The sequence below is a fragment of the Streptosporangium sp. NPDC050148 genome (genome assembly GCF_055586505.1).
The window spans coordinates 193,886-251,556 of the sequence record NZ_JBVJIA010000003.1 but is presented as its reverse complement, the minus strand read 5'-3'; the positions used below and the strand labels follow the sequence as shown (position 1 = coordinate 251,556).

Sequence of the window (57,671 nt, the reverse complement as noted above, 5' to 3'; positions counted from 1 at the left end):
GTACCGCCCTGCACCAGGAAGGCGTAGCGGTGCTCCAGCCCCGGCAGGCGGAGCATGGTGGCGTTGCTGCCCTCGAAGTAGGCGTAGTGCGCGCCCTTGCCGACCAGTTCGGCGTCGGAGTAGTCGAAGGCGCGGGCCAGGTCCGACAGGTAGTGCTCGCCGTAGAGGTTGTCGTCGTCCATCTTGGCGATCAGGTCGCCCTCGGCCGCGGCGATGCCCATGTTCAGGCAGGCGCCCAGCGACAGCGACCGGTCGGCGGGCAGCACCACCACGTCGGTGATCCCGGCCATCCGCGCCTTGTCGGCCACCACCACGGGATCGATGTCCAGGCCGTGCAGCACCATGACGAGCTGGACGGGCCGGTGGACCTGCCGGGCCACCGAGGAGATCGCGTGCTCGATCTGGGAGGCACGGTTGGTGGGCAGCACCACCGAGATCGACCGGGTCCGCTGCTGCACGGGCCTGCCCAGGATCGTCAGGATCTGGTCCACCCGGTGCGAGAACAGGTGCTTGTCGAAGACCTCGCGCATGGCCAGGTGCCCCTGGCGGGCCCGGAGCTCGGGGCTGTTGATCAGGTGCAGGACCTGGTTGTAGGACTCCAGCTCGTCACGGGCGATCGGGATCAGCGACCCGAACGTCTCCTCGATGGCGCGGGACCAGCCCGAGACGATCGACGTCGAGCAGGCCGACAGCTCGAAGATCCGGCGGGCGCACATGGTCGGCGAGTCGAGCACCGAGTTCACGTTCAGGAAGACCTTGTACATCTTGTACGCGGCCAGCATCCGGTCGTACGGGAGCTCGCCCACGATGTGCGGGACGTACTCCTTGGGCCAGGCGTACTTCTCGTCCACGGTCCCGTTGCGGGCGAAGATGTGCAGGCCGAGCTCGCGGATCGGGGCGAGCACGGTCTCCATCTGCTCGCGGCGCTCGGGGTGCTTGTCCCGGAAGTACATGCCCGCGAAGACCACGTCGTGCAGGCGCCCCCGCTTGTCCTGGATCGGGTTGTGCACCCGGGGCTGCGCGGCGAACTGCAGCACGTCCACCCGGTCGTGCCCCAGCACCTCGCGGTAGCGGGGGACCATGTCGCCGTCGCAGGTGAAGACGTGGTCGAACAGCTTGGCCGTGTCGATGAAGAAGTCGAAGTTCGGCGGGTCCTCCTTGTTCCAGAAGACCGTGGGGATCCCCTCGGCGCGGCACCAGTCGAGCAGGGCGCGCAGCTCCGCCTTGGGGGCGTTCGTCCCGGTCATCTGGTAGCGCCAGCGGCCCTGGTTGCCGTACCAGGCCGACTCCACGAACAGAAGCTCCGGGCGCCGCTCGGCGAAGATCTCCGGCCAGTCGCGGAGCCCGAACTCGATCTGGTCCCACTCGTAGCGGAACGCCATCCGGGAGAAGTCGTCCAGGATGACCGCGACCTTGAGATCAGGCCGGACGATCGGCCCGGCCGGCCACTTGACCTCCGGCACGTCCACCGACGGTCCCCGCTGATCGAGCTCCTCGATCACCTCGGTCACCGGACGGGGCGGCTTCGGCCCGCGCTGCGCCTGCATGGCCGAGCGCAGCCTGCCGGGCAGCGCGGTGACCCCCGACCCCTTGGCCGCGGTGAGCGCCTCGGCCACCCGGTAGGGGCGCTGCACCTTGGTCGACTCCAGCTTCCACTGGGCGTACTCGGCCTTGGCCTCGGCGATGGCCAGGCGCCGCTCCAGGTCCCGGACACGCTCCTCGAAGCGTTCGACGGTCTTGCGCTCCTCGGGCAGCCAGTTGATCGGCCCGAGACGCTGGAACTTCGGCTCTTCGGGGGTCTCTTCGCTCATGGGGGATCGCCTTTGTCCGGGGTCGTGCCAGGGTACGGCTTCGGCCGTACCCGAATAGACGCTTTAGAGGGATTTGGGCGATACGGATTGCCCGGCCGGTGAGAGGTTGCCGCCGCGCAGCCAGGTCTCGATCACCCGGGCGATCCGGGGACCGGCCTTGCCGTCCCAGAGCGGGGGCAGCTCGCCCGAGGGGGTCACGGCCCCGTCGGCCAGTGCCCGGTCGGCGGCGGCGGGCAGCTGTGCGGGGGTGACCAGCCGGTTGGTGCCGTGCGTGATGGTGATCGGCCGCTCGGTGTTGGGACGCACGGTCAGGCAGGGGACGCCCAGCATGGTCGTCTCCTCCTGCACGCCACCGGAGTCGGTGACGACCAGTGTCGCGCCCCGTACCAGCGACAGGAAGTCCACGTAGCCGAGCGGGTCGACGATGCGCAGGTTCTCGGAGTCCACCAGCCCGGCCTCGGCCAGACGGGTACGCCCGCGCGGGTGCAGCGGCACCACGAGAGGCAGGCGCGCGCTCACCTCCAGCACGGCGTCGACCAGCTCCTTGGCGGAGGCGGGGTCGTCGACGTTGCCGGGACGGTGCAGGGTGGCGACCCCGTACCGCTCGGGAAGGCCGAGCCGGGCGCGGACCGGCGCGGGGTCGAGGCGGTCCAGCGCGGAGAAGAGGCTGTCGATCATCGGGTTGCCGACGAGGTGCACCCTGGCGGGGTCGACGCCCTCGGCGGCCAGGTGGGAGAGCGCGTCCGGCGAGGTGGCGAAGAGGATGTCCGACAGGGCGTCGGTGACGATCCGGTTGACCTCCTCGGGCATCTCCCGGTCGAAGGAACGCAGCCCCGCCTCCACGTGCGCGGTCGGCACGTGCAGCTTGGCGCAGACGAGGATCGCGGCCAGCGTCGAGTTCACGTCGCCGTAGACGACGACCAGCGCCGGCCGCTGCTCGGTCATCACGTCCTCCAGCCCGACCAGCAGGGCCGCCGTCTGGCGGGCGTGCGAGCCGGAACCGACGGCCAGGTTGGCGATCGGCTCGGGGAGACCGAGGTCGGCGAAGAAGACGTCCGACATCAGCGCGTCGTAGTGCTGACCGGTGTGCACGATGCCCTGCCGCACGCCCGCCTCGGCGAGCGCGCGCACCACCGGTGCGGCCTTCACGAAGTTGGGGCGTGCGCCGAGCACGTGCAGGACGAGGGGATCGCCGGGGCCCTGAGCAGCACCCGGATGGGCAAAGTCCCTCATTGACCTCGCCTTTCATGCGGCAGTGGGGCAAACCTTGCCTATGGTACGGTCACCGCGTGGTATCCGATGCCAGCAGGCCAGACTCCCCCTCGGTTCCGGCGAACTCGGCCCCGGCGAAGCCACCGGGCCGGACGACGCCCTCGGCTCCGTCGAGCCCCTACCCGCCGGTGACGCCCCCGGCCACCGAGAGCGCGTCCCCGCTCACCGAGAGCGCGTCCCCAGCTACCGAGAGCGCGTCCCCGGTCGCCAAGACGACACCCCCGGCCACCGAGAGCACGTCCTCGGCCACCGAGCCGACACCTCCGGCCACCGAGACGACGCCCCCGGCTACCGAGATCACGTCGTCCTCCGTCGTCGAGGCCACGTCCCCGGCCGTCGAGCCGCCCACGGAGACCGAAGCGGACACCGCCACCCCGAACGCGGACGAACCGCAGGTCACGAAAACGGACCCGCCGCAGAACACGGACCCGCCCCAGACCGAGGACGAGGACGCGACCCCGCAGGACACCGACGACCACGCCCCCGGCACCCCCACCCCCTCCGAGACCCCCCTCGACGACGCCGACCCCGACAAGGTCACCGTCGAGCCGGTCTCACCGGTCGCGGACGCCTCCCAGGTGACCGGTGTCCCCTCGGTGTCGGCCAAGTCGTCCCGGGCCGGGCTGCGCGGCCTGCTCAGAGGATTCGTCCAGCACCCGGTGATCGTCTCCCGCGTCGTGGTGACGAAGGTCAAGTCCGACCCGGTACGGGTGGCGCAGGCCGCGGCCGAGACGCTGCCGCCGCGCGTCCGCCCGATCGTGGGCCGGTTCGCCTGGCCGGTCGCGCGCCGCGCCAAGGTCGTCGTCCGCAGGCTCGGCATGCGCATGGTGAAGGGCCCCTGGGCCGAGGCCAAGGAGCACTTCGACTCCGGCCGGATGACCGAGGCCGTCGCGGTGCTGCAGGCGCACACCCGGTACCCCTTCATCAAGCGCCGGGCCGCCTACTACGCGGGCGAGCTGGCCGCGATCCAGCCGAACCCGATCCCGCCCAAGGCCAAGGTGATCGTGGGCGAGCGGTTCCCCGGCCGGGTGCTGCACTGCGTGACCAACGCGCTGCCGTACACGCAGGCCGGGTACACCGTGCGCACGCACCGGATCGTCACCTCGCAGAAGGCCGCCGGCCTGGACCCGCACGTCGTGACGAGCTGGGGCTGGCCGATGATGCAGGGCCACGCCGACGCGACGCCGTACGAGGAGATCGACGGGATCCCCTACCACCGGCTGATCCCCAGCGGTGAGGTGCCCTTCGAGAGCCACGGGCGCATGATCCGGGGCGCCGGCGAGGTGACCGAGCTGGTGCGGACCCTGCGGCCGCAGGTGCTGCACGCCGCGACCGACCACCGCAACGGCTCGGTGGCGCTGGCGGTCCGCGAGCGGACCGGCACCCCGATGGTGTACGAGGTCCGGGGCTTCCTGGAGGAGACCTGGGCCTCCCGCGACCCCAAGCGGGTCGGCAGCCAGCGGCACCTGCTGCAGCGCGACCGCGAGGCGTTCATCATGCGCTCGGCCGACGCCGTCGTCACCCTGGCGGAGACGATGGCCACGGAGATCGCCGAACGCGGGGTACCCCGGGAGAAGATCTATCTCGCGCCGAACGCGGTGGACGACTCGCTGCTCGCCGCCGAGTACGACGGCGCGGCCTTCCGCTCCGCGTACGGTATCGAGCCCGGTGAGATCGTGATGGGCTCGGTCTCCAGCATCGTGGCCTACGAGGGCTTCGCCACCATGATCAGGGCCGCCGCGCTGCTGCGCGACGAGGGGGCGCCGGTCAAGGTGCTGCTCGTCGGGGACGGCGCCGAGCGCCCGGCCCTGCTGGAGCAGGTCGAGGAGCTCGGGCTGGGCGACATCGCGATCCTGCCCGGCCGCGTCGGCCCGGACGAGGCGCTGCAGGCGCAGGCCGCCATCGACATCTTCGTCTGCCCCCGCGAGGACCTGCGGGTGTGCCGGCTGGTCACGCCGCTGAAGCCGGTCGAGGCGATGGCCCTGGGCAAGCCGGTCGTGCTCAGCGACCTGCCCGCCCTGTCGGAACTGGTCGGCTCGGAGGGCGCCGGGATGCTGGTGCCCCCGGGGGACCCCGAGGCGCTGGCCAAGGCCATCGCCGGGCTCCGCGACGACCCGGCCCGCAGGGCCGAGATGGGCGAGGCCGGACGGGCCGAGGTGGCGGCCAAGCGTACGTGGAGCCGCATCGCGGCGACGTACCGTGACATCTACCAGTCGATAGCCGGTTGATGGTCTCGTGTTGGTAACGAGGATTCCGTCCGTTTGTGATGGGTTCAATCGCATTAGGCGTGGCTCGTTCGTACTTGAGATAGCCTTTGCGACCATGAAGTGTTGTTTCCGGCTTTCCAAGGTCATCCTGTGACTGCCTACGACCTGGCAGTCATCGGTCTGGGCTACGTCGGCATGCCCCTGGCCAAGGAGGCCACGGCGGCGGGTCTGCGGGTCGTCGGCCTGGACCTCGACCCGGACAAGGTCGAGGCCCTCAACGCCGGCAGGTCCTACATCGACGACCTGACCGACGCCGACCTGGAGCACATGCTGGCGGCGGGTTTCACCGCCACGCTGGACGAGACCGTGCTGTCCGACAGCGCGGCCGTCGTCATCTGCGTGCCGACCCCGCTGGACGAGGACCACCGCCCCGACCTGTCGTCGGTCGAGGGCGCCACCGGCACCGTCGCCCGCAACCTGAGCGCGGGCACGCTGGTGGTCCTGGAGTCCACGACCTGGCCCGGCACCACCGACGAGGTCGCCCGTCCCATCCTGGAGACCTCCGGTCTGACCGCGGGCACCGACTTCCACCTCGCCTTCTCGCCCGAGCGCATCGACCCGGGCAACCCCAAGTACGGCCTGCGCAACACCCCCAAGGTCGTCGGCGGCTACACCCCGGCCTGCAAGGACCGCGCGGTCGCGTTCTACGCGCGCTTCGTCGAGCAGGTCGTCCCGGTCAGCGGCACCCGCGAGGCCGAGATGGCCAAGCTGCTGGAGAACACCTACCGGCACGTCAACATCGCCCTGGTCAACGAGATGGCCATCTTCTGCGACGAGCTGGGCGTCGACCTGTGGGAGTCGATCGAGGCCGCGGCCACCAAGCCGTTCGGCTTCCAGAAGTTCCTGCCCGGACCCGGCGTCGGCGGGCACTGCATCCCGGTCGACCCGTCCTACCTGTCCTACACGGTGCGCAAGCTCGGCTACCCGTTCCGGTTCGTCGAGCTGGCCCAGGAGATCAACGAGCGGATGCCGTCGTACGTGGTGGCCCGCGTGCAGCGCCTGCTCAACCGGCACCGCAAGCCCGTCAACGGCTCCCGGGTGGCGCTGCTCGGCGTGACGTACAAGCCCGACATCGCCGACGAGCGCGAGACCCCGGCCCTGCCGGTCGCGCGGGCGCTGCTGGAGCTGGGCGCGGAACTGGTCTTCGTCGATCCGTACGTCAAGGAGTGGCGGGTCGACGACGTCCAGGTGACGCGTGAGGAAGACCTCGCCAGGGCGGTGGCCGAAGCCGACGTGACGCTGCTGCTCCAGCAGCACGCCGCCTTCGACCTGTCCGTCGTCGAGGACCAAGGCAAGCTCGTGCTCGACACCCGCGGCGTGCTCGCCGAGGGCGCACGCGTCGAGCGGCTCTAGCGACGGAGGGCTGCGCGCAGTGCACGTGCTCGTCATGACGGTGGTGCATCATCCCGAGGACGCCCGGATCCTGCACCGGCAGATCCGCGCGCTCGTGGACGCCGGTCATGAGGTCACGTACGCGGCCCCGTACACGGCGCGGGGGGTGATGGCCCGTTCCTGGGTGAACGGCGTCGACCTTCCGCGCGCCGCCGAGCGCAAGCGGCTGTCGGCCGTCCGCGCGGCGCGCAAGGTCTTCAAGAGGATGCGCGGACAGGTCGACCTCGTTGTGGTGCACGACCCGGAGCTGCTGCTCGCGGTGGTGGGCGTGCGCAAGCGGCCCCCGGTGGTCTGGGACGTGCACGAGGACACCCCGGCCACGCTCTCGCTGAAGCCCTGGCTGCCGGCGTTCCTGCGCCCGCCGGTGCGGTTTCTGGCCCGGCTCCTGGAGGGCACGGCCGAGCGGCACCTGCACCTGCTGCTGGCCGAGACCGCCTACGCCGGGCGGTTCCGCCAGGCGCACCTGGTGGTCCCCAACGAGACCTGGGTGCCCGACGAGGTGACCCCGCCCGGTGACGACCGCGTCGTCTACCTGGGGTGGCTGTCGGAGGCGCGCGGGGTGCGCGAGGCCATCGAGGTGGCCCGGCTGCTCCAGCCGTACCGGGTGGCGGTCGAGCTGATCGGTTACGCCGACCCGCAGTCGCGGCCGATGCTGAACGAGGCGGTGTCCGAGGGCGTGCTGGAGTGGCGCGACTTCATGCCGAACGACGAGGCGCTCAAGCGGCTCGACGGCGCGCTGGCCGGTCTGTCGCTGCTGCACGACGAGCCCAACTACCGGCACTCCATGCCCACGAAGATCATGGAGTACATGGCCCACGGCATCCCGGTGATCACCACGCCGTCTCCGCGCGCGGTGGAGCTGGTGGAGCGCTACGACAGCGGCATGGTCGTGCCCTGGCGCGACCCCAAGGCGGTGGCACAGGCCGTGCTCTCCCTGCGCGACGACGTCCGGGAGCGGCATGCGCGGGGCGCCCGTGGGTATGCGGCGGCCCGTGCGAACCACCACTGGCCCAACTCGGCCCGCCGTTTCGTCGCCCAGCTGGAGGCGTGGGCGGGCGTCAAGAGCTGACGCCCGGAACGCTCCTTATGTCTGCCTGATCACGAGAACGGTAGTGTCCTGAACGTGCGCTGGCTCATCGCTTTCCTGGGCGCGGCGATCCTCGTCGCGGTTGCGGCGTTCGTGATCGTCGTTCCCTCCGGGAACGACGTCCCGGACGGGCGGAGCACGTCGGCCGCGGCCTCCTCCCGGTCGGCGTCGGCGTCCGCGTCGGCCTCCGCGTCCGCCTCGGCACCGGTGCCCGACACGCCGGAGTTCACCGACCCGTGTGGAACGTTCGACACCGCCACCCGCGCGCCGTACGCGATCACCGGCTACTGGCTGATCCCCACCGCCGACCACTGCACCTGGCGGCGGCAGTTCCGGGCCATCCACGAGGTGGGCGGCGACACCGTCATCCGGATCGGCTGGGGACTGCAGGCCCGCCCGCTCGACGACGACGGCCGCGTGCTGGGCGGCGACGGCGAGATCGACCCGCGCTACGAGCCCTGCGAGGAGGACGGGGTGCCGTGCGCGCTGGCGGCGGAGAACGACCTCAAGGCCGCCAACCCCGGCAACAGGGTGAGCTGGACGTTCGTCTACCGGACCGACGAGGCGTTCGGCCCCGGCCTGTTCCGCTGCCCCGAGTTCGAGCGCAGGATCGTCACCAGGAAGACCGTCTTCTACCGGATCGTCGCCACCGACGACGGCACCGACGACGCGAGCTGCGCGAACATCAGGGCCAAGGGGCGCGGCTACCACGTGATCCTGATCGCCGGCGCGCACGAGGACAGCCTCACCGAGCTGCTCGACCTCGGCGACAGGTTCGGGGTGAAGGTCTTCCCGGCGCTGCCGCTGGCCCCCCGCGACCCGGCGCAGAAGACCCGGGCCGCCAAGCAGGGCACCGACACGCTCACCACCCTCACCCGGCGCATCATGCAGGACTACGGCTCCCGCTTCCAGGACCGCGCCTCGCTGGGCGGCTTCTACCAGCCGTTCGAGCTGCAGATGCGCGAGATGAAGTACGACGACGACGGCGAGGACGACCACCCCACGCTCAAGGTGTACGCCTCCCAGCACCGGATCGTCGAGCAGGAGATGCCCGGCAGGCCCGTCCTGGTCAGCCCCTACCTCGACGCGCGCAAGGAGCGGCCGTTCAGCGCCACCCCCAAGCAGGTCGCCCGCGGGTTCGAGGCCCTGGCCAGGACCGGCGTCGGGATCGTCGCCCCGCAGGACAGCCGGGGCACCGGGAAGGTCGGGCTGTTCTGGCCGGACGAGCGCGAGGAGAAGGTCGACGAGCGGCTGCGGCCGGTCGTCGGCGAGGAGACCAACGGCGACGCCTACCACGGCTCGACCCGCGACTACTACCGCGAGATGTACCTGGCCCGCAACAGGATGGTGGAGCAGGGCCACGACGTGCAGCTGTGGGCCAACGTCGAGTCGTTCGAGCCGTCCGGGGGCGCGGAGGAGCCGTGCGCCGCGGGCTCCGACCGGGGACGTACCGACAAGGAACGGCTGGACACGGCCGTGACCCAGGTCGGGCGCTACGTCTCCAAGGTCGTCTCCTACATGTGGAGCGACTTCTACACCTGCGGCTCGCCGTCCCTGGCCGAGGAGATCGCCCGCGACCACGACCGGCCCATCGCGGCCGACGCGGTACGCGTGCGGCGCGACATCCAGGACGGCGTGGAGATCCGCGGGTACGGCATCCCGATGGGCTGCACGGTCTCGATCACCTGGGAGGGGCTGGAGGAACCCCGCGTCGTGGACGTGGCCGGGGTCGACCTGAACGAGCCGCCGCCCGGCCTGCCGCTGGGGATGCGGACGGCGTGGATCCCGTTCGACTGGTCCCGGGTGCCGGAGGGCACCTGGATCCGGATCACGGTCACCGCACCGGACGGACGTGCCGCCACCGAACCGCTGCATGTCCGCGCGCAGGCATGACCGGGGTGTAACGTGCCTGCCATGGTTCCGCGCATTCCCGTCAGCGTGGACCTGGTCGTCCTCACGGTGCGCTGTCAGGTGCTGAGCGCACTCGTCTGGCGGCGCGACAATCCGCCGTACGAGGGACGCTGGGCCCTGTCAGGCGGCTTCATCCAGCTCGACGAGGACCTTCCCGCCGCCGCGGCCAGGGTCCTCGCCGAACGGGCGGGCCTGCCCGGCGCCCCGGTGCACCTGGAGCAGCTGCAGACCTACGGCTACCCCGACCGCGACCCGCGCCAGCGCGTGCTGAGCGTGGCCTACCTCGGCCTGGCCCCCGACCTGCCGGCCTCCACCGAGGCGCACATGAGCTGGCAGCCGGTCTCCGCGCTGCTGCGCGAGATGGCCTTCGACCACCGGCGGATCATGATCGACGGGATCGAGCGGGCCCGCGCGAAACTGGAGTACACCCCGCTGGGAGCGGCCTTCTGCCCGCCCGAGTTCACCGTCGCCGAGCTGCGCCGGGTCTACGAGATCGTCTGGGGCCGGGGCCTGGACCCGCGGAACTTCCACCGCAAGGTCACCAAGGCCGAGGGGTTCCTGGTGCCCACCGGCGCCGCCACCACCCGCGACGGCGGGCGCCCGGCCAAGCTCTACCGCCGCGGCCCCGCGGTGATGCTGCACCCGCCGATGCTGCGCTCCCTGCGGGAGTGAGCCCGTCAGAGGTCGTTCGTCACGCGCCGATCGGCCACAGGCCCGTCCACCGGAGACCGCCGATCAGAGGTCGTCGATCTCCGTCAGGTCGATGTCGACGTCGAACGGGACGCTGACCTTCAGCCGGTCGTGGTGGATGCCCATGAGCGCGTAGGTCCTGGTCGCCGGGTCCAGCTCGTAGACGTACACGGTCGGGCGGTCGTCGATCTCCTCGACCCGCCAGAAGTGGGTGATGCCCGCCTGGGCGTAGAGGACGGGCTTGCGCTCCCGGTCACGGATCTCCGACTCGTCGGAGACGACCTCGACGGCGAGGACGACGTCCTCCGGCCGGTACGTGGTCTGCTTCCGCCCTTTCACGGCCTCGGCGTGAACCACCACGATGTCCGGCTCGGGGCGCTGACGTTTTCCGAGCGTCACGGTCATCTCCCTGCGAACGCGCAGATCGGCCGGAACGGCGCGACGGAGCTCGCTCTCCAGGAGGAAGAGCACGGACATGTGGAAGTTGGTCTGGGGGCTCACGAAGACGAGAGTGCCATCGACGAGTTCCGTGTGCGGAGGGATCCCCCGAAGTCGGTCGAGGTCACCGGCCACGAAGCCCCTTTTGGGGGGGAACACCCAGGCGGGAAGCGGCTCACGCTCGGGCGAGCTCGCCTCGGGCGACTCCGCCCCGGCCTCCGGCGCCTCGGGCTCCGGCGTCCCGGCGCTCGGCCTCTCGGCCAGTGGTGCGATGCTCATGTCGTCCTCCCGGTCGGGCATGCCTCTCACCTCCAGTGTTACAGGATGATGCCCCATCCGCCCGCTGCTCCTAAAGTAAGGCCATGCCTCGTTTCCGTGCGATCCTGGACACGATGCCCGCCTACCGGGCGGGCAAGGCCGTGGTGTCAGCCGACGGCCGCTCCTACAAGCTCTCCTCCAACGAGTCCCCCTACGAGCCGCTGCCCTCGGTCGTCGAGGCGGTCGCCCGGGCCGCGACCACGATGCACCGCTACCCCGACCCGGCGGCGACGGCACTGACCGAGGCACTCGCCGAGCACCACGGGGTGCCGGCCGAGCACGTGGCGCTCGGCGCGGGCTCGGTGACGGTGGCCCAGCAGCTCTTCGAGACCGTGAGCGAGCCGGGCGCCGAGGTGATCTACGCGTGGCGCTCCTTCGAGGCGTACCCGCTGCTGGCCGACCTGGCCGGGACGACCTCGGTGCGGGTCCCGCTGCTGGGCGAGACGCACCACCTGGACGCGATGGCCGACGCGATCACCCCGAACACTCGGATGATCTTCGTGTGCAACCCGAACAACCCCACCGGCACGGTCGTCCAGGCGGCCGAGCTGGAGGCGTTCCTGGACCGGGTGCCCGAGAGCGTGCTCGTCGTGCTGGACGAGGCCTACCGCGAGTACGTCAGGGACCCCGGGGTCACCGACGGTCTCACCGTCTACCGCGAGCGGCCCAACGTGGCCGTGCTGCGCACCTTCTCCAAGGCGTACGGGCTGGCCGGGCTGCGGGTGGGGTACCTGATCGGCGGCGAGCCGGTGGCCGCCGCGGTCCGCAAGACGACCGTCCCGTTCGCTGTCAACCACCTGGCCCAGGCCGCCGCGATCGCCTCGCTGGCCGCCGAGGACGAGCTGCTGGAGCGGGTCGACGCCGTGGTCGCCGAGCGCGGCCGGGTCCGCGAGGCGCTGATCGAGCAGGGCTGGGAGGTGCCCGCGACCGAGGCCAACTTCGTCTGGCTCCGGCTGGGCGAGCGCACGCTCGACTTCGCCGAGGCGTGCGCCGGCGAGGGCGTCGCGGTACGGCCGTTCGCCGGGGAGGGCGCCCGCGTCTCCATCGGCGACCCCGAGGCCAACGACACCTTCCTGGCCGCCGCCGCGGCCTTCCGCAAGAACGCCTGACCTCGCCCGCACGGCCCGTGCCGCCCCGCGGGGGCCGTACGGGCCTTTACCTCACCTCTTCGGCCCGTACGGGCCCGCCGGTGGTCACACGATCGCGGGTGCCTGCCGCGGCGTGTCGGGCCGTTCGGGCGGCCCGGCCTTCGCGCGGCGTTCGGTGGAGACCACCAGGGCCACCCCGATGAGGATCACCACGCCGGCCGCGACCATCGAGCCGGTGACCGGCTCGCTCAGCACCAGGGCGCCCAGCAGGACCGCCACGACGGGGTTGACGTAGGCGTAGGTGGAGACCAGCGAGATGGGGGCGTTCCCCAGCAGCCACACGTACGCGGTGAAGCCGATCAGCGATCCGACCAGGATCAGGTAGATCAGCGCGATCCACGAGCGCGAGGAGACGGCGGCGAGGTCGAGGTGCTCTCCCACCACGGCCGAGCTCAGGGCGAGCCCGACGCTGCCCACGGCCATCTCGACGGTGCTCGCGGCGAAGGGGTCGTCGGGCATCGGGATGCGCGACGACAGGAACGAGCCCACCGACCACGACAGCGACGCCAGCAGGATGATCGCGATTCCGGCGCCGTCGGCCGCGTTGCCCCCGCCGTCCAGGGAGAGCGCCGCGACCCCGCCGAACCCGACGAGCACCCCGGCGAGCGTCAGGACCTGGGGCCGGTCCCGGGTCAGGATCCTGAAGACCACCAGCCAGAGCGGCACCGAGGCGACCAGCAGCGCCGCCAGCCCGCTGGAGATGTGCTGTTCGGCGACGGCGACCATGCCGTTCCCCCCGGTCAGCAGCAACACGCCGACCAGTGCCGCCCCGCCGGCCTGCCTCCAGGTCATCCGGAACGCCCCGCGCCCCTTCAGCAGGCGTACGACGACGCCGAGGACGAGCGCGGCCGTCATGAAACGACCGGCACCGCTGATCAGCGGCGGGATCGTCTCGATGGTGATCCTGATCGCCAGGTAGGTGGAACCCCACACCACGTACACGATCGCCAGCGCCCCCCAGATGAGGAGCCTCCTGCGGCTGTCAGCACTGTCATCGCCCATGACTCATGACAATAGCGGCTCGCCCCGTCGTTCCGCCCGCGGGTTCCGGTCCTCGAATCGGGCCGAGGGACCGCGCGAGGGTACGCCGGCGGGAGAGCGCGACCCGGGAGCTTCCACCGTGCCGGATACGGCGGAAGCCTCCCGGTCGCGAGAACCGGCCGTGCCGGGACTCAGCGGGTGCCGAGCTTCTCCACGATCAGCCGGTAGAGCTGCCGGGGGCGGCCCGGCTGCGGCGTGCGGTTCGGCGGGAGCGGCCACGCGAGTCCCTCGTCCACCAGCGTGCGCAGCAGCCGCCGTGCCGTCCGCGGGGTGACGCCCAGCATCTTGCCCGCGCCCTCCGCGTCCACCACCGTGTCCCCGCCCTCCAGCTTGGCCGCCAGGCGGGCCAGCACCTCCACGCCCTTGGGCTTCAGCGGCCCGGCGCCCTGAGGGGGCATCCTGGGCGCCGGGATCAGTGCCCTGCCCTCCCGGTCGACGGCGAAGCCCTGGGCCTGCTTGCCCGCCTGGGTGCGCGCCAGCGCGGCCCTGGCGTGGGACTCGGCGTCGTGGGTGGTGCGGCCCATGCCGACCCCCACCTCGACCGCCAGGCCGAGCTCGTCGCGCACCCGGGCGGCGAACGGCAGCACCCGGAACCCCTCGGTGGCCGCGGCCACCGAACCACGGGTCGCGGTGACCATGTAGCTGTGGTCGTCCACCGCGGTGACCGACGCGTTGATCCGGTTGGCCTCCTGCACCAGCAGCCGGTGCAGGGAGAGCCGGAGCTCGTCGCGCCAGTAGCGCGGCGCGGCCCGGCGGACCGGTTCGCGCAGCGTGGGGACCTCCACCAGGACCACGGTCAGCTGCGACTCCTCCAGCCGGTGGTGGGCGCCCAGCAGGGCCGCCGTGTGCAGCGCCGTGCGCACCGCGGCGGAGGTGGGGCGGATCCTGACCACGGGCACCCCTGCCGTCTGGAGGCGGTCGGCGACCGCGGGCAGGCAGGTGAGCGCCCCGCTCGTACTGCCCTGGCGGGCGAGGCGTTCGTGGAAGGCCGCGATCGTGCCGGTGGCGCCCGGCTCGTCGCGGCTCTGTACGTCCCCGGAGGGAAGGCTCAGATCGTTGTAGGCCTCCTCGACCTCTGCTCTGCTCAACACGTCGATGCTGACCCTGCGCGGGTCCATCCGCTCGTCCAGCGCGGCCCTCGCCAGCGCGGCGATCAGTGCCGCGCCGCCGAGCTGGACGTACGTCGCGGGCATCGTCAGCACTCCCGATCGCCGGGCCAGGTCGTAGGGGACCGGGCTGGCGAACAGACACGCGTCCACCCCGGCTCCCAGCCGGGTGACCTTGTCCGCGGCCTCCTGCTCGTCCCGGTATGCCGCCGCCACCAGGCGGCAGGGTAACGGGGCGGCCGCGTGCCCCATCAACATCACCCGTTCGACGAGGTCATGGGGGCCCACCACACCGATGGTGAGATCCGGTGTAAGGGCACCCGGGCGTGACACTCGTGGCGCTTCTTCGCCCCGCTCGACCAATGTTCGTCCCATCATGCCGTCCGTTTGTTTTCGGCTCTCTTTTGGAACGATCGCTCGCGAGGGCCGTAATGTCACGCCCGATTTGCGGCCAATTCCGGAAGCAACTTCCGGGTTAAAGCCATGACTGGCATCGTTTACACAGGTCAGAGCGGTTTTTGAGCGGCTCAAACCCGTTGATTACGATGCAGAAATCTCTTGCCGCACGTCGGCCCCCAGGGACTGCATACGCTCGGCCAGATAAGAGTGCCCGCGGTCGATGAGATATCCCGACTCGATGACGGTCTCCCCTTCGGCGGCGAGGCCGGCCAGCACGAGGGCGATTCCCGAGCGCAGATCGTGAGCGGTCACCTGTGTTCCGGTGAGCGCAGTGGCGCCGCGAACGACCGCACTGTTCTCTTTCACTTCAATATCGGCGCCCATCTTGTTCAGTTCTGAGGCCAGGGCGAAACGGCCGTCGAAGATGCGTTCGTGAATGTAGCTGGCACCGTCGGCGAGACACGCGACCGTCATGATCGGCGACTGCAGGTCGGTGGCGAACCCGGGGTAGGTGTCGGTGATGACGTTGATCGGCCGCAGCGGGCGGTCCCTGCGCACGTGCAGCACGGCGCCGTGCTCGGCGAACTCCACCCCCATCTGCTCCAGCTTGTAGCGGACCACGCCGAGGTGGTCCAGGTCGGCGCCGACCAGGTTGACCTCGCCACCGGTGATGGCGGCGGCCATCGCGAACACGCCCGCGTCCAGGCGGTCCGGCATCACGGTGTGCTCGACGGCCTGGAGCTCCTCGACGCCCTCGACGGTGATGAACCCGGTGCCGCCGCCGCTGATCCTCGCGCCCATCCGGGACAGCATGTCGATCACGTCGAGCACCTCGGGCTCCAGCGCCGCGTTCTCGATCACGGTGGTGCCGCGCCCCAGCGCAGCGGCCATGATCAGGTTCTCGGTGCCGGTGTGCGAGGGGGTGTCCAGGTACAGGGTGGCGCCGGTCAGGCCCGCCGACTTGACGTGGATGACCGAGTCGCCCTCGTCCACGATCGCGCCCAGGCGCTTGTAGCCCAGGTAGTGGAAGTCGAGGTTGCGGCTGCCCAGGTTGCAGCCGCCCACGCCCTCGATGATCGCCTCACCGAGGCGGTGCAGCAGGGCGGGCACGAACAGCACCGAGCCGCGGAAGCGGCGGGCGATCTCCGCGGGCAGCACCGGGCTGCTCAGCGTCGAGGCGTCGATCACCAGCGTGCGCTCCGCCTCGTGGAGCTCGACGGTGGCGCCGACGGTCTGGGCCAGCTCGACCGCGCGTCGCACGTCCTCGATGATGGGGACGTTGCGCAGGACCGTACGGCCCTTCGACGCCAGCAGCGCTGCGCCGATCATGGGAAGCACGGCGTTCTTGGCACCCTGGATGAAGGCGGTTCCACGAAGTGGGTTGCCACCGCGCACGCGGTAACGGACCATGCGTAATGCTCCTTGGGAGTGGTTATGGTGATTCGTGTGGCGCGGGGCGGCAGCCGAGGTTATCGGCCAACAGTAGCCGCTGGATGCCCCTTAACCGGCCACTTCGGTGGTGAACTACCCCTGGGACGGCCGATGAGTCCCCTGGCCTGCGCCGCGACGTGACCGGCGGCCCCCCGCAGGGCCTCTCGCACGGCCCTTCGCTGGGCCCGCCCGCGACCCGATCCGCCGTGCCCTCACGGCGCCCGGCCCGGGGAGGGCCCACGCTGCGCGCCGGTGCGCGCCGGTGCCCGTAGGCGCCCGCCGGTGTTCCCGGACCCCGTCGACACGGCGCCCGGCCCGGGGAGGGCCCACGCTGCGCGCCGGTGCCCGCCGGTGCCCGCCGGTGCGCGCCGGTGCCCGTAGGCGCCCGCCGGTGTTCCCGGACCCCGTCGACCCGTTCCCGGTCACCCGTTCCTCGTGCCGCCCGCGGTGGTGAGCGGGGAGGCGGCCGACAGCAGGTGGTCGGCCCGCTGGTCCACGAAGCGGGTGACCACCTGCTGCCCGTACCCGAAGGCCATCGCCCAGACCAGGATGGCGGGCTGCGAGCCGAGCCCCGCGAACCCCGGCACGAAGCCCGAGTTCAGGATCAGCAGCCCGAGCACGGCGGTGGCCACCCCGGCGGGGGCCTTGAGGAGGTTCTGCACCACGGCCAGCGAGTAGCGGGTGGACAGCTCCGAGCGGGTGGACAGCGACGCCGCGGTGGCCAGCGCCGCGCCCAGCATGCCGATCAGCGCGACCAGCGGGACGTCGCCGTGGCCGGGCTCCAGGCCACCGGTGGGGCAGATCTGGGCGGGCATCAGCCCCTGGGTGCGGATCATCGAGCGGTCACCGCACATCGGGATGACGTTCGGCCAGATCGCGCCGATGACCACCACGCCCAGCACGATCAGGGTCAGCATGACGACCCCGCCGAGGAGCAGGTTGCGGAAGCTGCGCACCCGCCCGGTCTCCATGGCCTGCGCGGTGTACGCGGCCCGCAGCACCGACTGCATCAGCGGCCGGTCGCCCTCGCCCAGGTCCCCTACGGCCAGCCTGGCCTGGAGGTGGACCAGCCGCGGGTCGTCACCGGGCAGGTAGGCCCGGCCGATCGCGGCCACCTCCGGTGCCCGCCCGCACAGCTCCGCCGTCGGCAGCACGCCGTACAGCATCACGGTCGCGCTGTTGACGTTGGACCAGGCGCCCTCGACGGCCTGGCCGGTCAGCCAGCGCCGGATCCCGTGCCTGCTGCGCGCGTAGGTCTCCGCGCGGGCCAGGTGCGTGCCGATGCCCTCGCCCACCGAGACCAGCTGGCCCGCCTCGTCGCGCATGGTCAGGGCACGCTCCGCCTCGGCCCTGATCTCCTCGCTCCTGGTGGCCACGTACACCCGCCAGGTGCCGGGCCAGCGCAGCACGCCGGTGTCGCCGATGCGCTCCGGGGGGATCGCGGGGTCGAGCGCCATCGTTCCTCCGGGGGGCTGGAGTGACGGGAACGGGCCGTTCGGACGCCGCGGGTCTTTCAGACGCCACGGGCCTTTCGGACACCGCCGGCTTTTCAGGGTCCGCGGGTCTTCAGATGCCACGGGCCTTTCGGGGGCCGCGGGCCTTCGAACGCCACGGGCCTTTCGGGGTCCGTGGGTCGTTCGGGCGCCGCGGACCTTTCACAGGCCGCCGGCCGCGATGTCGGTGCGGTGGTGCGAGCCGCGCATGCGGACGTGCCCCACGGCCTCGTAGGCCGCCGCCCGCGCCGCGGGCAGGTCGGGGCCGGTGCCGACCACGCTGAGCACCCGGCCGCCGGCGGAGACGAGCCGGTCGCCGTCGCGGGCGGTGCCCGAGTGCAGCACGTAGGCGTTCCCGGCGACCTCGGACAGCCCTTCGATCACGTCCCCGCGCACCGGCTCGCCGGGGTAGTTCTCCGCCGCGACCACCACGGTCACCGCGGCGCCGTCGTGCCAGGAGAGCGGGCCCGCCTCGGCGAGCGTCCCGTTCGCGCAGGCGAGCAGCAGGGAGGCCAGGGGCGTGCGGAGCCGGTCCAGGACGACCTGGGTCTCGGGGTCGCCGAACCGGGCGTTGAACTCGATCACCTTTGGCCCCTTGGACGTGAGGGCCAGCCCCACGTACAGCACGCCCGTGTACGGCGTTCCCCGCCTGGCCAGCTCGGCCATCGTCGGCAGGACGGTCTCGGCCATCACCTGGTCGGCGAGGCCGTCCGGCGCCCAGGACAGCGGGGTGTAGGCGCCCATGCCGCCGGTGTTGGGCCCCCGGTCGCCGTCGTAGGCGCGCTTGTGGTCCTGGGCCGGCTGCAGCGGCACGGCCGTGGAGCCGTCGCAGAGCGCGAACAGCGACACCTCGGGGCCGTCGAGGAACTCCTCGATGACGACCCGGCCGCAGGCGGCGGCGTGCCGCAGCGCCTCGTCGCGGTCGCCGGTGACCACCACTCCCTTGCCGGCCGCCAGGCCGTCGTCCTTGACCACGTACGGGGTGCCGAACTCGTCCAGCGCGGCGGCGGCCTCGTCGGGGGTGACGCAGGTGCGCGACCGGGCGGTGGGCACGCCCGCCGCGACCATGACCTCCTTGGCGAAGGCCTTGGAGCCCTCGACCCGCGCCGCCTCGCGCGAGGGCCCGAAGCAGGGGACGCCCGCCTGCCTGACGGCGTCGGCGACACCGGCGACCAGGGGGGCCTCGGGGCCGATCACGACCAGGTCCGCGCCGAGCTCCAGGGCGAGGCCGGTGACCGACGCCGGGTCGGCCGGGGCCACCGGGTGAAGGGTCGCGACCTGCGCGATCCCCGCGTTGCCCGGGGCACAGTGGACCTCGGTGACCTGGGGGTCGGCCGCCAGCGACCGGCACAGGGCATGCTCTCGCCCGCCGGATCCAATCACAAGAACGCGCACCCGCCAGAGCCTATCGTCCCGCAGGGCCCTCGCCCCGACCCTGTGCCCTCGCCCCAACCCTGTGCCCTCGTCCCGACCCTGTGCCCTCGTCCCGACCCTGTGCCCTCGCCCCAGCCCATGCCCTCGTCCCGGCCCGTGCCGGCCGTCGTGTGTCGTGATGTCGTGCGGGTCCTCTCCCCGCTCCGTGCCCGCCGTCGTTCGTCGCCGTACGGGGATCCCGGCCGTCGTACGGTCCGGTGACGGCCTCGTGCCCGCGGCGCATCCGTACGCGCGGCGAACGGCCGGAAAGGAGGGGTGAATTTTGGCAGGTTGTGCATGATCGACGCTTGAACCTGCGAGTAAGCTGAGAACAGCCCCCCGACCGTGTTAGGTTCCTAGGTGGCCTTGCGTGTCTTTTTACCGATTGGAGGTGGTTCGGGATGTCCTCTGGCGATCCCAGCAGTACGTGCACGCGCACGCCTGCTGTGCGCACTTCCGACCACCTCGTCTCGGTGCCCGACCGGCGCCGCGCGCCCGGCCGCCTCTGCAGGTGAGGCCGCGCGCGCGGAGTACCGCCGGGTCGGGCGGGAAAGGCTCGCCATGCGCTCCTCACTTCTTTTTCCCCGCATCAAGCACGTACGCACGATCCGTGCCCCGCACGCCCCCTCGGTCTCGCTCCGTGAGCGGATGACCGGCGTCTGCGTCCCGCCGAGCGACTCGCTCGTCGAGTACGCCGCCTACATCGGTGGCAAGAAGATCGACGCCATGGGCATCCCCGACGCCCTCGAACTCGTCCGCGCGCACAACGCCGCAGCCGAGAGCGGTTCGGCCAAGGGCAACGCGTTCGTCTGGGTCGGCCTGCACGAGCCCGACGCCCCCGAGGTCGAGTGGCTGGCGGAGGTCTTCGCCCTGCATCCGCTCGCCGTCGAGGACGCCGTCAAGGCTCACCAGCGGCCCAAGGTCGAACGCTACGGCGACTCGGTGTTCGTGGTGCTGAAGACCGTCGCCTATCTCGACCACGACGTGCTGACCGCCACCAGCGAGATCATCGGCACCGGCGAGATCATGGTCTTCGTCGGCTCCGACTTCGTGGTCACCGTGCGGCACGGCAGGCACTGCCCGCTGACCGAGGTCCGCGAGCGCCTGGAGGACAAGCCCAAGCTGCTCAACCGCGGTCCCACCGGCGTGCTGCACGCCATCGCCGACCACGTCGTCGACAGGTACCTCGCCGTGGCCGACCGGATGCAGACCGAGCTGGAGGACGTCGAGGCCATGGTCTTCGCCGACGTCAGCGCCCGCGACATCGGCCGGATCTACAACCTCAAGCGCGAGATGATCGAGATGAAGCGGTCGGTCATGCCGCTCCAGGCGCCGATGTCCACGCTGGCCCAGCGCAGGATGATCCCGTCGGAGATGCGCGAGTACTTCCGCGACGTCGTCGACCACCTGGCCCGCGCCTGCGAGCAGGTCGAGTCCTCCAACGAGCTGTGCAACTCCGTCCTGCAGGCCGCGCTCGCCCGCTCCAACGCGCTCGCCAACGAGGACATGCGGAAGATCTCCTCCTGGGTCGCCATCATGGCCGTCCCCACGATGATCGCCGGCATCTACGGCATGAACTTCGAGCACATGCCCGAGCTCGACTCCGTCCTCGGATACCCGCTGGTCATCGGTGTGATGATCATCGCCTGTGCGCTGCTGTACCGGGGGTTCCGCCGCAACGGCTGGATGTGACGGCCCGCGCGGGTCGTACGGACCGTGCGGCCGATGCGGCCCGGTGCATTCCGGGGGCGCGTCAGGCGCTCATCGAGCGCGCCGGGGTAACCGGCGCGGGGACGCGCATGCCCCGCTCGGACCACAGGCCGATCATCCGGTCGGGGTAGTCGGTCACGATCGCGGCCACCCCGAGGTCGAGCAGCTCCGCGGCCCGCGCGGGCTCGTTGACGGTCCACGCCGCCAGCGGCAGGTCGGCCTTCTCGGCCCGCCGGGCGAGCTCGGGGTCGACCAGCACGTGCTCGGGGGACAGGACGGTCCCCCCGGCCTCCGCGGCGGCGGCCGGGACGTCGTCGTCGAAGTCCTCCAGGCGCAGGCCGTCCAGCCAGGCGTGGTCCATGGTGGCGCGCTCGATCAGGGCGTAGCGCGGGGTCGCCGGGGCCAGCGAGCGGGCGATCCGCAGGATCCGCCAGTCGAAGCTGAGGATCGCCGCCCGGTCCAGCCTGCGGTGCCGGTCCAGCTCGGCGACCACCAGCTCGGTGAACTCGGCCGGGTCGGCGCTCAGGTGCGGCCGGGTCGGGTCCGACTTGAGCTCCACGTGCACCCGTACCCCGTCGGCGCCGTAGGCGTCCATCAGCGCCAGCACCGCGCCCAGGGTCGGCATCCGGGTGTTCGGCACCGGGACCTGGGTCGCGGCGAAACGGTCCTCGGGGGTGCGCGGCACCCGCACCCCGCACTCCAGCGTGCGCAGCTGCGCCAGGGTGAGCTCGCCGATCGGCCTGCCCACGTACGGGTACAGCGGGTCTCCGTGGACGGCGGGGCGGACGTCGGCGCTGGTCACCGGGGAGACGGTGAGGTCGTGCGTGAGCACCGGCCGCCGGTCCGCCGTCAGCGCGACGTCGAGCTCCAGTGCGTCGACACCCAGCTCCAGCGCGTGGGCGAAGCCGGGCAGCGTGTTCTCGGGGCGGAGCCCGCGGGCTCCTCGATGACCGTGGATCTCGGCATGCACACAGGGACCTTATCCACCTCGCGCGCCGATTCCCCGGTACGGCTCGCGCCCGGTCTCGTCCGGACGCGATCCGCAGGGGGGCGAAACTAGATCATCGGGTGGATCTGGAGCGTCTCGTCGCGGCCGGGGCCGACGCCGATGGCCGAGATGCGGGCACCGCTCATCTCCTCCAGCGCCCTGACGTACGCCCGCGCGTTGGCGGGCAGGTCGTCGAAGCTGCGGACGCCGGTGATGTCGTCCTTCCAGCCGGGGAACTCCTCGTACACCGGCTTGGCGTGGTGGAAGTCGGTCTGCGTCATCGGGATCTCCTCGTGACGCACGCCGTCGACCTCGTACGCGACGCAGACCGGGATCGTCTCCAGGCCGGACAGCACGTCCAGCTTGGTGAGGAAGTAGTCGGTGACGCCGTTGATCCGGGTGGCGTACCGGGCGATGACCGCGTCGAACCAGCCGCAGCGGCGGTTGCGCCCGGTGGTCACGCCGTACTCGCCGCCGGTGGTGCGCAGCCACTCGCCCATCTCGTCGTCGAGCTCGGTCGGGAACGGGCCCGACCCCACCCGGGTGGTGTACGCCTTCAGGATGCCGATCACGCGGGTCAGCCGGGTCGGCGGGATGCCCGACCCCGAGCAGGCGCCGCCGCTCGTCGGCGAGGAGGAGGTGACGAACGGGTAGGTGCCGTGGTCGATGTCGAGCAGGTTGCCCTGGCCGCCCTCCAGCAGCACGACCTTGCCCTCGTCCAGGGCCCTGTTGAGGACCAGCGAGGTGTCGGCGATGTGCGGGGTGAGCCGCTCGGCGTAGCCGAGGTACTCCTCCAGGACCTTCTCCGGGTCGATCGCCCGGCGGTTGTAGATCTTGGTGAGGATCTGGTTCTTCTCGCCCAGCGCGACCTCGATCTTCTTCTGCAGGATGCCCGGGTCCAGCAGGTCCTGCACCCGCACGCCCATCCGGTAGATCTTGTCGCCGTACGCGGGACCGATGCCGCGGCCGGTCGTGCCGATCTTGGCCTTGCCCAGGTAGCGCTCGGTGACCTTGTCCAGCGCCTTGTGGTGGGGCATGATCAGGTGCGCGTCGGCGGAGATCAGCAGCCGCTCGGCGGAGACCCCGCGGGCCGCCAGGCCGTCGATCTCGCTGAGCAGCACGCCCGGGTCGATGACGACGCCGTTGCCGATCACGGGAACGACGTCCGGGGAGAGCACCCCCGTCGGCAGCAGGTGCAGCGCGTACTTCTGGTCGCCGATGACGACCGTGTGTCCCGCGTTGTTGCCTCCCTGGTATCTGACGACGTAGTCGACCTGGTCACCGAGCAGGTCGGTCGCCTTCCCCTTGCCCTCATCGCCCCACTGGGCACCAACGAGAACCACAGCCGGCATCGTGATCTCCAACCGCAAAACCGAAAACCCCTGGCGCAATCGCGACAGGGGCTCTTGCGAGGAGAGAATACCCGACGACGTCCGAAATGGGGATCTCCCCCCTGCCGCCGGAGGGCGGGGCGGGAGATCCCCTCGGTGGATCAGGGCCGGATCAGGTCCAGGTCAGGGGTGTGTCCGGGACCCGTGCGGACCTGTGCCGGACCCTGGGGGCGTGCCGGGTCCGGTCACGGTGGGACCCGTCTCAGCTCCCGGTGAGCTCGTCGAACGCCGTGGCGCTGGAGTCCTTGAGGAACTGGAAGCAGCGCTCGGCCTCGTCCTTCTCCCCGATGCTCTGGGCGGCACGGGCCAGCGCGTACAGGCATCGCAGGAAGCCCTGGTTGGCGGGGTGCTCCCAGGGGATCGGGCCGTGCCCCTTCCAGCCCGCCCTGCGCAGCTGGTCGAGGCCGCGATGGTAGCCGGTGCGGGCGAACGCGTACGACGTCACGGCGTGCCCGGCGGCGAAGTACTCTTCCGCGAGTGCCGCCCAGGCGGCCGGATGAGCGGGGAAGCGCGCGGCGACGTCGGATGCTTTGGCGCCGGATTCCAGCGCCTCCCGGGCTTCGGGCACATCCGGCAGGAGGGTGGGCGGCGGGCCCGCGAGGAGGTTCTCGTGCGATTCCATAACCACAGTCCTACCTGGTGTACCCGGGTGAGGCCAAGATCGGCTCCCGGAGACTTTCCGGGAGCCGGTCTAGGGGCACGCTCGCGACCGGGGAGAACGCGGTCTCAGGAGAGCTTGGTCCCGGCGGACTTCAGGTGCTGCGCGGCCTCGACGATGCGCGCCGCCATCGCGGTCTCGGCGGCCTTGCCGTACGAGCGCGGGTCGTACGCCTTCTTGTTGCCGACGTCGCCGTCGACCTTGAGCACGCCGTCGTAGTTCTTGAACATGTGCTCGACGATCGGGCGGGTGAAGGCGTACTGCGTGTCGGTGTCGATGTTCATCTTCACCACGCCGTAGGAGATGGCCTCGTGGATCTCCTCCAGCAGCGAGCCGGAACCGCCGTGGAAGACCAGGTCGAACGGCTTGTCCTTGCCGTACTTGGTGCCGACCGCCTCCTGGATGTCCTTGAGCACGCTCGGGCGGAGCTTGACGTGGCCCGGCTTGTAGACGCCGTGCACGTTGCCGAAGGTCGCGGCGAGCATGAAGCGGCCCCGCTCGCCCAGGCCCAGGGCCTCGGCGGTCGCGAGGGCGTCGTCGGTGGTGGTGTAGAGCTTGTCGTTCATCTCGCCGACGACACCGTCCTCCTCGCCGCCGACGACGCCGATCTCCACCTCAAGGACGATCTTCGCGCGGGCGGTCTTCTCGAGGAGCTCCTTGGCGATCTCCAGGTTCTCGTCCAGCGGGACGGCGGAACCGTCCCACATGTGCGACTGGAAGAGCGGGTCCTCGCCCCTGGCCACCCGCTCGAGGGAGATGTCCAGCAGCGGGCGGACGAAACCGTCCAGCTTGTCCTTGGGGCAGTGGTCGGTGTGCAGGGCGACCGTCACGGGGTAGTTGGCCGCGACCACGCGGGCGTACTCCGCCAGCGCCACCGAACCGGTCACCATGTTCTTGACGGTGGTTCCGGAGAGGAAGTCGGCACCGCCGGTCGACACCTGGATGATGCCGTCGCTCTCGGCCTCGGCGAACCCCCTGAGCGCGGCGTTGAGGGTCTGTGAAGAGGTCACGTTGATGGCCGGGTAGGCGAAACCTCCCGCCTTGGCCCGGTCGAGCATCTCGGCGTAGACCTCTGGGGTCGCGATAGGCATCGTGTCATCTCCCTGGAGACGGCTGTGAACAGCTGGCGCGGGGCATGAGGACATGGCCCGTAGGCCAGTATCCCGGGTTCCGTCCCCGGCCGGACAGCGCACCCCACTCCTTCGGGGTGGTGCAGAGGTCCACCGGGTACTTTCGCGGCCTACGCTACCGGCCCGGGTGAGGGTTCCCGGGCCCCGGTCCTCCTGCTTTCTGTGCGTCGGTGATTTTCCGGCATGACCTGGGCCGGAATGTACGATCTTCCGGATCCGGTGGCGTACGCCCCGATCCTTCGGACCGGTCGTGAAATCTCCTCATGAACCGCTAATCTCCACGGTGTGGGACGCCACAGGTCCGACCCCATGGGTATCGCGCGCCTGGTCCTCCTCGGACTGGTGGTGCCGGCCTTCGTCGCCCTGATCGTGTTCGGCGTCCTGTCGCTGTTCGGCGGCTCCGGCTCCGACGAGAAGACGGCCACGACGCCCACCCGGGCCGCCGCTTCCTCCCCCGCCCCCGCACCCGCCGCCGAACGGGTCCCCACCGTCCTCGTCGAGTGCCTGCGCCAGGAGTGCCCCACGGTCTTCCTCAAGGTCACCGGGGGTGACGTGCTGTTCGACCGGGAGATGGTCCGGGACGAGCGGTTCCAGTCCTTCGACCCCAAGGTCGACGTGGTCCTGGCGGACTCGGCCGCCGTCCGCGTCCAGGTGAACGGGACCGTCCGTCCCCCGGTCAGGCCCGGGGAGCGCGAGGAGTTCACGGTCTCCCGCGACTGACCGCGCACCTCCGGGCCGCACTCTGCCCGATCCGCGCTCCCGGATTCACACTCCCGAGGTCCGCACTCCCGGGGTCCGCACTCCCGGGGTCCGCACTCCCGGGGTCCGCACTCCCGGGGTCCGCACTCCCGGGGTCCGCGCTCCCGGGCTCGCGCTCGTGGGTTCGCGTGCCCCGGGGCCCCGTACCCCTTCCGAGTGACCCCGGAAGGGGTACGGGCTCCTTCAGGCCAGGCCGAGGTCGGCCAGCGTGTAGGCGGTCCGGTACGGCAGCCCGGCCTCGGCGATCGCCGAGGCGGCGCCGCGGTCCACGATGGTGGCGACCGCCACGACCTCGGCGCCCGCCTCGCGCAGCGCCTCAACCGCGGTCAGCGGCGACCCGCCGGTCGTGGAGGTGTCCTCGACCGCCAGCACCCGCCGCCCCGCCACGTCCGGCCCCTCGATCCGGCGCTGCATGCCGTGGGCCTTCTGCGCCTTGCGGACCACGAACGCGTCCAGGGTCCTGCCCCGGGCCGCGGCCGCGTGCAGCATGGCGGTCGCCACCGGGTCGGCGCCCAGCGTCAGCCCGCCGACCGCCTCGTACTCCAGGTCCTGGGTGAGGTCCAGCATGACCCGTCCCACCAGCGGCGCCGCCTGCCCGTCGAGGGTCACCCGGCGCATGTCCACGTAGAAGTCGGCCTCCTGGCCCGAGGAGAGCACGACCTTGCCGTGCACCACGCCCTTGCCCTTGATCTCCACCAGCAGGTTCTCGCGATCGCTCATGGCAATCAGGTTAGGGCGGCCCCGCCGTCACCCGATCGGGCCCGTCCCCTCGCGGGCCTCACGCCGGAACTCCCCGAAAAACACGACATCCCTCCGTGTTCCCCTGAACGCGTCGACACCCGGCGAAACCCGCTGGAATCCCCGTGACCTGCGGCCGGAGTCCCGGACGGTGCGCGACGGCTCCTCTCCCGGCCCTGCGGCGGCAAAAGTGCGATCCGGGTTTACTCCCGGCACGGACTGCGGGATCATCCGGCAGGCAACCATGGGTAATGACGGGGTCACAATGAGTGGGAAAACATCTCAAGGCGATGCCGAGCTGCTGGCCGCCACCAGAAACGGCGATCCGGCGGCGTACCGGTTGCTCCACCGGCGGCACGCCCACGCGGCGCACGCCCTGGCACGCCTGCTCGTGCGGGACGAGGCCGGGGGCGCGGACGTCGTGGAGGAGACGTTCACCGAGGTCCATCGCGTGGTCGCCCGGGGGGACGGCCCGGAGCAGGCGTTCCGCATCTACCTGCTGACCGCCCTGCGCCGCCTGGTGACGGACCGCGCCGCGACGGACCGCACCGCGGACGGTGACGGCGCCGCCGACCGTGCCCGAGACGGTGGTACCGGACGCGGTGGGGCCGGGAACGGTGCCGGAGGGGCCGGAGCCGGGGACGGTGCCGCCTCGGGGGACGGTGGCACCGCGTCCGGTACCGGCGGGGAACCGGCCGGAGGGGAGACGGGGGTCCTCGACCCGGGGGCGCCCCTCACCGATCCGGCGTCGGCGGCACTGGAGCGCTCGCCGGTGGCCAGGGCCTTCCGCTCGCTGCCCGAGCGCTGGCAGCTCGTGCTGTGGCACACCGAGGTCGAGAGGACCCCGCCCGAGGAGACCGCGCTCCTGCTGGGCCTGACGGTCGGCGGGACGGACGCGCTCGCCTACCGGGCCCGGGAGGGGATGCGCCAGGCGTGCCTGCGCATCCATCTGGCCGAGTCCCACGTGCCCGAGTGCAGGCCCGTGCTGGCCAGGCTGGGCCCCTACGTCCGCGGCAGCCTGGCCAGGGCGCACGGCAGGGTGGTGAACGAGCACCTGGACGGTTGCTCCGGCTGCCGGGCGGTGTTCACGGAGGTGACCGGCATCGGCCGCAGCCTGCGTTCCGTGGTCGGCCCGCTCGTCGTCGGCCCCGCGTTCCCGGCCTACCTGGCGGCGCTCGGCAGGCTGGGCGCGGCCGACGGGGGCGGGCTCCCCGGTCTCTGGCGCAGGACGCCCCGCTCCACGCGGCGTGCCCTGATCGCAGGGGCCGCGGTCACCGCGGTCGTGGTCGCGGTGGCGGCGGTCCTCGTCCTGGCACCGGGCCGCCGGGAGGCCCTCCCGCCGAGCGCGGCCTCCGAGCCGATCGTCGCCTTCCCGGTCCCCGGCGCCTCCACACCCGACGCCGGTACGACCGGCCCCGGCACACCTCGTGCCGGTACGCCCGGTGTGCCGTCTCCCGGCGCCCGAGACCCGCTGGCACCGCCGCAGGACGGCACGGGAGACGGAGTGGGAGACGGCACGGGCGGTGGTACGCCGGGAGCCGTACCGCCGCCCGCCGGGTCGCCGTCCGGGCCCGCCGGGGTGACCCCTGGCGCGCCGGTGCCCCACCTGGTGGCCACGATCGACGTGATGGGCGCCCTGGTCAGGTCCAAGGCGGGCATCGTGGCGCTGCGGCTGCGCAACGCCGGGGGCGGGCCGAGCGGGGAGGTCGTCGCCGACGTCGTCCTTCCGCGCGGCGTGACCCTGCCGTCGGGTTCCCCCAGGGGGCACGCCGTCGGTGTCGTGACACCGGTCGGCACGGTGGACGGCTGGTCCTGCCGGGCCCGGAGCAGGGGCGCGCGGTGCGTGCGCGGCCCGCTCCCGGCAGGCCGGGTCACGGCCGTGTTCCTCAGGGTCATGGTGTCGGACCAGGCCGTCCCCGGTGCGGCGCCCTCGGTCATGGTCTCCGCCCCGGGGACGCGGACCACGGCCGGGGCCCGTACCGGCGTGCGGGCGTCGGGCGCCCCGGCCAGGTTCGCCACCGACGGCAGGGTGGCCGTCTCCGCGATCGGCAACACCTTGCTGAGCTGCGACGCCTCCCGGCCGGAGTGCGAGAGCGCCCGCGCGCGCCAGGGCGGCAGGCGCGACAACAACGGCTGGCGGATGCGTCTGCTCGACCGGGACACCGATCCCTCGACGCGCGTGTCGAGCGCGGCCCGGCTTCTGCTGCCATCGGCCAGCAAGGTGGTCTGGGCGGGGCTCTACTGGTCGGCGAGCGCGCCCCCCGGCGGGCGGATCAAGTTCAAGGCGCCGGGGGAGAGGGAGTACCGGCAGGTCAGGGCGTCCGAGGTGGTCCAGAGGGAACTGCCCGTGGGCAGGGGCTACCGGGCGTTCGCCGATGTGACGCGCCTGCTGGGCAGGGTCGGCGGGACGTACTGGGTGGCGGACCCCTCGGTGCGACCGGGGGTGTCACGGCACGCCGGGTGGGGGCTGGTGGTCATCGTGGCCGATCCGCGCCGGCCGTACGGCCAGGCGGTGGTGGTGGACGACGCGACCGTGCTGGGTACGGGGCGCCGCTCGGTGCGGATACCGCTCGACGGGCTGACGTCCGCCCGCGTGGCCGCGAGAATGGCGCTGGTGACCTGGGAGGGCGACGCGGACGTGCGAGGCGACCGGGTACGGGTCGGCGGCCGGACGCTGCGGCCCGTCGGCGGGGGACGGGACCCGCGCAACCCGTTCGACGGGTCCGCCACCGGGGCGCGGGGCGGGGCGACGTTCGGCACGGACGTGGACCGCTTCCGGGCCCCGCTGGGACGTGACCCGGTGCTGGAACTCGGCACGCGCCAGGACGTCCTGCTGTTCGGCGTGGCGGCGGTGAGCGTCCAGACGGTCCCGTGACCCCGCGATCGCGCGCCCCCGTGACTTCGTGACCGCGCGCCCCCGCGCCCCCGCGCCCCCGCGACCGCGCGTCTCCGCGACTCGGTGACCGCGTCGGTCGCGTGCTCCCGCGACTCCGTGGGCGAGCGATCGCGCGACTCCGCACGACACTCCCGGGAGCGGATGGCAGGATGGCCGGGGAGCGGGTGCGCGCGCGTCTCGTCGAACCAGATTCGAACCAGATTCGGACCAGATCGTGAACGGGACAAACTGGTACGGTCTGCGGTGAACACTCCAACGTTTGGTCGAGCGCGGGTGGAATCGTCGGGATTCACCCTCGAAGGGTCAGCCGCTTGATTACCCTGAGGAAGGGCCGTCTGTCCGGTCTCTCAGGGGCTGTTTTAGGCCTGTCTGAGCCGAAGGATCGGGCCACGTAGGAAGGGCGGTGTCGTGTGGATCGTTGTGCGCTGTTCGTGGACGCCGGCTACCTGCTGGCCGACGGCGCGATGGCGGTGCACGGGACCCGCCATCGCGAATCGGTCGCCTGGGACTATCCGGGGCTGCTCCAGCTGCTGAACAAGCTGTCGAGGGAGCGCACCGGCCTGCCGCTGCTGCGCTGCTACTGGTACGAGGCCACCGTGGAGGGCCGTCGTACGCCCGAGCACGACACGCTGGCCGACATCCCCGGCCTGAAGCTCCGCCTGTCGCGCATCCGTCCCGGTCGTCGCGAGGGCGTCGACGCCCAGGTCCACCGTGACCTGATGACGCTGGCCCGCAACGGCGCGGTCTGCGACGCGGTCGTGGTCAGCGGTGACGAGGACCTGGCACAGGTCGTGTGCGACGCCCAGGACCTCGGCGTCCGGGTGACCGTGGTGCACATCAGCGCCGACGGGAGCTGGGCCGTCTCCCGCACGCTGCGCCAGGAGTGCGACGACCTCATCGAGATCGGTGCCACCCATCTGCGCCCGCACGTCAGCCTGATCAGCGGTGAGACGCCGGCCCTGGCGGTCAACGGCCACCGGCACGCGAGCAACGGGCAGTCCGCCCCCTCCCGCGCCGGCGGCGCCAACGGGTCCCCGGTCACCAGCCCCGTCCCGGCGGTGCAGAAGTCCCGCGCGGCCCATGCCCAGCCCGCGCTGCCGTCCTCGGCCTATCCGAGCTACACCCAGGAGTCACCGCTCCCGCAGGCCGCCCCGCCCGCCCCGTCCGGCCAGCCGGCCCAGGCACCGCAGGCGTCCCAGGCGGCGACCCCTCCGTCCCCGTCGCCGTCCCACGCGGCACCGGGCGGACAGGCCGGGCCGCCGCCGGCCGCCCCGCAGTACTCGCTGGGCGGTGGCAACACCGGCGGCATGCCGGCGTACCAGCCCTCGCAGATGGGCGCCTACACCGGCCCTCACGCCGCTCCGGTGCCGCAGCAGAGCACCGGCCCCGGCCCCGGTGCGACGACCCTCTCGGACGCGGTGCAGGCCGCGCACAAGGAGGGACACGACTTCGGCGAGTCCGTCGCCAAGGACGCGCCCGCCCTGTGGCTGGAGGCCGTCCTGGCCCGCAAGCCCCGGATGCCCTCCGACCTGGAGGCGCGCCTGCTGCAGGGGTCGTCGTTGCCGATCGACTTCCTGCTGCACGACGAGGTCCGGCACGCCCTGCGCCGCGGCTTCTGGGACGCCCTGGAGCGCGCCCGGCGCTGAGCCCCCGGAGCTACTCCCGAGCCGTCGCCGGGCGCGTGGGCACCGGGCGTGGCGAAGCCGGTGGAAGGCGCGGGCCGTCCGGCCGGGGACGCGCGGTGACCGCCGTCAGCGGGTCAGCTGCCGCCCGCCCGCCACGGAGAGGATCTCGCCGTTGACGTGCCCGTTCGCGGCCGAGCCCAGGTAGGCGACCGCGGAGGCGACGTCCTGTGGCGTGCAGATGCGGCCCGTCGGTGTCTGCGCGCCCTCGGCGTCGACGGCCGGCCGTCCGAGCCCGGGAGTGTTCAGCGCTCGCTCCGTCAGCGTGAAGCCCGGCCGCACGACGTTGGTGAGGACGCCGTGCCGGGCCTCCCGGACGGCGAGCACCCTCGCGGCCGCCTCCAGCGCGCTCTTGGCGGCGGGGTAGGCCACGCCCGCGGGTATGGGCTGGTCGACCACGTCCGACGAGATGAGCACCAGCCTCCCCCAGCCCGCGCTCCTCATGCCGGGCAGGACGGCGTCGATCACGGCCATCGTCCCCGTCACGTTCGCGGTGAGGCCGTCGGTCAGGCCGTCCCAGGTCTCCTGCGTCCTGTCCGGCCAGGCGACCGCGTTCGCGACCAGGACCGCGACGTCACCGAGCTCGCCCTCGACGCGGCGTACCGCCGCCCGTGCCGACTCGCGGTCACGCTGGTCGATCCGCACGGTCATGCCCCTGCCCCCCGCCCGCACGATCGGGTCGACGACGGCGCGTGCCCCCTCCTCGTTGCCGTGCCAGCCCGCGGCCACCGGCGCGCCCTCCTCCGCGAACGCCCTGGCGATCGCGGAGCCGATGTCGCCGGACGCCCCGGTGACCAGCACGACCCGGCCGTCGAGTCCGAGATTCATCGTTCCTCCAATGCTTAGCCGACCATCTATTAGTCGGCTATCTATTAGCCGACTATATAGATATAGGATGGCGGTCGTGGATGCAAGCGAGGCGATGCGCGTCAACCGGGCCCTGAACAAGATGAGCAAGCTCTACCGCGCCGTGAAGGCGCGCAAGCTCGCCGAGCTCGGCCTGCACCCGGGCCAGGACGTGCTGCTCTGGCTGCTGGCCCAGGAGCGCGAGGGGATGACGGTCTCGGAGCTGGCGGCCCGGGTCGGGATCGAGCCGCCGACCGCGACCCGCAGCCTGGCCCGGCTGGAGAACAGCGGCTGGTTCCGCCGCGAGGCGGTCGCCACGGACCGCCGCCAGGTGCGCATCGTGGTGACCGACGCGGGCCACGAGCTGGTGCCGGCCATCGAACGGGTGTGGGCGGAACTCGCCGAGCAGACGATGGGCGGCACGAGCGACGAGCAGCGCGAGATCGTGCTCGCCGCGCTCGAACGGGCCAACGACCGGCTACGTGGGGACGTCGGCGAGGCCGTGCTGGCCGAGGAGTGACCCCGCCGGCGCCCCTCCCGCCCCGGCCCGGACGGTGGTGAGGGGGGCGCCCGTCAGGTCAGGGCGTCGAAGCCGGACCGCAGGTGGTCGAGGCGGCGGGACAGCTCGGCGACCGGGCCCGCCAGGCGCGGGTCCCCGTTCTCGCGGACCAGCTCGACGACCCGTACCAGCTCCTCCTCGACCGAGGTCAGGCGGCGGGACAGCTCGGGCAGCACGGCCGCCTGGTCGGACGGCTCGCCGGGGGGCAGCTCGGCGCCGACACGCTCACGGAGCATGGCGGCCTGCTCGGCCATCCTGCGGTTCATGTTGTACAGCTCCACGAACACCGCGACCTTGGCCCTGAGCACCCACGGGTCGAAGGGCTTGGTGAGGTAGTCCACCGCGCCGGCCGCGTAGCTGCGGAAGGCGTAGTCGGGAGCGCTGTCCACCACGGTCAGGAAGATGATCGGGATGTTGCGGGTGCGCTCGCGCCGCTTGATGTGGGCGGCCGTCTCGAACCCGTCCATGCCCGGCATGCGCACGTCCAGCAGGATCAGCGCGAACTCCGTGCCGAGCAGGGCCTTCAGCGCCTCCTCCCCGGACTTCGCGCGGACCGGTACGAGGTCGAGCGAGCTGAGGATGGCCTCGAGCGCGATGAGGTTCTCCTCCCGGTCGTCCACCAGGAGGATCTTGGCTCTGTCCGGCATCGATCACACGCCTTCGTCGGAGTCGCCGGCCGGCTTGCCCCGGGTCAGCCAGCCGCGCAGCCGTTCGAGCAGGCGGTCGACGTCCACGGGCTTGGGCACGTAGTCGGAGGCGCCGGAAGCGATGCTCTTCTCCCGGTCGCCTCGCATGACCTTAGCGGTTAGCGCGATGATCGGCAGATCCGCGAACTGGGGCATCCGGCGTATCGCCGAGGTGGTGGCCCAGCCGTCCATCTCCGGCATCATGATGTCCATGAGCACCAGGGAGACGTCCTCGTTGCGTTCCAGCTGCTCGATGCCCTCGCGGCCGTTCTCCGCGTAGATCACCGTGGAGCCGTAGCGTTCCAGAACGCTGGTCAGGGCGAACACGTTGCGGATGTCGTCGTCCACGATCAGGATCTTCGCGCCGGTCAGCGGGTCCTCGCCCTTCCACGGCTTGCCCTCCTCCCGGGAGAAGGCCGGCAGCGGCATGTCCTCGCCGATCGGCAGCGCGGGCATCTCCGGCAGCTCGGGCAGCTCGTCGGGCTCGTCGGTCACGCCGAGGAGCACCGGGTTGCGGGGGGAGGAGGTGAGGGCGCTGGCCCCGCCGTCGCGGGAGGCCAGCGGGCCGCCGTAGGAGGGCGGCAGGTAGAGGGTGAAGGTGCTGCCCTCGCCGACCTTGCTGACCACGTGGATCTCCCCGCCGAGCAGGCGGGCGATCTCCCGGCAGATCGACAGCCCCAGGCCGGTGCCGCCGTACTTGCGGCTGGTGGTCCCGTCGGCCTGGCGGAACGCCTCGAAGATGACCTCCAGCTTGTCGGAGGCGATCCCGATGCCGGTGTCGACCACCTCGAAGGCCAGGATGCCGTCGGCACCGCGCAGGGTGTCGTCCACGAAGGCGACGGCGCGCCTGGCGTGCATCACGCGCAGCTTCACCTCGCCCTTGGGGGTGAACTTGATCGCGTTGGAGAGCAGGTTGCGCAGCACCTGCTGCAGGCGCTGCTCGTCGGTGCGCAGCTCCTGCGGGATCGACGGGTCCACCTCGACGGTGAACGACAGGCCCTTGTCCTGCGCCAGCGGGGCGAAGGTGGACTCGAAGTAGTCGACGAGCTTGGGCAGCGAGATCTGCTGGGGGTGGATGTCCATCCGCCCGGCCTCGACCTTGGACAGGTCCAGGATGTCGTTGATGAGCTGGAGCAGGGCCGAGCCCGCGCCGTGGATGGTGCGGGCGAACTCCACCTGCTGGGGCGTGAGGTTGCCGTCGGCGTTCTCGGTGAGCAGCTTGGCCAGCACCAGCAGGCTGTTCAGCGGGGTGCGCAGCTCGTGGGACATGTTGGCGAGGAACTCGGACTTGTAGCGGGAGGAGACCGCGAGCTGCTCGGCGCGCTCCTCCAGCGTCCGTCGGGCCTGCTCGATCTGGAAGTTCTGGATCTCGATGGCCCGGTTCTGCTTGGCCAGCAGCGCGGCCTTGTCCTCCAGCTCGGCGTTGGAGCGGCGCAGCTCCTCCTGCTGGCGCTGCAGCTCGTCGGAGCGTTCCTGCAGCTCCGTGGTGAGGCGCTGCGACTCGGTCAGCAGGTCCTCGGTACGGGAGTTGGCGATGATCGTGTTCATCGTGACGCCGATGGTCTCGACGAGCTGGTTCAGGAAGTCGTGGTGGACCTCGCTGAACTCGTTGAACGAGGCCAGCTCCAGCACGCCGAGCACCTGGGTCTCGAACAGCACGGGCAGCACGACGATCTGCGCGGGCGTGGAGGTGCTCAGGCCGGTGTCGACGGTCAGGTAGCGGGCGGGCACGTTGCCGAGGACGATCCCCCTGCCCTCCAGCGCGGCCTGGCCGACGATGCCCTCGCCGGTCGCGAACCGCTGGCGGGGGCCGTTGCCGGGACGGGCGCCGTACCCGGCGATGAGGTGCAGGTCGTGGTCGCCGGCGGGTTCGGCGAGGTAGAAGGCGCCGTAGTGGGCCGAGACCAGCGGGGTCAGCTCGCTCATGATGAGCCTGGCGACCTCCATCAGGTCGCGGTGGCCCTGCATGAGGCGGGAGATCCTCGCCAGGTTGGACTTCAGCCAGTCCTGTTCCTGGTTGGCGGTGGTGGTGTCGCGCAGCACCGACACCATCATGTTGATGTTGTCCTTCAGCTCGCCGATCTCGCCCTCGGCGTCGACGGTGATGGAACGGGTCAGGTCGCCGGTGGCGACGGCCGTGGTGACCTCGGCGATGGCGCGCACCTGGGTGGTCAGGCGGGCGGCGAGCTCGTTGACGTTCTCGGTGAGGCCCCTCCAGATGCCCTCGGCGCCCTCGACGCGGGCCTGGCCGCCGAGCTTGCCCTCGGAGCCGACCTCGCGGGCGACCCGGCTGACCTCGGAGGCGAACGAGGAGAGCTGGTCGACCATGGTGTTGATGGTGGTCTTCAGCGCCAGGATCTCGCCCTGGGCGTTCACGTCGATCTTGCGGTTGAGGTTCCCCGACGCGACGGCCGTGGTGACCTCGGCGATGTTGCGGACCTGGTAGGTGAGGTTGTTGGCCATCGAGTTGACGTTGTCGGTGAGGTCCTTCCAGACCCCCGAGACGCCGCGCACCCGGGCCTGGCCGCCGAGCTGGCCCTCGGTGCCGACCTCGCGGGCCACCCGGGTGACCTCGTCGGCGAACATCGACAGCTGGTCCACCATCGTGTTGAGGGTGTCCTTGAGCTGGAGGATCTCGCCCTGCGCGTCAGCGGTGATCTTCTTCGACAGGTTGCCCTGGGCCACCGCGGTGGAGACGGCCGCGATCTGGCGCACCTGGGTGGTCAGGTTGTTGGCCATCACGTTGACGTTGTCGGTGAGGTCCTTCCAGGTGCCGGAGACGCCGGGCACCTGCGCCTGGCCGCCGAGCTGTCCTTCGGAGCCGACCTCGCGGGCGACCCGGCTGACCTCGGAGGCGAACGAGGAGAGCTGGTCGACCATGGTGTTGATGGTGGTCTTCAGCGCGAGGATCTCGCCCTGCGCGTCCACGTCGATCTTGCGGGTCAGGTCGCCGTTGGCCACCGCGGTGGTGACCTCGGCGATGTTGCGGACCTGGTAGGTGAGGTTGTTGGCCATCGAGTTGACGTTGTCGGTGAGGTCCTTCCAGACCCCCGAGACGCCGCGCACCCGGGCCTGGCCGCCGAGCTGGCCCTCGGTGCCGACCTCGCGGGCCACCCGGGTGACCTCGTCGGCGAACATCGACAGCTGGTCCACCATCGTGTTGAGGGTGTCCTTGAGCTGGAGGATCTCGCCCTGCGCGTCAGCGGTGATCTTCTTCGACAGGTCACCCTGCGCGACCGCGGTGGAGACCGCGGCGATGGCGCGCACCTGGGTGGTCAGGTTGCCGGCCATCACGTTGACGTTGTCGGTGAGGTCCTTCCAGACCCCCGAGACGCCGCGCACCTGCGCCTGGCCGCCGAGCTGTCCCTCGGTGCCGACCTCGCGGGCCACCCGGGTGACCTCCTCGGCGAACGCCAGCAGCTGGTCCACCATGGTGTTCACGGTGTTCTTCAGCTCGAACATCTCGCCGACCGCGTCGACGGTCACCTTGCGGCTCAGGTCGCCCCGCGCCACCCCGGTGGTCACCGCGGCGATGTCGCGGACCTGGGCCGAGACGCGGCTGGACATGGTGTTGACGGCCTCGGTGAGGTCGCGCCAGCTCCCGGACATCCCGCGCACGTTCGCCCGGCCGCCCAGCCGGCCCTCGGTGCCGACCTCGCGGGCCACCCGCGTCACCTCGGAGGTGAAGAGCGAGAGCTGGTCGACCATGCCGTTGATCGCCTTGCCGAGGCGGCGCACCTCGCCCCGGGCACCGCGGTCGAGGTCGATCCGGCGCGACAGGTCGCCCTTGGCCACCGCGTCGATCACGTCGGCGGCCCCGCTGACCGGGCCGACCAGCGCGTCGATCAGCGCGTTGACCGAGTCGACGCTCTCGGCCCACGAGCCCACGCCGGGGCCGGGGGTCAGGCGCTCGCTGAAGCGGCCCTCCTTGACCACCTCGCGGCGCACCCGGTGCAGCTCGTTGGCCAGGTGCTCTCGGCGGTCGGCCACCTCGTTGAGCAGCAGGCGGATCTCGCTGAGAATACCGGGCGGGGCGTGCGGCACCCGGCGGCGGAAGTCACCGTCGCGCCAGGTGATGAGCGTCTGCAGAATCGGCCTCAGGTCCGATTCGCTGTAACGTCGCTCCTCGACGTCGGGCACGGTGTCGACCGTGGTCATGTGACCTCCTTGACTCCCGGGGGCGCAGCCGTGAGTCATACCAGTCTGTCACGGTGCGCAATGTGTAGTCCTACCTTCGATTCACCCCATGTCAACGGGAAGTGTGGTAGTCACGGAACAATGACCGGTGCTCCCCGTGCCGTCCTGGCGGCGACCTTCGCCCCGGGAGAGACGGCCGTCCCCGAAGCCAGGCGGTTCACCAGAGAGGTGATGACCGCCTGGGCCGCCGCGTCCGTCATGGCGCCCGCCGAGCGGCTGGCGATGGATCTCTCGTCGCAGGTGACCGGTGTTCCCTTCGAGATCGTCTGGAGCCATCTGGGCGACGGTCTGCAGATAGAGGTGCGCCACAGGCGGGCACCGGAGTCGGGCTTCGACGCCCCGTCCGTGCCGGTGGAGGAGTGGGGTGTCACCTTCGCCGGGCAGCAGCGCACACACTGGGCCAAACTCAGGCTACCCGGTTCCTCCGGGCGGCCGTCCTCGGAGTGGACGGCCGAGGAGCCCAATCGCGGGCCGATCTGGATGGGCTTCCTCGCCGACGCCAGCGACCTGCTGGCGGGCACCCTCGACCCCGACATGGTGCCCGCGATCATCTCGCAGATCGTGGTGCCGAGGCTGGCCACCTGGTGCGCGGTCTACACCTGGAACAACGAGGGCGGCCCGCAGCGGCCGGCCTACCTGTGGCACACCGACGAGCAGCGCATCGACGAGCTGCGCGAGGAGCTCGACGCCGTCCAGATCCCGCAGACCGGCGGGTCCATGCAGCTCGCCGACTCGCAGATGCTGATCATCCCGCTGCTGGCGCGCGGGCGCACGCTGGGCGCGATGTGCCTGGGCCGGCCCGACCGGTTCGCCGAGGACGTGTTCCAGTACGCCGAGGACATCGGCCGGCGGGCCGCGCTCGCACTGGACAACGCCCTGCTGTACGCCACCCAGGCGGCGGCCAACCGGGCGCTGCAGCGCAGCCTGCTCCCCCCGGACGAGCCGGGTGAGATCCCCGGTCTCGACCCCGCCGTGGTCTACGAGCCGGCCGGGGAGACCAACGAGGTCGGCGGGGACTTCTACGACCTGTTCGCGGCCGGGGAGTCCTCGTGGCGGTTCGCGGTGGGCGACGTCTGCGGGACGGGTCCCGAGGCCGCCGCGGTCACCGGCCTGGCCCGGCACACCCTGCGGCTGCTGGCCCGGGAGGGCTACGGGGTGGCCGCGGTCCTGGACCGGCTCAACCAGGCCATCCTGGACGAGGGCGACCGCGCGCGCTTCCTGACGCTGCTGCACGGGGAGATCACCCCGTCCGCGAGCGGGCTGGAGGTGTCGATGGTCTCCGCCGGGCATCCGGAGGCGCTGAGGCTGCGCGCCGACGGGGAGGTGGACACCGTGGTGACCTCCCAGTCGCTGCTGGGCGTGTTCCCCGAGGCGACCTTCAAGGCCGAGGTCGTCCACCTCGACCCCGGTGACGTGCTGCTGGCGGTGACCGACGGGGTCACCGAGCGCCGCAGGGGCGGGCGGCTGCTCGACGACGACGGGGGGCTGGCCAGGCTGCTCGCCGAGTGCGCGGGCCTGTCGGCACGGGCGGTGGCCGAACGGATCCGCCGTGCCGTCCAGGACTTCGCCCCCGAGCCGAGCGCCGACGACATGGCGATCGTGGTGCTGCGCGCCCGCTGACCGCCGCGTCCGTCGCGTCTGCCGGACGTTCCCGGCAGCCCTGCCCGCCCGCGCCTGCCGGCCGTACGCCGGGGAGCGTGGCGGTGCGGTCAGCTGTCGATCTTGATGTGCCTGCGGGCGAAGTCCAGCTGCGCCGACATCTGGGCGATGCGCTCGGAGACGACCAGGGAGCCGTGGCCCGCGTCGTAGCGGTAGACCTCGTGCTCGTGGCCGCGTGAGGCGAGCCGCGCCACGTACGCCTCGATCTGCCCGATCGGGCAGCGCGGGTCGTTCTCCCCGGCGAGGATCAGCAGGGGCGCCTCGACCTGGTCGACGTAGGTGATCGGCGAGCTGCCCGCGTAGCGCTCGGGCTGCTCCTCGGGGGAGCCGCCGAACAGCGCGCGGTGGTAGGAGCGCAGTCCCTCGGCCTCCTCCCGGTAGGTGGCCTCGTGGTCGGCGATCGGCACCGTGGCGATGCCCGCCGCCCACGTCTTGGGCTGGGTGCCCAGGCCCAGCAGGGTGAGGTAGCCGCCCCAGGACGCGCCGGCGAGCACCAGCCGGTCGGGGTCGCAGACGCCCCGGTCGACCATGGTCTCCCTGACCGCGGCGACGTCGGAGAGCTCGATGTGCCCGAGGTCGCCGTGCAGGGCGTTCCGCCAGGCCGAACCGTAGCCGGTCGAGCCGCGGTAGTTGACCCGTACGACCGCGAAGCCGAGGTCCACCCAGGCGGCCACCTGCGGCACGAACGAGTCGTCGTCCTGCGCGGTGGGCCCGCCGTGCAGCAGGAAGACCGCGGGGAAGGGCCCGGAACCGCGCTCTGGGCGCGAGACCAGGGCGTGGATGCGGCCGCCCGGCCCCTCCACGTCGACGTCCTCGACCGGGACCGACGGGGGCGAGGTGGGGCCGCCGTGGTTCATCACGACGTGGCCGCTGGTCGACCGGATCAGCGGCGGGTGCGCCCCGCTGGACCAGGAGTACTCGACCGAGCCGTCGGGCCGGGGCGCGGCGGCGTCGATCACGCCGTGCTGGGTCTCGATCGGGAACAGCCCGCCGCCGGGGAGGTCGTAGCGCGTCAGGGAGGTACGGCCGCGGTTGGCGCGCACCACGAGCAGCGACCGGCCGTCGTCGTACCAGTCGGCGGTGATCTCCCCGGGGTCGCGCAGCCAGATCTCGCGCTGGTCGCCGGTCTCGGGGTCCCAGACCAGGGGCTCGCGGCGGCCCCTGCGCTCGTGCAGGGTGAGCAGCCGGCGGTCCCCGGACAGCGGGGCGAAGCGCAGGCCGAGGACGCCCTTGCCGGGGCCGTCGTACAGGTCGCCGACGACCTCGCCGTTCGGCCGGAGCACGCGCAACGCGGGGTGGCGGGCGTCGCCGTGCTCGCTGTGGCCGATCGCGATCAGGGAGCCGTCCAGGGAGACCGCGGAGACCGAGGCGGCCTCGGAGTGCTCGTAGACCGTCCGGGCGGGCTCGCCGGGCCGTACGAGGTGGACGGTGAAGCCCTGGCCGGGCCTGGCCATCCCGACGACCGCGTCGCCGGTGGCCGCCAGCGCGAGCCCGGACGGGAAGCCCGGGGGGAGGTCGATCGGCTCGTCGGGCCCGCCGCCGAAGGGCTGGCGCATCCAACGGCCCCACTCGTCGCCGTCGGTGTCCTCGAACCACCAGATCCACCGGCCCGTGGGGTCGATCGCGCCGTGCGAGGTGCCCTTGGGCCTGGAGGTCACCTGCCGGGTGGAACCCGACGCCCGGTCCCAGGCGTAGACCTCCCACGCTCCCGAGGCGTTGCTGCGGTAGACGGACCGGCTGGGGGCCTGACCCGCCCACACGGGCAGCGTCACGCGCGGCGCGCGGAACCTGGCCTGCCAGCGCTCCTCCGCCTTCATATGGCGCTTCCCTCCGTCAAGGCTTCAGCTTCACGTGTCCGGGCGCGGCCCGCCGGATTGCGGTCCAGTATGTCGCCTTCACCGGGCAATTGCTTGGTTAATGTCAGGGAATTTCGGACTAAATGTCACATCAGTAACACGGGTCGCCAAGGTAGCTGTCAAGCACACAGCTTGCTTAAGGGCGACGCTTAAAGATAGACATGCGGAAAGAAGCCTCCACGGTGCTCTTTTCAGGCAGATCAGCGATCTTTCTTCGCATAACCCCGGGATCCGTGTGCCGGGCGCTCGGGCCCATCCCCACGACCGCCTCGATCGCGTCGTGATCCAGGACGAGTTCGAACGCGTGGCTGCTCCGGCCGGTCTCGATGAAGTGCTCGCTCAGGCTCTCCGCCATCCGCCGCTCCTTCGATTCGTCCACCGACAGGAGTCCCAGCCGCTCCACCAGTGGCACGAGATGCCGTGAGGTGGGTGTGACCACGACGAGCTCACCAGCACCTTTGAGCACCCGAGCGAACTCTGCCCCATTTCTTGGGGCGAACACATTCAGAAGCACATCTATCGTGCCATCTCTCAACGGGAGCGGCCTCCATACGTCGGCCACCACGGCACCCGATCGCGGATGTGCCCGCGCGGCCCGCCTGATCGCGTGCTTGGAGACGTCCAGCGCCACCCCGACGGCCTCGGGCAGCGCTTCCAGCGCCCCGGCGAGATAGCGGCCCGTCCCGGCTCCGGCGTCCGCCAGCACCCTGGCCCCGGCGGGGCAGGCCCCGGCCACCGCGCGGGCGAGGGGGTCGTAGTGCCCGGCGCCGAGGAAGGCGTCCCTGGCCGCGACCATGGCCGCGGTGTCGGCCGTGCCCGGCACCCGCGACCCGGTCAGCAGGCTGACGTACCCCTGCCTGGCGACGTCGAAGCCGTGCCCCAGGTCGCACCTGAGGGCCCGCTCGTGAAGGGTCAGCCCGCCCGCGCAGACCGGGCAGGCGAGGTGTTCGACGACATCGGCCAGCATCCCGCCATCATGCCGCCTGCCGCGGGGGGCGCCGTCCGGGCGGGTCCGCACCGGGTCCGCACCGGGTCTGTACCGGGTCCGCACCGGGGTCCGCATCCGGGCCGCACCGGGTCTGTACCGGGTCCGTACCGCGGCGGCACCGGGTCCGCGCCGGGTGCGGGCGGGGCCCGTGGGACGGGCCGGTGATCAGGTGGTCTGCCGGATCAGCCGGAGGAAGGCCGCGTTGTCGGGGGTCTCGCCGAGCCGGTCGAGGAGGAGTTCCAGGGCCTGCTGCCGCTCCAGGCCGCCCAGCGTGCGGCGCAGCCGCCAGGTGAGCTCCCGTTCCTGCGGGTCGAGGAGGATCTCCTCGCGGCGGGTGCCGGACGCGTCGAGGTCCACGGCGGGGTAGAGGCGCCTGTCGGCGAGGGCGCGGCTGAGGCGCAGCTCCATGTTGCCGGTGCCCTTGAACTCCTCGAACAGGCTGTCGTCCATCCGCGAGCCGGTCTCGACCAGGACGGTGGCCAGGATGGTCAGCGAGCCCCCGTCGCGCAGGTTGCGCGCGGCGCCGAAGAAGCGCCGCGGGGGCAGCAGGGCCGTGGTGTCGATGCCACCGGCCAGCGTCCGCCCGCCACCGGGGGCGAGGTTGTTGTACGCGCGGGCGAGCCGGGTCAGGGAGTCCAGCAGGAGCACGACGTCGCGCCCGCTCTCGGCCAGGCGCTTGGCGCGCTCGACCGCGAGCTCGGCGACGGCGGTGTGGTCGCGGTCGGGACGGTCGAAGGTGGACGCGGCGACCTCGCCCCGGATGGACTCGCGCATCTCGGTGACCTCCTCGGGGCGCTCGCCGACGAGCACCACCATGAGGTGGCAGTCCGGGTGGTTCGCGCTGATCGCGGCGGCCAGGTTCTGCAGGACCATCGTCTTGCCCGCCTTGGGCGGGGCGACGATGAGGCCGCGCTGTCCCTTGCCCACCGGCGCGAACAGGTCGACGATCCGGCCGGTCGCCGATCCGGCCTCCAGGCGGAGCCGCTCGCGCGGGTGGATCGGGGTCATGTCGGCGAAGTCGGGCCGTGGCCGCCCGGCGGGACCGCCGTTCACGCTCTCCACCCCTTCCAGCCTCTCGTACGGGGCTCGCGAGGTGGCCACGACGAGGTCGCCGGGACGAAGGCCGTACTCGGTGATCTGGGCGGGGGGAACGCGCACGTCACCCGGTCCGGGCAGGTGGCCGCGGGTCCGGAGGTGACCGGTCCTGCCCTGGACGTCGAGCAGGCCGGTCACGGTCTCGACGGGGGCGTGTCCCCCGGACGCTCCCGCGGCCCGGTCGCCGGACGGGGCCCGCGGGGTCCGTGCGGTGCCGCCCGCGTCGCCCCGGCGGGGGCGGGGGACCTTCCTGGCCGTGCTCTCCGGCGCGCCGGTGCGGCGGGTGCTCTTGCGGGTCCCGGCCTCGTGCACGGTGGTCGCGCGGGGAGCGGCCGGGTGGGAGGTGGTCGCGGACGTCCCGGTGGTCGTGGACGTCTCGTGGGTCGTGGGGGCGGTGGTGATCACCGCGGGGGTCTCGGTCGTCATGGGGACCTCTCAGGGTCTCGTGGAACGTGGGGGAAACGGCCGCACGGCCCGTCCGGGGACGGGGGCGGCCGAGCTTGCCCGGCGCCGGGGAGGGGCTCGGAGGCGAGCCGGCCCGGACGCGGAGCGGAGCGGAAGGCCCGGCGCGGGTGGCCGGACGGCGTGAACGCGGCGGAGCGGCGTGAATGCGGCGGAGCGGCGTGAATGCGGCGGAGCGGCGTGAATGCGGCGGACCGGCTCACGGTGGCGGATCGGATCAGATCGGATCGGCCGGCCGCACGACGGCCGGACCGGGTTCAAGCGATCGGACCGGCACCGCGGTCACGGGGAAGAAGGGCGGATCGTCGCACGCGGTCTGGCCGACGGTGCGTCACACCCGCGATCACGGTAGCACTCTCACGCCGTCCCGGACAGGAGGGCGGGGGCCACATCAGGTCACAACGGCCGCCGGGGCCGGGGTGTTCCCGGCCCCGGCGGCCGCTGTGACCTCGCGATCCGGCGCGGCGGGCGGGCCGGGCGGGTCAGGTGTTCGTCTCGGCGGCCAGGAGCAGCCGGCGCGCCTTGCCGCGGTAGCGGAGGACCTGGACGGTGCCCAGCGCCCAGACCGGGTACTGCATGAGGAACGCCCACCGGAAGGCGTCCAGGCTCTCGTTCCCGATCACGTCGAGGGTGACGCCGATCAGGGCGATCACCGAGACCGAGGCGACGAAGCCGCCGCCGTTCACGATGCCGGTGGCCGCGCCGATCCGGGTGGTGGGGTTGAAGGTCCTGGCGTAGTCGAACCCGATCAGCGACCCGGGGCCGTTGGTCCCCAGCGCCACCACGAGCACCACCAGGAGCCAGAACGGGGCCCGCCCCGGCCAGAGCAGCACGGCGCTCCACGTCCCCGCGGTGGTGCCGATCACGAAGAGCACCAGGCGGGAGCGGTGGAAGGGGAACCGCCCGGCGAGGTAGCCGAGCAGCGGCCCGCAGGCCATGCCGCAGATGGTCAGCGTGGACAGCAGCACGCCCGCCGTCGCCGGGGACAGCCCCTGGCCCTGGACCAGGAACGGGTACCCCCACAGCAGCAGGAACGAGGCGGACGAGCACTGGGTGGCCGCGTGGGTCCACATGCCCAGCCGGGTGCCCGGCTCGGCCCAGGCGGCCCTCAGGCCGGGAGGGCGGTCCGACCGCTGGGGACGGGAGTCGCGCAGCACGAGGAGCACCAGGAACGCGGAGACCACGCCGAGGACGGCGGCGCCCGTGAACGTGGGCGTCCAGCCGTACACGTGCAGGGAGTGGATGAGGGGCACCGCCGAGGCGACCGCGCCGACCTGGCCGATCAGGCCGGTGATCTGCACGATCAGCGGGTTGCGGCGGGCGGAGAAGGAGAGGCTGACCAGCCTGATCACGCTGATGAACGTCATCGCGTCGCCGCAGCCGACCAGCGCCCTGCCCGCGATCCCCGCCACGAGCCCCGAGGCCAGGGCGAAGACGAGCTCCCCGCAGGCCATCACGGCGGCCCCCAGCACCAGCATGCGCTTGGAGCCGAACCGGTCGAGCAGCATGCCGACCGGCACCTGCATGCCCGCGTAGACGAGAAGCTGGCACATGGCCAGCGCGGAGAGCCCGGCCGCGCCGACGCCGAGCCGTGCCGCCGCCTCGATGCCCGCCACACCCAGTGACTGCCGGTGGAAGACGGCGATCACGTACGCCAGGACACCCGTGGCCCAGAAGAGAATCGCCAGGGACCGTGGTGTCATACCTAAATATTACTTTTGCCCAATTTTGAAATGGACCCGGGTGGCCGGGTGTCGACGGCGGCCGGACCGGTGGCACGGGTGTCAGGGACGCGGGTAGCGCATCAGCAGGGAGGCGTGGACGTCCCGGTCACCCAGGGCGGCGTAGGAGTGCGGGACGTCCGACCGCCAGGAGACGTGCTCGCCGGGCCCGGCCCGCATCGGGGCCCCGACCGGCCCGGCGCTGAGCGTCCCGGCGAAGACGGTCACGTGCTCGGTGACGCCCTCGTGGTGGGCGGGCGAGACCTGCGGCGTCCCCGCGCGGATCACCAGCCGGTAGAGCTCGTACGTGACCGACTCGTCCTCGAAGACCTGCAGGAGCGCCCCGCCGACGGCGGTCCCGTGGATGACCGGCGTCCCCTCGCTCACGCTCCCGCCCGGGGTGGTGCCCGTGCCCGCGGCGGGGGTGCCGATGGCCATGGCCATCGGGACGCCCAGCTCGGCGGTGATCGCCCAGAGGGTCTCCAGCGTCGGGTTGCGGGTGCCGTTCTCCAGGCCGGAGAGCGTGGCCTTGCCGACGCCCGCGGCACGGGCCAGAGCCGACAGCGACATGCCGCGTTCCTCGCGCAGCAGGCGGATCCGCCGCCCTATGCCGGATGTGACACCGTCCAGGGCGGGCGAAAGGTTTTGTGCTCCGGAGTCCATGAGGCTATGGTGCGGCATCAAGACTGTTCCGTTTACGGAACGGCGCACGTCTCCCCGCGTGAGGATCGACATGTCCCGCCTGCTTCAACCCGTGGTCGCCGGAGTGGTCACCGCGGTCGTCGGTTTCGCCAGCTCGTTCGCGGTCGTCCTGGCCGGGCTCAGGGCGGTGGGCGCCGACCAGCGGCAGGCCGCGTCCGGGCTGCTGGCGCTCTGCGTGGCCAACGGCGTGGTCGCCGTCTGGCTCGGCCTGCGCCGGCGCGTCCCGATCACCATCGCCTGGTCCACGCCCGGCGCGGCGCTGCTGGTGGCGACCGGAACCGTGCAGGGCGGGTTTCCCGCCGCGGTCGGCGCGTTCGCGGTCTCCGGCCTCCTGCTCACCGCGGCGGGCCTGTTCCCGGCCCTGGGCCGCTGGATCGGCGCGATCCCCGCGCCGATCGCCGGGGCCATGCTCGCGGGGGTCCTGCTCGACCTGTGCATCGCGCCGGTCCGGGCGCTCGCCGAGATACCGCTGCTGGCCGGGCCCGCCGTGCTCGTCTGGGTCCTGCTGAGCAGGTTCGCGCGCCGCTGGGCGACCCCGGTGGCCCTCCTCGTCGCCGTCGCGGCGATCGCCCTGACCGGCCAGGCACCGGGCGCGGCGGACCTGTGGCCGATCGTGGAGGTGACCGCCCCCTCCTGGAGCGCCCAGGCGCTGGTCAGCATCGCGCTCCCGTTGTTCCTGGTCACCATGGCCTCGCAGAACGTGCCGGGCATGGCGGTCCTGGCCGGGTACGGCTACCGCCCCCCGCTGCGCGGGATCCTCGTCTCCACCGGCCTGGCCAGCACGCTGGGAGCGCCGCTGGGCGGTCACGCGGTGAACCTGGCGGCGATCAGCGCGGCCCTGGCCGCCGGTCCCGACGCCGGTCCCGACCCGTCCCGCCGGTGGATCGCCTCGGTCACCGCGGGGATCTCGATGATCGTCCTGGGGATCGGCTCGGGACTGGCCACCGCGCTCGTCCTGCTCTCCCCGCCGCTGCTGGTCGAGGCCGTCGCGGGCCTGGCCCTGCTGGGCGCGCTCGCAGCGGCCCTCGTCTCCGCCGTCGCCGACCCCGGGCGCAGGGAGGCCGCGGCCGTCACCTTCGTGGTGACCGCCTCCGGGCTGACGCTACTGGGCATCGGCGCGGCCTTCTGGGGGCTCGTCGCCGGAGGGCTCATGACGCTCCTGCACCACCGCCGCGCGTCCCCGCCCGACGCGTCCACCTCGCGGGAGACCGTTCCCGGGGTGACGGGACCCGAGGGGGAGCGTGCCGGAAGGGAAGCCGGACAGAGCGGCGCGGAGGAGACGGCGGATCGGGACCTCGCGCGGGTCCCCGCCCTGCCGGGGGACGGGTCGCGAGAGGCCGCAGGCAGGGGGACGAGACCGTCCGGACATGCCGACGCCGGTGCGATGGGTGCCGCACCGGCGTCGGACGAATTCGGTCGGGATCGGTCGGAGGTGGGACGAGACGGGTGACTAGTGGCGGTCCGTGTTCCCGTGACGACCGGCCACCAGCTGGTCGTCGGCGGTCTGGCGGGGCACGTCGACCCGCGGGTGCGGGGCGGTGTCCTCCAGGCGGTCGTCGACGCCGTCGCGGTCACGGTCGACCGCCGGGGCCGTGGAGGTGGTGGTGGTCGTCGTCGAAGCGGTCGTCGCCGGAGTCGCGGGGGTCTCCTCGAGCTTGCGCTCCAGCTCCCGCTTCTCCTCCTCCAGACGGGTGACGCGGTCGTGCTCCTCCGCCCGCGCGGCGCGGAGCTTGCGACGGCGCGCGGCCGAACGCTTCATCCCGGCGAAGATGATGCCGAGGCCGAGCAGGAAGACCGCTCCGGTGGCCACACCCGCGAAGAAGAGCTCCAGCTGGGTCAGCTGGTACGTACGGTCGAACATCGTGAACGTCGCGGTGGTGGTCGATGCTGCGGTCTCATCCCAGGAGACCGCGATCACGGTCGCACCCGCGAGTACGATCAAGAGAAGTCCCAGCACTATCATGTGACCTCACCTCAGGCTTCGTCTGTTGTGGTAGCCACTGCTGCCCGGGGCGGGCGAGGTTATTCCTCGAACCCCGAGGTTGCCGGGAATATATCCGTACGGCCACCTACGAAGGCCGTGCCGGACGGGGCTAGGGTGGGCGCCCATGGACCGCACCCGCCTGTATCGCAACGGCGTCCTGGAGGCCGAGGGCTTCCCGATCGACGACATCTCGGACCACGTGGCGGACGACTCGGCCGTCGTCTGGTTCGACCTCTGCTCGCCCACGAAGGCGGACCTGGCGAAGGTCAGCGAGGAGCTGGGGCTGCACCCCCTGGCCGTCGAGGACGCGCTCCACAACCAGCAGCGGCCCAAGCTCGACACCTACGACAGCCACCTGTTCATCACCGCCTACGCCGCGAGGATCAAGGACGACACGGTCGAGTTCGTCGAGGTCTCGATCTTCGTGACGAAGAACGCGCTGGTCACCGTGCGGGAGAACCCCACCTTCGACATCGACGAGGTGGTCAGGCGCTGGGACGCCAACTCCGAGCTGGTGAAACTCGGGGTGCCGTACCTGCTGCACGGCGTGCTCGACTACGTCGTGGACGGCTACTTCGACGTGCTGCAGACCGTGGACGACCGGGTCGAGGACCTGGAGGACGACCTGTTCCAGGAGAACCCCGGGGACATGCCGCACATCCAGCGCCGGACCTTCGAGATGCACAAGAAGCTGGTGCGCTTCCGTCGGCTGGCCGTGCCGATGCGCGACGTGGTGGGCAGCCTGCTGCGCAGGGGGGAGGAGATCCTGGAGGCCAAGCTCGTCCCGTACTACCAGGACATCTACGACCACACCCTGCGCACCGCGGAGTGGAGCGAGTCACTGCAGGACCTGGTGACCAACGTCCGGGACACCCACATGAACCAGCAGGGCTTCCGGCTCAACGACATCATGAAGAAGATCACCAGCTGGGCGGCCATCATCGCGGTGCCCACGATGATCACCGGTTACTACGGGCAGAACGTGCCCTATCCCGGCTACGGCCACTCGATCGGCTTCTGGACGTCCACGCTCCTGATCGTGGTGGGCACCGTCCTGCTCTACCGGGCCTTCCAGAAGCGCAACTGGCTCTGACCCGGCGCCGACCGGCCCCGGGCCTCCGCTCCGGGCAGGGCCCCGGCTTCGGTCGCGGACCGGTCGGCCGGGGCGGCGCGTCCCCGGCCGGCCGGCGCCGGGTCTCAACCGGTGGACGTCCCGTGTCGGTCAACGGATTGCCGGGAATCAACAAAGTCCGAGCCCGGAGACCTTTCTGGAGGCATGGGTGAGCACGCGGGGGGTGTTCACCGTGGTGCTCGGCGCCGCGGTGCTCTTCTCACTGTCGGCGCGTGAGGACTCTCCCGCCGGGGCCGCCCCGGCGAGGGTCGCGCCACTGGACAATCCAGACGGCGTGGGCCCCGGGCTGGCGGCGGTCAGGTCGGCGGGCGACCGCAGGGCCGCCACCAGGCTGATCGGCGGGCTCCGCGTCGCGGGGATGAGGTCCAAGGCGGGCTACAGCCGGATCCGGTACGGCGAGAACTGGGCGGACACCGCCCGGGACGTGCCGTACGCGCGAAACGGCTGCCGTACCCGCGACGACCTGCTGGCCCGCGACGGCGAACAGGTGCGCTACCGCCGTGGCTCCGAGTGCGTGGTGGTCTCCATGAGGCTGCGCGACCCCTACACCGGCCGGATCGTCCGCTGGAGCAAGAAGCGCTCCGACGAGATCCAGGTCGACCACGTGGTCCCGCTCTCGTACGGGTGGCGGATGGGGACCTCCCGCTGGCCGATGTCCAAGCGGACGCGCTTCGCCAACGACCCGCTCAACCTCCTCCCGGTGTACGGCGACGCCAACGAGGCCAAGGGCGGGTCCGGCCCGGCGTCCTGGCTCCCTCCGAGGCGGGGGATCCGCTGCGCCTACGTCGTCCGCTTCGCCCAGGTCGCCCTGAAGTACGACCTGCCGGTCACCCGCGCGGACAAGAGGGTCATGCTCGCCCAGTGCCGCTGATCACGTCCCCTTTCGCGTGCCCGTCCTTTTCGCGTGCCCGTCCGCCTTTTCGCGTCCCCGTCCGCACCCGTGCCCGCGCCAGCGGCCCGTGCCCGTGTCAGCGGCCGAGACGAGACGAGGCGAGGCGAGACGAGGCGACCGAGCGGAAGCGGCCGGAGGGAGGCGCCTGGGCGGACACGGCCGGGAAGGAACCCGGGACACGGGTTCGGGTGCCGGTTTCCGGTCGCGCGGTGTGGTCTTCTATCCTTCGAGACCGACCCCGGTCACCTCCGGAGGAGGTCGCGCGCCGTTCTCGCGGTCGTCGCCGTTCACCTCCGGAACCGGCACCGACCAGCAGGCGAAGGAACTCCCGTGACCTCTCCGGCCCTCTCGGCCCTGTCCATCGACGAGCTGACCGCCCTGCGGGACGCGGCCCGGCGCGACCACGAGGCACTCGTCCGGCGCGGGCTCTCGCTCGACCTCACGAGGGGCAAGCCCTCGGCGCGCCAGCTCGACCTCTCCGAGGAACTGCTCGGTCTTCCCCGGGGCCATGCCGCCGCCGACGGGACCGACTGCCGCAACTACGGCGGGCTCCAGGGCCTGCCCGAGCTCCGGGAGATCTTCAGCGGCCCGCTGCAGGTGCCCGCAGCGCAGCTCGTCGCGGCCGACAACTCCAGCCTGTCGCTGATGCACGACACGGTGGTCCACGCCCTGCTCGGCACGGTGCCCGGCGCCACCCGCCGCTGGGCCGACGAGCCGCGGATCGCGTTCCTGTGCCCGGTGCCGGGATACGACCGCCACTTCGCCCTGTGCGAGCGGTTCGGCATCGAGCTGATCCCGGTGCCGATGGACGCCGACGGGCCGGACATGGACGTCGTCGAGCGTCTGGTGGCCGAGGACGCGCAGATCAAGGGCATCTGGTGCGTGCCCAAGTACAGCAACCCCAGCGGCGTCAGCTACGGCGACGAGACCGCGCGGCGCCTGGCCGCAATGCCGACCCTCGCCCCGGACTTCCGCATCTTCTGGGACAACGCCTACGCGGTGCACCACCTGACGGACACGCCCGTCGAGATCGCCGACATCCTGACGCTCTGCGCCGAGAACGGGAACCCGGACCGCGCCCTCGTCTTCGGCTCCACCTCCAAGATCACTTTTGCCGGTTCCGGGGTCTCCTTCTTCGGGGCGTCCCCGGCCAACGTGGCCTGGCTGATCGGGCACACGGGCAAGCGGACCATCGGTCCCGACAAGATCAACCACCTGCGCCACGTGCAGTTCCTGCGCGACGAGGCCGGACTGGCCGAGCACATGCGCCGCCATCGGGAGCTGCTGCGGCCGAAGTTCGACGCGGTCGAGGCGATCCTGTCCAAGGAGCTGGGCGGCACCGGCCTGGCGACCTGGTCCACCCCGGCGGGCGGCTACTTCGTCAGCCTCGACGTGCTGGACGGCTGCGCCCGCGACGTGGTCATGCGGGCCGGGGAGGCGGGCATCGCCCTGACCCCCGCGGGCGCCACCCACCCGTACGGGACCGACCCGCGCGACAGCACCATCCGCATCGCCCCCACCTACCCGGAGCAGGAGGAGCTGGAGGCGGCCATCGCGGGCCTGACGGTCTGCGTGCGCCTCGTCGCCACCGAGAAGGTGCTGCGGGACGCGGGCCGGGCCTGACTGCCACCGGTCCCGCCGGCCCGGCCGGGCCGGCGGGGGCGCGGACCGGCTGACGCCCGCCGTCGCCCGCGTCACGCGACGGGCAGGACGTCCCGGGGTGAGGAACCGAGCCGGATGCCGGCGTCCCCGGGGAGGTCGCCGAGCGCCGACACGCGGTGCAGGTGGTGGACGCCGGGCGGCAGCGTCGTGGCGGCCCGCGCGGCGGACACCGCCACGGCGGCGGTGGCCCGTACCTCGCCGTGGCCGATGGCCCAGCGGGTCGTGCCGTTCCCGGACCGGGCCAGCGCCAGCCACCGGTCGGTGCCGGGGAAGCGCAGTCCCCGGGGCGCTCTCGACGCGCCCGGAAGGCGGGTCAGCATCGCCAGGCAGGCGGTCGCCGCCCGCGAGTCCAGGCCGAAGCGCGTCCGTACCGGCACGCCGAGGTCACGGGTGAGGACGTGCTGGTCGGAGTAGTCGGCCCGGTAGACCCGTCGCCTGCCGTAGCCGGGCAGGTCGAGACGGAGGCCGCGGGTGTAGTTGCGCACCGCCGTCCCGGTCCAGGGGTCGCGGAAGTCACGGCCGAGCAGGCCGTAGGCCCACGCGTACGACGCCTCGCCGTGGTGCTCGCCGGCCCCCAGCATCAGGACCACGTCGATCGGCGCGGGGGCGGCCGGGTCGTGCACCGCGGCGGCGAGCAGGTTCGTCAGGCCGGGGGCGAGCCCCACGCTCAGCAGGACCGGCCGGGGCGGTGCGAGCCGTTCCAGGGCGGTGACGTAGGCGGTGGTGGCGGTGACGTCGACGAACGCCGCGCCGTGCTCGGTGACCAGGGCGGCCAGTGCCGGGTCCTCGGCACCGGCCGCGTTGACGACGACGTCGATCCCGGGCAGCGCCGCCCGTACGGAGGCGGGGGCGGTCAGGTCGACCCGCACGTCGGCGCGTGCGGCGTCGCGGCCCGCGGCGAGCGCCACGTCCCCGCCGGCGCGCAGGCCGTCCACGATCCGGGCACCGACCGCGCCGTACCCGCCGAGCACCAGTGCCCTCATCGGCGCGACCGCCGGCCGGCCGGTCCGTCGTGGCCGTCTCCGAGGAGGCGGCCGTCCCCGTCGTGGCGGCCGTCCCGTGCGAGGCGGCCGTCCCGTGCGGGACGGCCGGACGCGCTCACGCCGACCGTGCGGGTTCTGCGGGCGGTGCGCATGGCACCCTCCTATAAGTTGTACGAAGCAACTGTCCGAGACCGAGCATAGGATCAACAGTTGTACGACACAACTTATGGGGGAGTGTTCCCCGACGACGATCTGCGTCGCCTGCTCAGGCTGCTCGCCAGGGCGGGCGGGCTGCTCGAACCGCACGGCCACGGTGAGCTGCGGCTCTCCCTGTCGGAGGTGTTCGCCCTCGGTGAGCTCGCCGAGGGCGAGACGCTCTCCCAGCGGGAGCTGGCCGTCCGCCTGGGCCTGGAGAAGAGCACCGTGAGCCGCCTGGCCGCGGGCATGGAGCGGCGGGGGTGGCTGTCGCGCGAGCGCGACCCGGCGAACCGCCGCTTCTACCGCCTCCGCCTCACCGAGCAGGGGTGGGCCGCGGCCGAGGAGGTCGGCGCGGGCCTGCGCGCCACGCACGCCACGCTGTTCGGCGAGCTCACCGACGCCGAGCGCGCCGGCCTGGCGCTGGGGCTGGACGGCCTCGCCCGCGCCCTCCAGGCCGGGGCCCACGGCGGCCGGACCGGGGCTCACGACGGGCAGGCCGGGGCTCACGACGGGCAGGCAGAGGCCCACGGTGACCGGGCCGGGGCCCACGACGGGCAGGCAGAGGCCCACGGGGGGCAGGCGGGGACTCACGTGGCCGGGCCGGGGCCCACGGTGGGCACCCGGCGGGCGGGGGACCCGCTCCCCCCGGCGCGGGAGGCTAGCTCGACTCCCTGACCACGAGCCGGGTCGGCAGGATCACCGGCTCCGCGGGCTCGCCGCGCAGCAGGCCGAGCAGCAGGCGGGCCGAGGCGGCGGCCTGCTCGCCCATGGGGCTGCGCACCGTGCTGAGCGGCGGATCGGTGTAGAGGGCAGCCTCGATGTCGTCGTACCCCACCACCGCCACGTCGTCGGGCACCCGCCGGCCCGCCCGGCGCAGCGCCCGCAGCGCGCCGATCGCCATCAGGTCGTTGGCGGCGAAGACCGCGTCCAGCGCCGGGTCGTCCTCCAGCAGCTGCGCCATGGCCTCGGCCCCGGAGACGCGGGTGAAGTCCCCGATGGCCACGATCGAACGCCGCCCGGTCTCGCTCAGCACCTCGCGGTAGGCGCCCAGCCTGTCCTGGGCGGCGGACATGTCCAGCGGCCCGGAGATCGTGGCGATCCGCCGCCGCCCGCCCTCCAGCAGGTGCCGTACGGCCTGGGCGGCCCCGCCGACGTTGTCGTTGTCCACCCAGGGGATGGATGTCCGGGAGGGGGGCCTGCCGTGCGAGACGAGCGGGACGCCGGTGGCGGCGAGCGCCGCGGGCAACGGGTCGGCGCCGTGCATCGACACCAGCATGACCGCGTCCACGTGGCGGGCGGACACGAACCGCGTGGCGCGCAGCCGGGCGTCGTCCGAACCGGCGAGCATGAGCACGACCTGCTTGCCCGCGGCCTCGAACTCGCGGCTGGCCGCGCGCACGACCGTGGAGAACATCGGGTCGTCCGAGACGAGCCCGGCCGGCGGGTCGGAGACGATCACCGCGATGGAGTCGGTGCGCCGGGTCACCAGGCTGCGCGCCGCCGGGTTGGGGACGTACCCCAGCTCGTTCACCGCCCGCAGGACGAGGTCGCGGATGTCGGCGGCGACCGTCGGCTCGCCGTTCACCACCCTGGAGACCGTCGACTTGGACACGCCGGCCCGGGTGGCGACGGCGTCCAGCGTGGGACGTCTCATGTGGTCTCTCCCGCAGTGCGTACCGCCGGGTGGCCAGGACTGCCGGGGCGTGCGGTCCCACCCTCCCCGCAGCCTATCCGTTGATCATGAAGAGAACGCTCCCCGGGGCGGAGCGGTCCACGGAGGAAATTCTCGCCGAGTTCCCGCGGACCGGCACGGTCCCCGCGGCGTCACGCGACGGCAGGGTGCGGCGGAACGTTTTCGGCCCGGGTGTCGCCAAGGTGCTGCTCAGAGGCCACGAGCGATGACCGAAAAGATCCTCCGGGAGCGCTCCCTGAAGCGTGCGGCCGGTTACCGGCACGTGTCCGGGCCGTTTCCTACTGGTTGAGCGGGTACTTGACAGCGTCGGTCAGACAAGAGCAATCTCTGCTCAGAGAGCGCTCCCCGAACCGATATCGGTTGCACCCCCCACCACGAGGAGACGCGATGCCCTCGCCTCGACATCCCGCCCGCCCACTGGTCCTGCTGATCGCCCTCGCCGTCAGCCTCCTCGCCCCCTGCCTGGCCGTCCTGCCCGCCTCGGCGGCCGCCGACGTCCTGCTCTCCCAGGGCAGGCCGGTGACGGCCTCCTCCTCCGAGGGAGTGGCCTTCCCCGCGTCCGCCGCCGTCGACGGCAACCCCGGCACCCGCTGGTCCAGCGCGTTCAGCGACCCGCAGTGGCTCCAGGTCGACCTCGGCGCCACCGCGACCATCTCCCAGGTCTCGCTGAAGTGGGAGGCCGCCCACGGACGCGCCTTCCAGATCCAGACCTCGCCCAACGGCACCACCTGGACGACGATCCACTCCACCACCACCGGCACCGGAGGCGACCAGACGCTGACCGTCAGCGGATCCGGCCGCTACGTGCGCGTGTACGGCACCCAGCGGGCCACCGCCTACGGCTACTCGCTGTGGGAGTTCCAGGTCTACGGCACGACCGGCTCCACCGACCCCGGCAACCCCGGCGAGCTCAGACTGCTCTCCTACGGCAGGCCCGGCGCGGCCTCCACCTCCCAGCACGACGGGAACTGCTGGGAGTGCACCCCGGCCAGGGCCTTCGACCGCGACCCGGCCTCGCGCTGGGCGACCAGCCCCACCGGCGGCTGGGTGGACCCGGCCTGGATCTCCGTCGACCTCGGCGCGACCGCGCAGATCAAGAGGGTCGTGCTGCAGTGGGACCCGGCCTACGCCAGGGCGTTCCAGATCCAGGTCTCCCCGGACAACGCCACCTGGACCCCGATCTACTCCACCACCACCGGCACCGGCTTCAAGCAGACGCTGACCGTCGACGGCGCCGGCCGCTACGTGCGCATGTACGGCACCCAGCGGGCCACCCCGTACGGCTACTCGCTGTGGGAGTTCCAGGTCTGGGGCACCGGTGGCGCGCCGATCACGCCTCCGCCGCTCCCGGCCGACCCGGCCAACCCGCCGTCGCTGGTCTGGAGCGACGAGTTCAACGGCGCCGCCGGGACCAGGCCCGACGCGGCCAAGTGGACCCAGGACCCGGGGACCGGCCCGAACAACGAGCTGGAGTACTACAAGCCCGAGAACACCGCCATGGACGGCAACGGCAACCTCGTCATCACCGCGAGGGAGGAGACCACCGCCGGGTCGTCGTGCCCGGGCGGACCCTGCCGGTACACCTCGGGACGGATCAACACCGGAGGCAAGTTCACCTTCACCTACGGCCGGGTCGAGGCCCGCGTCAAGGTCCCCAAGGGCAACGGCCTGTGGCCCGCGTTCTGGATGATGGGCGCCGACTTCCTCACCGGCAGGCCGTGGCCGTACAACGGGGAGATCGACATCCTGGAGGTGCTCGGCAAGGACGTCAAGACCTCCTACTCGACCGTGCACGCGCCCGCCTACAACGGCGGCGGCGGCATCGGCGGCTCGTACACGCTGCCGAACGGGGCCGACCTCTCCGACGACTTCCACGTCTGGGCGGCCAACTGGGACAGCAAGGGCATCGTCTACACGCTGGACGGCCGCACGGTCGTCACCATCAGCAAGGAGCAGGTCGAGGCGACGCGGGGCCCGTGGGTCTTCGACCACCCCTTCTACATCATCCTCAACCTCGCGGTCGGCGGTGACTGGCCCGGCCCGCCGGACGCGAGCACCGGCTTCCCCAAGCAGATGCTCGTCGACTACGTACGCGTCTACCGGTAACCCCTCGCCAACCCCCCTTCCGGCACGGCTCCCGGCGAGCCGTGCCGGAGAGCCGGCCAAAGGAGCCGCCCCATGCGTCCACGTCCCTCGTCCGGTGCCCTCTGGCGCCGGCTACGCCCGCTGACCCTGACCCTCGCGCTGGCCGCGCTGCTGGGCACGTCCCTGTCGGTCCTGCCCGCCCAGGCCGGCACGGCGTCGCGCTCGCAGGCCGCCGGCTCGTCCGCGGCCGTCGTACGGGTGGCGGAGTTCCTCGCCGACTGCCCGTTCAGCCACCGGCTGCCCGACGACCCGATCATCTTCCCCGGCCTGCCCGGCGCGTCGCACATGCACAGCTTCTTCGGCAGCACCACCACCAACGCCCACACGACCCTGGCGAGCCTGCAGAGCTCTCCCAGCAACTGCAACCCGCGCGTCGACCTGTCGTCGTACTGGGTGCCGACCCTGTACAACGGCAACACCCCGGTGGAGCCGACCGGCACCACGTTCTACTACCTGGGCGAGGGCGTGCGCGACGACGTGATCGCGCGGATCCAGCCGCTCCCGCTCGGCCTGCGGATCGTCGCGGGCAACGCCAGGGCGACCGGCCCCGACGACAACACGATCGCGCGCTGGTCGTGCCTGCACGCCGGGCACGTGGGCGCCTCGAAGAACTTCGTGAACTGCCCGGCCGGCACGATGCTGGAGTCCTACCTGGACTTCCCGCAGTGCTGGAACGGCAGGGACCTCGACTCCCCCGACCACAAGAGCCACATGTCCTACCCGGTGGGCGGGACCTGCCCGGCCTCGCACCCGGTGCCGGTGCCCAAGCTGCGCCAGGTGCTGCGCTACCCGGTCAACGGCGACCCGGCGCGGTTCCGCCTGGCCTCCGGACCCGGGTACACCATGCACGGTGACTTCTTCAACGCCTGGCCCGAGGCCGAGATGGAGCGCCGGGTGCGCAACTGCATCCGCCCGATCATCAAGTGCGGCGCGGACGGCAACCCGTCCTGACCCGATCCGAGCGGTGGGGGGGGGGGGGGGGGGGGGGGCGGGTGCGGGGGGTGTGGGCGCGTACTGTCGCTCGGGCGTCGCATTGCGTAGC

At 72.1% G+C, this 57,671-nt stretch carries 43 protein-coding genes (1 of these 43 cut by a window edge); 19 read left to right on the top strand and 24 right to left on the bottom strand.

Going from position 1 to position 57,671, the window contains the following annotated elements:
* A protein-coding gene (locus tag ACZ6RT_RS04685) for a glycosyltransferase family protein (protein WP_399185224.1) crosses the window boundary here: on the bottom strand, positions 1-1,811 show its 5' portion. It extends 247 nt beyond the left edge of the window; 1,811 of the gene's 2,058 nt are visible here — the first part of the coding sequence; its start codon is at positions 1,809-1,811; its stop codon lies beyond the left edge, outside the window.
* Between the two features lie 63 nt (positions 1,812-1,874).
* Positions 1,875-3,044: a non-hydrolyzing UDP-N-acetylglucosamine 2-epimerase gene (gene wecB / locus ACZ6RT_RS04680; RefSeq protein WP_399185225.1), complete on the bottom strand. Its 1,170-nt coding sequence runs from the start codon at positions 3,042-3,044 to the stop codon at positions 1,875-1,877.
* A gap of 56 nt (positions 3,045-3,100) precedes the next feature.
* Here wecB and ACZ6RT_RS04675 point away from each other — a divergent pair, with 56 nt between their 5' ends.
* The 5 genes from ACZ6RT_RS04675 to ACZ6RT_RS04655 all read left to right on the top strand — a co-directional run bounded on the left by ACZ6RT_RS04675 (position 3,101) and on the right by ACZ6RT_RS04655 (position 10,412).
* Positions 3,101-5,311 carry a glycosyltransferase family 4 protein gene (locus ACZ6RT_RS04675; protein ID WP_470152234.1) on the top strand — a complete coding sequence of 737 codons (2,211 nt, stop codon included), beginning with the start codon at positions 3,101-3,103 and terminating at the stop codon, positions 5,309-5,311.
* A gap of 129 nt (positions 5,312-5,440) precedes the next feature.
* Positions 5,441-6,703, top strand: coding sequence for a nucleotide sugar dehydrogenase (locus tag ACZ6RT_RS04670; RefSeq protein WP_399185227.1), 1,263 nt, complete (start codon positions 5,441-5,443; stop codon positions 6,701-6,703).
* 19 nt (positions 6,704-6,722) lie between these two features.
* Complete coding sequence (locus ACZ6RT_RS04665) at positions 6,723-7,811, top strand: glycosyltransferase (protein WP_399185229.1); 1,089 nt, start codon at positions 6,723-6,725, stop codon at positions 7,809-7,811.
* Between the two features lie 54 nt (positions 7,812-7,865).
* Positions 7,866-9,722: a DUF4434 domain-containing protein gene (locus ACZ6RT_RS04660; RefSeq protein ID WP_399185230.1), complete on the top strand. Its 1,857-nt coding sequence runs from the start codon at positions 7,866-7,868 to the stop codon at positions 9,720-9,722.
* 21 nt (positions 9,723-9,743) lie between these two features.
* Entirely contained in the window at positions 9,744-10,412 is a 669-nt protein-coding gene (locus tag ACZ6RT_RS04655) for an NUDIX hydrolase (RefSeq protein ID WP_399185231.1), read from the top strand.
* Between the two features lie 63 nt (positions 10,413-10,475).
* Here ACZ6RT_RS04655 and ACZ6RT_RS04650 read toward each other — a convergent pair whose 3' ends face one another.
* On the bottom strand, positions 10,476-11,147 hold the full coding sequence (locus tag ACZ6RT_RS04650) for a Uma2 family endonuclease (RefSeq protein ID WP_470152233.1): 672 nt from the start codon (positions 11,145-11,147) through the stop codon (positions 10,476-10,478).
* An 83-nt stretch (positions 11,148-11,230) separates the two neighbouring features.
* Here ACZ6RT_RS04650 and hisC point away from each other — a divergent pair, with 83 nt between their 5' ends.
* A complete protein-coding gene (hisC, locus tag ACZ6RT_RS04645) occupies positions 11,231-12,295 on the top strand; it encodes a histidinol-phosphate transaminase (protein WP_470152232.1) in 1,065 nt (354 codons plus the stop codon).
* An 84-nt stretch (positions 12,296-12,379) separates the two neighbouring features.
* On the opposite strand, the gene ACZ6RT_RS04640 is transcribed toward hisC, so the two are convergent.
* From ACZ6RT_RS04640 to purD, 5 genes are all read right to left on the bottom strand, one after another.
* Positions 12,380-13,336, bottom strand: coding sequence for an EamA family transporter (locus ACZ6RT_RS04640; protein WP_399185234.1), 957 nt, complete (start codon positions 13,334-13,336; stop codon positions 12,380-12,382).
* Between the two features lie 170 nt (positions 13,337-13,506).
* On the bottom strand, positions 13,507-14,739 hold the full coding sequence (locus tag ACZ6RT_RS04635) for a GTP cyclohydrolase IIa (protein WP_399186076.1): 1,233 nt from the start codon (positions 14,737-14,739) through the stop codon (positions 13,507-13,509).
* Positions 14,740-15,021: 282 nt separating this feature from the next.
* Entirely contained in the window at positions 15,022-16,290 is a 1,269-nt protein-coding gene (gene murA, locus ACZ6RT_RS04630) for a UDP-N-acetylglucosamine 1-carboxyvinyltransferase (RefSeq protein ID WP_399185235.1), read from the bottom strand.
* Between the two features lie 443 nt (positions 16,291-16,733).
* A complete protein-coding gene (locus tag ACZ6RT_RS04625; RefSeq protein ID WP_344891504.1) occupies positions 16,734-17,768 on the bottom strand; it encodes a hypothetical protein in 1,035 nt (344 codons plus the stop codon).
* 198 nt (positions 17,769-17,966) lie between these two features.
* Positions 17,967-19,199, bottom strand: coding sequence for a phosphoribosylamine--glycine ligase (purD, locus tag ACZ6RT_RS04620; protein WP_470152231.1), 1,233 nt, complete (start codon positions 19,197-19,199; stop codon positions 17,967-17,969).
* 579 nt (positions 19,200-19,778) lie between these two features.
* On the opposite strand from purD, the gene corA reads away from it, so the two are divergent.
* Complete coding sequence (gene corA, locus ACZ6RT_RS04615; protein WP_399185237.1) at positions 19,779-20,909, top strand: magnesium/cobalt transporter CorA; 1,131 nt, start codon at positions 19,779-19,781, stop codon at positions 20,907-20,909.
* A gap of 61 nt (positions 20,910-20,970) precedes the next feature.
* Here the strand turns inward: corA and ACZ6RT_RS04610 are convergent, their stop codons facing one another.
* From ACZ6RT_RS04610 to fbaA, 4 genes are all read right to left on the bottom strand, one after another.
* Complete coding sequence (locus ACZ6RT_RS04610) at positions 20,971-21,897, bottom strand: glycerophosphodiester phosphodiesterase family protein (protein ID WP_399185238.1); 927 nt, start codon at positions 21,895-21,897, stop codon at positions 20,971-20,973.
* Between the two features lie 86 nt (positions 21,898-21,983).
* Positions 21,984-23,267: an adenylosuccinate synthase gene (locus ACZ6RT_RS04605; protein WP_399185239.1), complete on the bottom strand. Its 1,284-nt coding sequence runs from the start codon at positions 23,265-23,267 to the stop codon at positions 21,984-21,986.
* Positions 23,268-23,508: 241 nt separating this feature from the next.
* Positions 23,509-23,928 carry a DUF3151 domain-containing protein gene (locus ACZ6RT_RS04600; protein WP_399185240.1) on the bottom strand — a complete coding sequence of 140 codons (420 nt, stop codon included), beginning with the start codon at positions 23,926-23,928 and terminating at the stop codon, positions 23,509-23,511.
* A gap of 104 nt (positions 23,929-24,032) precedes the next feature.
* Entirely contained in the window at positions 24,033-25,055 is a 1,023-nt protein-coding gene (gene fbaA, locus ACZ6RT_RS04595) for a class II fructose-bisphosphate aldolase (protein ID WP_470152230.1), read from the bottom strand.
* Positions 25,056-25,403: 348 nt separating this feature from the next.
* On the opposite strand from fbaA, the gene ACZ6RT_RS04590 reads away from it, so the two are divergent.
* A complete protein-coding gene (locus ACZ6RT_RS04590; RefSeq protein WP_470152229.1) occupies positions 25,404-25,814 on the top strand; it encodes a hypothetical protein in 411 nt (136 codons plus the stop codon).
* A 222-nt stretch (positions 25,815-26,036) separates the two neighbouring features.
* On the opposite strand, the gene pyrE is transcribed toward ACZ6RT_RS04590, so the two are convergent.
* Complete coding sequence (pyrE, locus tag ACZ6RT_RS04585) at positions 26,037-26,573, bottom strand: orotate phosphoribosyltransferase (RefSeq protein WP_470152228.1); 537 nt, start codon at positions 26,571-26,573, stop codon at positions 26,037-26,039.
* 283 nt (positions 26,574-26,856) lie between these two features.
* On the opposite strand from pyrE, the gene ACZ6RT_RS04580 reads away from it, so the two are divergent.
* Both ACZ6RT_RS04580 and ACZ6RT_RS04575 read left to right on the top strand, forming a co-directional pair.
* On the top strand, positions 26,857-29,466 hold the full coding sequence (locus ACZ6RT_RS04580; RefSeq protein ID WP_470152227.1) for a zf-HC2 domain-containing protein: 2,610 nt from the start codon (positions 26,857-26,859) through the stop codon (positions 29,464-29,466).
* Positions 29,467-29,897: 431 nt separating this feature from the next.
* Positions 29,898-31,133 carry an NYN domain-containing protein gene (locus tag ACZ6RT_RS04575; RefSeq protein WP_399185245.1) on the top strand — a complete coding sequence of 412 codons (1,236 nt, stop codon included), beginning with the start codon at positions 29,898-29,900 and terminating at the stop codon, positions 31,131-31,133.
* Positions 31,134-31,238: 105 nt separating this feature from the next.
* On the opposite strand, the gene ACZ6RT_RS04570 is transcribed toward ACZ6RT_RS04575, so the two are convergent.
* Positions 31,239-31,997 (bottom strand): SDR family NAD(P)-dependent oxidoreductase, encoded by a 759-nt coding sequence (locus tag ACZ6RT_RS04570; RefSeq protein ID WP_470152226.1) that lies wholly within the window; start codon positions 31,995-31,997, stop codon positions 31,239-31,241.
* Positions 31,998-32,073: 76 nt separating this feature from the next.
* Between ACZ6RT_RS04570 and ACZ6RT_RS04565 the strand changes: the two genes are divergently transcribed.
* A complete protein-coding gene (locus ACZ6RT_RS04565; protein ID WP_399185247.1) occupies positions 32,074-32,535 on the top strand; it encodes a MarR family winged helix-turn-helix transcriptional regulator in 462 nt (153 codons plus the stop codon).
* A gap of 53 nt (positions 32,536-32,588) precedes the next feature.
* Here ACZ6RT_RS04565 and ACZ6RT_RS04560 read toward each other — a convergent pair whose 3' ends face one another.
* Positions 32,589-33,221 carry a two-component system response regulator gene (locus tag ACZ6RT_RS04560; protein ID WP_399185248.1) on the bottom strand — a complete coding sequence of 211 codons (633 nt, stop codon included), beginning with the start codon at positions 33,219-33,221 and terminating at the stop codon, positions 32,589-32,591.
* A 3-nt stretch (positions 33,222-33,224) separates the two neighbouring features.
* Positions 33,225-37,418 (bottom strand): HAMP domain-containing protein, encoded by a 4,194-nt coding sequence (locus tag ACZ6RT_RS04555; protein ID WP_399185250.1) that lies wholly within the window; start codon positions 37,416-37,418, stop codon positions 33,225-33,227.
* 120 nt (positions 37,419-37,538) lie between these two features.
* Between ACZ6RT_RS04555 and ACZ6RT_RS04550 the strand changes: the two genes are divergently transcribed.
* Positions 37,539-39,077 carry a PP2C family protein-serine/threonine phosphatase gene (locus ACZ6RT_RS04550; protein WP_470152225.1) on the top strand — a complete coding sequence of 513 codons (1,539 nt, stop codon included), beginning with the start codon at positions 37,539-37,541 and terminating at the stop codon, positions 39,075-39,077.
* An 89-nt stretch (positions 39,078-39,166) separates the two neighbouring features.
* Here the strand turns inward: ACZ6RT_RS04550 and ACZ6RT_RS04545 are convergent, their stop codons facing one another.
* The 5 genes from ACZ6RT_RS04545 to ACZ6RT_RS04525 all read right to left on the bottom strand — a co-directional run bounded on the left by ACZ6RT_RS04545 (position 39,167) and on the right by ACZ6RT_RS04525 (position 45,901).
* A complete protein-coding gene (locus tag ACZ6RT_RS04545) occupies positions 39,167-40,933 on the bottom strand; it encodes a S9 family peptidase (protein WP_470152224.1) in 1,767 nt (588 codons plus the stop codon).
* Positions 40,934-41,108: 175 nt separating this feature from the next.
* The gene (locus ACZ6RT_RS04540; protein WP_470152223.1) at positions 41,109-41,939 is read right to left on the bottom strand and encodes a putative RNA methyltransferase; all 831 of its coding nucleotides are present in this window, start codon (positions 41,937-41,939) and stop codon (positions 41,109-41,111) included.
* Positions 41,940-42,125: 186 nt separating this feature from the next.
* Positions 42,126-43,481: a transcription termination factor Rho gene (gene rho / locus ACZ6RT_RS04535; RefSeq protein ID WP_470152222.1), complete on the bottom strand. Its 1,356-nt coding sequence runs from the start codon at positions 43,479-43,481 to the stop codon at positions 42,126-42,128.
* A 518-nt stretch (positions 43,482-43,999) separates the two neighbouring features.
* Positions 44,000-45,220 (bottom strand): MFS transporter, encoded by a 1,221-nt coding sequence (locus tag ACZ6RT_RS04530; protein ID WP_470152221.1) that lies wholly within the window; start codon positions 45,218-45,220, stop codon positions 44,000-44,002.
* An 81-nt stretch (positions 45,221-45,301) separates the two neighbouring features.
* A complete protein-coding gene (locus ACZ6RT_RS04525; protein WP_399185256.1) occupies positions 45,302-45,901 on the bottom strand; it encodes a helix-turn-helix domain-containing protein in 600 nt (199 codons plus the stop codon).
* Between the two features lie 70 nt (positions 45,902-45,971).
* Between ACZ6RT_RS04525 and ACZ6RT_RS04520 the strand changes: the two genes are divergently transcribed.
* Complete coding sequence (locus ACZ6RT_RS04520; RefSeq protein ID WP_470152220.1) at positions 45,972-47,390, top strand: benzoate/H(+) symporter BenE family transporter; 1,419 nt, start codon at positions 45,972-45,974, stop codon at positions 47,388-47,390.
* Here ACZ6RT_RS04520 and ACZ6RT_RS04515 read toward each other — a convergent pair whose 3' ends face one another.
* The gene (locus ACZ6RT_RS04515) at positions 47,391-47,882 is read right to left on the bottom strand and encodes a hypothetical protein (RefSeq protein WP_470152219.1); all 492 of its coding nucleotides are present in this window, start codon (positions 47,880-47,882) and stop codon (positions 47,391-47,393) included.
* Positions 47,883-48,048: 166 nt separating this feature from the next.
* Between ACZ6RT_RS04515 and ACZ6RT_RS04510 the strand changes: the two genes are divergently transcribed.
* From ACZ6RT_RS04510 to ACZ6RT_RS04500, 3 genes are all read left to right on the top strand, one after another.
* A complete protein-coding gene (locus ACZ6RT_RS04510) occupies positions 48,049-49,017 on the top strand; it encodes a magnesium transporter CorA family protein (RefSeq protein WP_399185259.1) in 969 nt (322 codons plus the stop codon).
* Between the two features lie 187 nt (positions 49,018-49,204).
* A complete protein-coding gene (locus tag ACZ6RT_RS04505) occupies positions 49,205-49,927 on the top strand; it encodes an HNH endonuclease family protein (protein WP_399185260.1) in 723 nt (240 codons plus the stop codon).
* Positions 49,928-50,278: 351 nt separating this feature from the next.
* Complete coding sequence (locus ACZ6RT_RS04500) at positions 50,279-51,571, top strand: aspartate aminotransferase type Ic (protein WP_399185261.1); 1,293 nt, start codon at positions 50,279-50,281, stop codon at positions 51,569-51,571.
* Positions 51,572-51,642: 71 nt separating this feature from the next.
* On the opposite strand, the gene ACZ6RT_RS04495 is transcribed toward ACZ6RT_RS04500, so the two are convergent.
* Positions 51,643-52,593: an NAD-dependent epimerase/dehydratase family protein gene (locus tag ACZ6RT_RS04495; protein ID WP_470152218.1), complete on the bottom strand. Its 951-nt coding sequence runs from the start codon at positions 52,591-52,593 to the stop codon at positions 51,643-51,645.
* Between the two features lie 210 nt (positions 52,594-52,803).
* Between ACZ6RT_RS04495 and ACZ6RT_RS04490 the strand changes: the two genes are divergently transcribed.
* Positions 52,804-53,466, top strand: coding sequence for a MarR family winged helix-turn-helix transcriptional regulator (locus ACZ6RT_RS04490; protein WP_470152217.1), 663 nt, complete (start codon positions 52,804-52,806; stop codon positions 53,464-53,466).
* Here the strand turns inward: ACZ6RT_RS04490 and ACZ6RT_RS04485 are convergent.
* Entirely contained in the window at positions 53,450-54,445 is a 996-nt protein-coding gene (locus tag ACZ6RT_RS04485; RefSeq protein WP_399185264.1) for a LacI family DNA-binding transcriptional regulator, read from the bottom strand. The genes ACZ6RT_RS04490 and ACZ6RT_RS04485 overlap by 17 nt on opposite strands.
* A gap of 426 nt (positions 54,446-54,871) precedes the next feature.
* Between ACZ6RT_RS04485 and ACZ6RT_RS04480 the strand changes: the two genes are divergently transcribed.
* A complete protein-coding gene (locus tag ACZ6RT_RS04480) occupies positions 54,872-56,590 on the top strand; it encodes a discoidin domain-containing protein (protein ID WP_470152216.1) in 1,719 nt (572 codons plus the stop codon).
* 72 nt (positions 56,591-56,662) lie between these two features.
* Positions 56,663-57,580 (top strand): DUF1996 domain-containing protein, encoded by a 918-nt coding sequence (locus ACZ6RT_RS04475; protein ID WP_470152215.1) that lies wholly within the window; start codon positions 56,663-56,665, stop codon positions 57,578-57,580.
* The last annotated feature ends 91 nt before the right edge of the window (positions 57,581-57,671 follow it).

Coding starts and splice junctions, on each gene's coding strand:
- rho (WP_470152222.1), bottom strand. CDS start 43,481: ATGACGACCGAGACCCCCGCGGTGATCACCACCGCCCCCACGACCCAC.
- ACZ6RT_RS04545 (WP_470152224.1), bottom strand. CDS start 40,933: ATGAAGGCGGAGGAGCGCTGGCAGGCCAGGTTCCGCGCGCCGCGCGTG.
- ACZ6RT_RS04550 (WP_470152225.1), top strand. CDS start 37,539: ATGACCGGTGCTCCCCGTGCCGTCCTGGCGGCGACCTTCGCCCCGGGA.
- ACZ6RT_RS04605 (WP_399185239.1), bottom strand. CDS start 23,267: ATGCCGGCTGTGGTTCTCGTTGGTGCCCAGTGGGGCGATGAGGGCAAG.
- ACZ6RT_RS04510 (WP_399185259.1), top strand. CDS start 48,049: ATGGACCGCACCCGCCTGTATCGCAACGGCGTCCTGGAGGCCGAGGGC.
- ACZ6RT_RS04625 (WP_344891504.1), bottom strand. CDS start 17,768: ATGGCGCTCGACCCCGCGATCCCCCCGGAGCGCATCGGCGACACCGGC.
- ACZ6RT_RS04485 (WP_399185264.1), bottom strand. CDS start 54,445: ATGAGACGTCCCACGCTGGACGCCGTCGCCACCCGGGCCGGCGTGTCC.
- hisC (WP_470152232.1), top strand. CDS start 11,231: ATGCCTCGTTTCCGTGCGATCCTGGACACGATGCCCGCCTACCGGGCG.
- ACZ6RT_RS04655 (WP_399185231.1), top strand. CDS start 9,744: ATGGTTCCGCGCATTCCCGTCAGCGTGGACCTGGTCGTCCTCACGGTG.
- ACZ6RT_RS04480 (WP_470152216.1), top strand. CDS start 54,872: ATGCCCTCGCCTCGACATCCCGCCCGCCCACTGGTCCTGCTGATCGCC.
- ACZ6RT_RS04635 (WP_399186076.1), bottom strand. CDS start 14,739: ATGTTGATGGGGCACGCGGCCGCCCCGTTACCCTGCCGCCTGGTGGCG.
- ACZ6RT_RS04495 (WP_470152218.1), bottom strand. CDS start 52,593: ATGAGGGCACTGGTGCTCGGCGGGTACGGCGCGGTCGGTGCCCGGATC.
- ACZ6RT_RS04475 (WP_470152215.1), top strand. CDS start 56,663: ATGCGTCCACGTCCCTCGTCCGGTGCCCTCTGGCGCCGGCTACGCCCG.
- ACZ6RT_RS04650 (WP_470152233.1), bottom strand. CDS start 11,147: ATGAGCATCGCACCACTGGCCGAGAGGCCGAGCGCCGGGACGCCGGAG.
- ACZ6RT_RS04600 (WP_399185240.1), bottom strand. CDS start 23,928: ATGGAATCGCACGAGAACCTCCTCGCGGGCCCGCCGCCCACCCTCCTG.
- ACZ6RT_RS04530 (WP_470152221.1), bottom strand. CDS start 45,220: ATGACACCACGGTCCCTGGCGATTCTCTTCTGGGCCACGGGTGTCCTG.
- ACZ6RT_RS04560 (WP_399185248.1), bottom strand. CDS start 33,221: ATGCCGGACAGAGCCAAGATCCTCCTGGTGGACGACCGGGAGGAGAAC.
- ACZ6RT_RS04640 (WP_399185234.1), bottom strand. CDS start 13,336: ATGGGCGATGACAGTGCTGACAGCCGCAGGAGGCTCCTCATCTGGGGG.
- ACZ6RT_RS04590 (WP_470152229.1), top strand. CDS start 25,404: ATGGGTATCGCGCGCCTGGTCCTCCTCGGACTGGTGGTGCCGGCCTTC.
- ACZ6RT_RS04555 (WP_399185250.1), bottom strand. CDS start 37,418: ATGACCACGGTCGACACCGTGCCCGACGTCGAGGAGCGACGTTACAGC.
- ACZ6RT_RS04525 (WP_399185256.1), bottom strand. CDS start 45,901: ATGGACTCCGGAGCACAAAACCTTTCGCCCGCCCTGGACGGTGTCACA.
- fbaA (WP_470152230.1), bottom strand. CDS start 25,055: ATGCCTATCGCGACCCCAGAGGTCTACGCCGAGATGCTCGACCGGGCC.
- wecB (WP_399185225.1), bottom strand. CDS start 3,044: ATGAGGGACTTTGCCCATCCGGGTGCTGCTCAGGGCCCCGGCGATCCC.
- ACZ6RT_RS04580 (WP_470152227.1), top strand. CDS start 26,857: ATGAGTGGGAAAACATCTCAAGGCGATGCCGAGCTGCTGGCCGCCACC.
- ACZ6RT_RS04520 (WP_470152220.1), top strand. CDS start 45,972: ATGTCCCGCCTGCTTCAACCCGTGGTCGCCGGAGTGGTCACCGCGGTC.
- ACZ6RT_RS04540 (WP_470152223.1), bottom strand. CDS start 41,939: ATGCTGGCCGATGTCGTCGAACACCTCGCCTGCCCGGTCTGCGCGGGC.
- pyrE (WP_470152228.1), bottom strand. CDS start 26,573: ATGAGCGATCGCGAGAACCTGCTGGTGGAGATCAAGGGCAAGGGCGTG.
- corA (WP_399185237.1), top strand. CDS start 19,779: ATGCGCTCCTCACTTCTTTTTCCCCGCATCAAGCACGTACGCACGATC.
- murA (WP_399185235.1), bottom strand. CDS start 16,290: ATGGTCCGTTACCGCGTGCGCGGTGGCAACCCACTTCGTGGAACCGCC.
- ACZ6RT_RS04570 (WP_470152226.1), bottom strand. CDS start 31,997: ATGAATCTCGGACTCGACGGCCGGGTCGTGCTGGTCACCGGGGCGTCC.